This window comes from Stenotrophomonas sp. Ste86 (genome assembly GCF_024519465.1).
Classification (GTDB): domain Bacteria; phylum Pseudomonadota; class Gammaproteobacteria; order Xanthomonadales; family Xanthomonadaceae; genus Stenotrophomonas.
Genome location: NZ_JALJRW010000025.1, coordinates 1 through 54,980, shown reverse-complemented (window position 1 = coordinate 54,980; position 54,980 = coordinate 1). Strand labels below are relative to the sequence as shown.

At 66.6% G+C, this 54,980-nt stretch carries 59 protein-coding genes and 2 tRNA genes (1 of these 61 running past the window's edge); 27 read left to right on the top strand and 34 right to left on the bottom strand.

Features of this window, described 5'->3' with window-relative positions:
- Positions 1 to 279 carry the end of a uracil phosphoribosyltransferase gene (upp, locus tag NR101_RS16945; protein WP_256774052.1) on the top strand. Its footprint begins 357 nt before the window's first position, so 279 of the gene's 636 nt are visible here — the last part of the coding sequence; the start codon falls outside the window, past its left edge; its stop codon occupies positions 277 to 279.
- A gap of 150 nt (positions 280 to 429) precedes the next feature.
- On the top strand, positions 430 to 714 hold the full coding sequence (locus NR101_RS16940; protein WP_256774053.1) for a PsiF family protein: 285 nt from the start codon (positions 430 to 432) through the stop codon (positions 712 to 714).
- A 329-nt stretch (positions 715 to 1,043) separates the two neighbouring features.
- Here the strand turns inward: NR101_RS16940 and NR101_RS16935 are convergent, their stop codons facing one another.
- The 6 genes from NR101_RS16935 to rsmD all read right to left on the bottom strand — a co-directional run bounded on the left by NR101_RS16935 (position 1,044) and on the right by rsmD (position 5,841).
- A complete protein-coding gene (locus NR101_RS16935) occupies positions 1,044 to 1,931 on the bottom strand; it encodes an MBL fold metallo-hydrolase (RefSeq protein WP_256774054.1) in 888 nt (295 codons plus the stop codon).
- A gap of 101 nt (positions 1,932 to 2,032) precedes the next feature.
- A complete protein-coding gene (gene ggt / locus NR101_RS16930; RefSeq protein WP_256774055.1) occupies positions 2,033 to 3,775 on the bottom strand; it encodes a gamma-glutamyltransferase in 1,743 nt (580 codons plus the stop codon).
- Positions 3,772 to 4,053: a YfhL family 4Fe-4S dicluster ferredoxin gene (locus NR101_RS16925; RefSeq protein WP_228887506.1), complete on the bottom strand. Its 282-nt coding sequence runs from the start codon at positions 4,051 to 4,053 to the stop codon at positions 3,772 to 3,774. The genes ggt and NR101_RS16925 overlap by 4 nt, the downstream gene beginning before the upstream one ends.
- A 125-nt stretch (positions 4,054 to 4,178) precedes the next feature.
- Complete coding sequence (locus NR101_RS16920) at positions 4,179 to 4,670, bottom strand: hypothetical protein (RefSeq protein ID WP_256774056.1); 492 nt, start codon at positions 4,668 to 4,670, stop codon at positions 4,179 to 4,181.
- 48 nt (positions 4,671 to 4,718) lie between these two features.
- On the bottom strand, positions 4,719 to 5,228 hold the full coding sequence (coaD, locus tag NR101_RS16915) for a pantetheine-phosphate adenylyltransferase (RefSeq protein ID WP_256774057.1): 510 nt from the start codon (positions 5,226 to 5,228) through the stop codon (positions 4,719 to 4,721).
- A 7-nt stretch (positions 5,229 to 5,235) separates the two neighbouring features.
- Complete coding sequence (gene rsmD, locus NR101_RS16910; RefSeq protein WP_256774058.1) at positions 5,236 to 5,841, bottom strand: 16S rRNA (guanine(966)-N(2))-methyltransferase RsmD; 606 nt, start codon at positions 5,839 to 5,841, stop codon at positions 5,236 to 5,238.
- 339 nt (positions 5,842 to 6,180) lie between these two features.
- On the opposite strand from rsmD, the gene NR101_RS16905 reads away from it, so the two are divergent.
- Positions 6,181 to 6,738, top strand: a complete 558-nt coding sequence (locus NR101_RS16905; RefSeq protein WP_256774059.1) for a hypothetical protein — start codon at positions 6,181 to 6,183, stop codon at positions 6,736 to 6,738.
- Positions 6,739 to 7,099: 361 nt separating this feature from the next.
- Complete coding sequence (gene htpG / locus NR101_RS16900) at positions 7,100 to 8,998, top strand: molecular chaperone HtpG (RefSeq protein ID WP_256774060.1); 1,899 nt, start codon at positions 7,100 to 7,102, stop codon at positions 8,996 to 8,998.
- A 339-nt stretch (positions 8,999 to 9,337) separates the two neighbouring features.
- On the opposite strand, the gene NR101_RS16895 is transcribed toward htpG, so the two are convergent.
- On the bottom strand, positions 9,338 to 9,634 hold the full coding sequence (locus NR101_RS16895; protein WP_256774061.1) for a hypothetical protein: 297 nt from the start codon (positions 9,632 to 9,634) through the stop codon (positions 9,338 to 9,340).
- Between the two features lie 190 nt (positions 9,635 to 9,824).
- Here NR101_RS16895 and ftsY point away from each other — a divergent pair, with 190 nt between their 5' ends.
- The 3 genes from ftsY (at position 9,825) to NR101_RS16880 (ending at position 12,805) form a co-directional block, all read left to right on the top strand.
- Entirely contained in the window at positions 9,825 to 11,222 is a 1,398-nt protein-coding gene (ftsY, locus tag NR101_RS16890) for a signal recognition particle-docking protein FtsY (RefSeq protein WP_256774062.1), read from the top strand.
- A gap of 170 nt (positions 11,223 to 11,392) precedes the next feature.
- The gene (mutY, locus tag NR101_RS16885; RefSeq protein WP_256774063.1) at positions 11,393 to 12,532 is read left to right on the top strand and encodes an A/G-specific adenine glycosylase; all 1,140 of its coding nucleotides are present in this window, start codon (positions 11,393 to 11,395) and stop codon (positions 12,530 to 12,532) included.
- Between the two features lie 3 nt (positions 12,533 to 12,535).
- Complete coding sequence (locus tag NR101_RS16880; RefSeq protein WP_038689032.1) at positions 12,536 to 12,805, top strand: oxidative damage protection protein; 270 nt, start codon at positions 12,536 to 12,538, stop codon at positions 12,803 to 12,805.
- Between the two features lie 153 nt (positions 12,806 to 12,958).
- Here NR101_RS16880 and NR101_RS16875 read toward each other — a convergent pair whose 3' ends face one another.
- From NR101_RS16875 to NR101_RS16830, 10 genes are all read right to left on the bottom strand, one after another.
- Entirely contained in the window at positions 12,959 to 13,423 is a 465-nt protein-coding gene (locus NR101_RS16875; RefSeq protein WP_256774064.1) for a DUF6491 family protein, read from the bottom strand.
- Positions 13,424 to 13,510: 87 nt separating this feature from the next.
- Entirely contained in the window at positions 13,511 to 14,224 is a 714-nt protein-coding gene (gene lolD, locus NR101_RS16870) for a lipoprotein-releasing ABC transporter ATP-binding protein LolD (RefSeq protein ID WP_256774065.1), read from the bottom strand.
- Positions 14,217 to 15,458 (bottom strand): lipoprotein-releasing ABC transporter permease subunit, encoded by a 1,242-nt coding sequence (locus NR101_RS16865; RefSeq protein WP_256774066.1) that lies wholly within the window; start codon positions 15,456 to 15,458, stop codon positions 14,217 to 14,219. The genes lolD and NR101_RS16865 overlap by 8 nt, the downstream gene beginning before the upstream one ends.
- A gap of 23 nt (positions 15,459 to 15,481) precedes the next feature.
- A complete protein-coding gene (locus NR101_RS16860) occupies positions 15,482 to 15,931 on the bottom strand; it encodes a hypothetical protein (RefSeq protein WP_256774067.1) in 450 nt (149 codons plus the stop codon).
- A complete protein-coding gene (locus NR101_RS16855; protein WP_128095617.1) occupies positions 15,882 to 16,130 on the bottom strand; it encodes a succinate dehydrogenase assembly factor 2 in 249 nt (82 codons plus the stop codon). Before NR101_RS16855 ends, NR101_RS16860 begins: the two co-directional genes overlap by 50 nt.
- A gap of 126 nt (positions 16,131 to 16,256) precedes the next feature.
- Positions 16,257 to 17,042: a succinate dehydrogenase iron-sulfur subunit gene (locus NR101_RS16850; protein ID WP_038689041.1), complete on the bottom strand. Its 786-nt coding sequence runs from the start codon at positions 17,040 to 17,042 to the stop codon at positions 16,257 to 16,259.
- Positions 17,043 to 17,205: 163 nt separating this feature from the next.
- Positions 17,206 to 18,996, bottom strand: coding sequence for a succinate dehydrogenase flavoprotein subunit (sdhA, locus tag NR101_RS16845; protein WP_256774069.1), 1,791 nt, complete (start codon positions 18,994 to 18,996; stop codon positions 17,206 to 17,208).
- Between the two features lie 31 nt (positions 18,997 to 19,027).
- Positions 19,028 to 19,414 carry a succinate dehydrogenase, hydrophobic membrane anchor protein gene (sdhD, locus tag NR101_RS16840; RefSeq protein WP_088432212.1) on the bottom strand — a complete coding sequence of 129 codons (387 nt, stop codon included), beginning with the start codon at positions 19,412 to 19,414 and terminating at the stop codon, positions 19,028 to 19,030.
- On the bottom strand, positions 19,411 to 19,803 hold the full coding sequence (sdhC, locus tag NR101_RS16835) for a succinate dehydrogenase, cytochrome b556 subunit (protein WP_256774070.1): 393 nt from the start codon (positions 19,801 to 19,803) through the stop codon (positions 19,411 to 19,413). Before sdhC ends, sdhD begins: the two co-directional genes overlap by 4 nt.
- 56 nt (positions 19,804 to 19,859) lie before the next feature.
- Entirely contained in the window at positions 19,860 to 20,033 is a 174-nt protein-coding gene (locus NR101_RS16830) for a DUF1674 domain-containing protein (protein WP_256774071.1), read from the bottom strand.
- A gap of 39 nt (positions 20,034 to 20,072) precedes the next feature.
- On the opposite strand from NR101_RS16830, the gene NR101_RS16825 reads away from it, so the two are divergent.
- Positions 20,073 to 20,936 (top strand): folate-binding protein, encoded by an 864-nt coding sequence (locus NR101_RS16825; protein WP_256774072.1) that lies wholly within the window; start codon positions 20,073 to 20,075, stop codon positions 20,934 to 20,936.
- 326 nt (positions 20,937 to 21,262) lie between these two features.
- On the opposite strand, the gene ugpC is transcribed toward NR101_RS16825, so the two are convergent.
- Entirely contained in the window at positions 21,263 to 22,354 is a 1,092-nt protein-coding gene (gene ugpC / locus NR101_RS16820) for a sn-glycerol-3-phosphate ABC transporter ATP-binding protein UgpC (RefSeq protein ID WP_256774073.1), read from the bottom strand.
- A gap of 352 nt (positions 22,355 to 22,706) precedes the next feature.
- Between ugpC and zwf the strand changes: the two genes are divergently transcribed.
- The 5 genes from zwf (at position 22,707) to NR101_RS16795 (ending at position 28,758) form a co-directional block, all read left to right on the top strand.
- Positions 22,707 to 24,143 carry a glucose-6-phosphate dehydrogenase gene (gene zwf / locus NR101_RS16815; protein ID WP_256774074.1) on the top strand — a complete coding sequence of 479 codons (1,437 nt, stop codon included), beginning with the start codon at positions 22,707 to 22,709 and terminating at the stop codon, positions 24,141 to 24,143.
- Entirely contained in the window at positions 24,140 to 25,147 is a 1,008-nt protein-coding gene (gene glk / locus NR101_RS16810) for a glucokinase (protein WP_256774075.1), read from the top strand. The genes zwf and glk overlap by 4 nt, the downstream gene beginning before the upstream one ends.
- Complete coding sequence (gene pgl, locus NR101_RS16805; RefSeq protein ID WP_256774076.1) at positions 25,144 to 25,866, top strand: 6-phosphogluconolactonase; 723 nt, start codon at positions 25,144 to 25,146, stop codon at positions 25,864 to 25,866. The genes glk and pgl overlap by 4 nt, the downstream gene beginning before the upstream one ends.
- A 45-nt stretch (positions 25,867 to 25,911) precedes the next feature.
- The gene (gene edd / locus NR101_RS16800) at positions 25,912 to 27,828 is read left to right on the top strand and encodes a phosphogluconate dehydratase (RefSeq protein WP_256774077.1); all 1,917 of its coding nucleotides are present in this window, start codon (positions 25,912 to 25,914) and stop codon (positions 27,826 to 27,828) included.
- 270 nt (positions 27,829 to 28,098) lie between these two features.
- The gene (locus NR101_RS16795; protein WP_256774078.1) at positions 28,099 to 28,758 is read left to right on the top strand and encodes a bifunctional 4-hydroxy-2-oxoglutarate aldolase/2-dehydro-3-deoxy-phosphogluconate aldolase; all 660 of its coding nucleotides are present in this window, start codon (positions 28,099 to 28,101) and stop codon (positions 28,756 to 28,758) included.
- Between the two features lie 567 nt (positions 28,759 to 29,325).
- Here the strand turns inward: NR101_RS16795 and NR101_RS16790 are convergent.
- From NR101_RS16790 to ispG, 3 genes are all read right to left on the bottom strand, one after another.
- Positions 29,326 to 29,973 carry a response regulator gene (locus NR101_RS16790; RefSeq protein WP_256774079.1) on the bottom strand — a complete coding sequence of 216 codons (648 nt, stop codon included), beginning with the start codon at positions 29,971 to 29,973 and terminating at the stop codon, positions 29,326 to 29,328.
- 222 nt (positions 29,974 to 30,195) lie between these two features.
- Complete coding sequence (locus NR101_RS16785) at positions 30,196 to 30,903, bottom strand: phosphatase PAP2 family protein (RefSeq protein WP_256774080.1); 708 nt, start codon at positions 30,901 to 30,903, stop codon at positions 30,196 to 30,198.
- Positions 30,884 to 32,149 (bottom strand): flavodoxin-dependent (E)-4-hydroxy-3-methylbut-2-enyl-diphosphate synthase, encoded by a 1,266-nt coding sequence (gene ispG, locus NR101_RS16780; RefSeq protein WP_256774081.1) that lies wholly within the window; start codon positions 32,147 to 32,149, stop codon positions 30,884 to 30,886. The genes NR101_RS16785 and ispG overlap by 20 nt, the downstream gene beginning before the upstream one ends.
- 159 nt (positions 32,150 to 32,308) lie before the next feature.
- Here ispG and NR101_RS16775 point away from each other — a divergent pair, with 159 nt between their 5' ends.
- Both NR101_RS16775 and NR101_RS16770 read left to right on the top strand, forming a co-directional pair.
- Entirely contained in the window at positions 32,309 to 33,535 is a 1,227-nt protein-coding gene (locus NR101_RS16775; RefSeq protein ID WP_256774082.1) for an ATP-binding protein, read from the top strand.
- Entirely contained in the window at positions 33,532 to 34,101 is a 570-nt protein-coding gene (locus tag NR101_RS16770) for a response regulator transcription factor (protein ID WP_256774083.1), read from the top strand. Before NR101_RS16775 ends, NR101_RS16770 begins: the two co-directional genes overlap by 4 nt.
- A 67-nt stretch (positions 34,102 to 34,168) precedes the next feature.
- Here the strand turns inward: NR101_RS16770 and NR101_RS16765 are convergent, their stop codons facing one another.
- The 5 genes from NR101_RS16765 to NR101_RS16745 all read right to left on the bottom strand — a co-directional run bounded on the left by NR101_RS16765 (position 34,169) and on the right by NR101_RS16745 (position 38,147).
- On the bottom strand, positions 34,169 to 34,612 hold the full coding sequence (locus tag NR101_RS16765) for an XVIPCD domain-containing protein (protein ID WP_256774084.1): 444 nt from the start codon (positions 34,610 to 34,612) through the stop codon (positions 34,169 to 34,171).
- A 58-nt stretch (positions 34,613 to 34,670) separates the two neighbouring features.
- Positions 34,671 to 36,185, bottom strand: a complete 1,515-nt coding sequence (gene pgi, locus NR101_RS16760) for a glucose-6-phosphate isomerase (RefSeq protein ID WP_256774085.1) — start codon at positions 36,183 to 36,185, stop codon at positions 34,671 to 34,673.
- Positions 36,182 to 36,562 carry an aspartate 1-decarboxylase gene (gene panD / locus NR101_RS16755; protein WP_256774086.1) on the bottom strand — a complete coding sequence of 127 codons (381 nt, stop codon included), beginning with the start codon at positions 36,560 to 36,562 and terminating at the stop codon, positions 36,182 to 36,184. The genes pgi and panD overlap by 4 nt, the downstream gene beginning before the upstream one ends.
- 947 nt (positions 36,563 to 37,509) lie before the next feature.
- A complete protein-coding gene (locus NR101_RS16750; protein ID WP_256774087.1) occupies positions 37,510 to 37,905 on the bottom strand; it encodes a hypothetical protein in 396 nt (131 codons plus the stop codon).
- A complete protein-coding gene (locus tag NR101_RS16745) occupies positions 37,905 to 38,147 on the bottom strand; it encodes a hypothetical protein (protein ID WP_345779500.1) in 243 nt (80 codons plus the stop codon). Before NR101_RS16745 ends, NR101_RS16750 begins: the two co-directional genes overlap by 1 nt.
- A gap of 602 nt (positions 38,148 to 38,749) precedes the next feature.
- On the opposite strand from NR101_RS16745, the gene NR101_RS19040 reads away from it, so the two are divergent.
- Entirely contained in the window at positions 38,750 to 38,971 is a 222-nt protein-coding gene (locus NR101_RS19040) for a DUF6037 family protein (RefSeq protein ID WP_345779499.1), read from the top strand.
- 582 nt (positions 38,972 to 39,553) lie between these two features.
- On the opposite strand, the gene NR101_RS16735 is transcribed toward NR101_RS19040, so the two are convergent.
- The 5 genes from NR101_RS16735 to pcnB all read right to left on the bottom strand — a co-directional run bounded on the left by NR101_RS16735 (position 39,554) and on the right by pcnB (position 44,252).
- Positions 39,554 to 40,492: a hypothetical protein gene (locus NR101_RS16735; protein ID WP_256774089.1), complete on the bottom strand. Its 939-nt coding sequence runs from the start codon at positions 40,490 to 40,492 to the stop codon at positions 39,554 to 39,556.
- Between the two features lie 202 nt (positions 40,493 to 40,694).
- Positions 40,695 to 41,537, bottom strand: a complete 843-nt coding sequence (gene panC, locus NR101_RS16730) for a pantoate--beta-alanine ligase (RefSeq protein ID WP_256774090.1) — start codon at positions 41,535 to 41,537, stop codon at positions 40,695 to 40,697.
- Positions 41,534 to 42,349: a 3-methyl-2-oxobutanoate hydroxymethyltransferase gene (gene panB, locus NR101_RS16725; RefSeq protein ID WP_256774091.1), complete on the bottom strand. Its 816-nt coding sequence runs from the start codon at positions 42,347 to 42,349 to the stop codon at positions 41,534 to 41,536. The genes panC and panB overlap by 4 nt, the downstream gene beginning before the upstream one ends.
- Positions 42,350 to 42,380: 31 nt before the next feature.
- Positions 42,381 to 42,869 carry a 2-amino-4-hydroxy-6-hydroxymethyldihydropteridine diphosphokinase gene (folK, locus tag NR101_RS16720; protein WP_256774092.1) on the bottom strand — a complete coding sequence of 163 codons (489 nt, stop codon included), beginning with the start codon at positions 42,867 to 42,869 and terminating at the stop codon, positions 42,381 to 42,383.
- A 3-nt stretch (positions 42,870 to 42,872) separates the two neighbouring features.
- Complete coding sequence (gene pcnB, locus NR101_RS16715) at positions 42,873 to 44,252, bottom strand: polynucleotide adenylyltransferase PcnB (RefSeq protein ID WP_256774093.1); 1,380 nt, start codon at positions 44,250 to 44,252, stop codon at positions 42,873 to 42,875.
- Between the two features lie 44 nt (positions 44,253 to 44,296).
- Between pcnB and NR101_RS16710 the strand changes: the two genes are divergently transcribed.
- A tRNA-Glu gene (locus NR101_RS16710) sits at positions 44,297 to 44,371 on the top strand.
- A gap of 66 nt (positions 44,372 to 44,437) precedes the next feature.
- Here NR101_RS16710 and NR101_RS16705 read toward each other — a convergent pair.
- Positions 44,438 to 45,859: a sugar porter family MFS transporter gene (locus tag NR101_RS16705; RefSeq protein WP_256774094.1), complete on the bottom strand. Its 1,422-nt coding sequence runs from the start codon at positions 45,857 to 45,859 to the stop codon at positions 44,438 to 44,440.
- Between the two features lie 212 nt (positions 45,860 to 46,071).
- Between NR101_RS16705 and NR101_RS16700 the strand changes: the two genes are divergently transcribed.
- Together NR101_RS16700 and fdxA are read left to right on the top strand one after the other, a co-directional pair.
- Positions 46,072 to 46,974 (top strand): SMP-30/gluconolactonase/LRE family protein, encoded by a 903-nt coding sequence (locus tag NR101_RS16700; protein WP_256774095.1) that lies wholly within the window; start codon positions 46,072 to 46,074, stop codon positions 46,972 to 46,974.
- A gap of 108 nt (positions 46,975 to 47,082) precedes the next feature.
- Positions 47,083 to 47,406, top strand: a complete 324-nt coding sequence (gene fdxA, locus NR101_RS16695; protein WP_108764771.1) for a ferredoxin FdxA — start codon at positions 47,083 to 47,085, stop codon at positions 47,404 to 47,406.
- A 204-nt stretch (positions 47,407 to 47,610) separates the two neighbouring features.
- On the opposite strand, the gene NR101_RS16690 is transcribed toward fdxA, so the two are convergent.
- Positions 47,611 to 48,135, bottom strand: a complete 525-nt coding sequence (locus NR101_RS16690) for a hypothetical protein (RefSeq protein WP_256774096.1) — start codon at positions 48,133 to 48,135, stop codon at positions 47,611 to 47,613.
- A 27-nt stretch (positions 48,136 to 48,162) separates the two neighbouring features.
- Positions 48,163 to 49,056: a 4-hydroxy-tetrahydrodipicolinate synthase gene (dapA, locus tag NR101_RS16685; RefSeq protein ID WP_256774097.1), complete on the bottom strand. Its 894-nt coding sequence runs from the start codon at positions 49,054 to 49,056 to the stop codon at positions 48,163 to 48,165.
- Between the two features lie 163 nt (positions 49,057 to 49,219).
- Between dapA and NR101_RS16680 the strand changes: the two genes are divergently transcribed.
- The 8 genes from NR101_RS16680 to NR101_RS16645 all read left to right on the top strand — a co-directional run bounded on the left by NR101_RS16680 (position 49,220) and on the right by NR101_RS16645 (position 54,872).
- On the top strand, positions 49,220 to 49,780 hold the full coding sequence (locus NR101_RS16680; protein WP_256774098.1) for a glycine cleavage system protein R: 561 nt from the start codon (positions 49,220 to 49,222) through the stop codon (positions 49,778 to 49,780).
- A gap of 96 nt (positions 49,781 to 49,876) precedes the next feature.
- Positions 49,877 to 50,356 (top strand): peroxiredoxin, encoded by a 480-nt coding sequence (locus NR101_RS16675; protein ID WP_256774099.1) that lies wholly within the window; start codon positions 49,877 to 49,879, stop codon positions 50,354 to 50,356.
- Positions 50,357 to 50,437: 81 nt separating this feature from the next.
- Positions 50,438 to 51,835 carry a PhoH family protein gene (locus tag NR101_RS16670; protein WP_256774100.1) on the top strand — a complete coding sequence of 466 codons (1,398 nt, stop codon included), beginning with the start codon at positions 50,438 to 50,440 and terminating at the stop codon, positions 51,833 to 51,835.
- Positions 51,836 to 51,858: 23 nt separating this feature from the next.
- Positions 51,859 to 52,338 (top strand): hypothetical protein, encoded by a 480-nt coding sequence (locus tag NR101_RS16665; protein ID WP_256774150.1) that lies wholly within the window; start codon positions 51,859 to 51,861, stop codon positions 52,336 to 52,338.
- Between the two features lie 41 nt (positions 52,339 to 52,379).
- Complete coding sequence (locus tag NR101_RS16660) at positions 52,380 to 53,051, top strand: YoaK family protein (RefSeq protein WP_256774101.1); 672 nt, start codon at positions 52,380 to 52,382, stop codon at positions 53,049 to 53,051.
- A 34-nt stretch (positions 53,052 to 53,085) separates the two neighbouring features.
- A complete protein-coding gene (thiD, locus tag NR101_RS16655; RefSeq protein WP_256774102.1) occupies positions 53,086 to 53,898 on the top strand; it encodes a bifunctional hydroxymethylpyrimidine kinase/phosphomethylpyrimidine kinase in 813 nt (270 codons plus the stop codon).
- On the top strand, positions 53,895 to 54,734 hold the full coding sequence (locus NR101_RS16650; RefSeq protein ID WP_256774103.1) for an alpha/beta fold hydrolase: 840 nt from the start codon (positions 53,895 to 53,897) through the stop codon (positions 54,732 to 54,734). Before thiD ends, NR101_RS16650 begins: the two co-directional genes overlap by 4 nt.
- A 61-nt stretch (positions 54,735 to 54,795) precedes the next feature.
- Positions 54,796 to 54,872 (top strand) — tRNA-Arg (locus NR101_RS16645).
- Positions 54,873 to 54,980 lie beyond the last annotated feature (108 nt).

Sequence of the window (54,980 nt, the reverse complement as noted above, 5' to 3'; positions counted from 1 at the left end):
CGTCTGGAAGAGCGCGACGCGCTGATCCTGGACCCGATGCTGGCCACGGGCGGCACCCTGATCGCCACCATCGACATGCTCAAGCGCGCCGGCGCGCGCCGCATCAAGGGCATCTTCCTGGTTGCCGCCCCCGAAGGCATCGCCGCCGTCCAGGCCGTGCATCCGGACGTGGAGATCTACACGGCCGCCATCGATGCCCGCCTCAACGAAAAGGGCTACATCCTGCCGGGCCTGGGCGATGCCGGCGACCGCATCTTCGGTACCCGCGTCGTCGGCTGATCACCGAGACTGTCCCGGTGGCCGCATGCGGCCGCCGGCGACCTGGGGGCGCGCTGACGCGCCAATCCACCCCCGCCGGTAATTTCACGCCCTCTGCTCATGCCGGGGCAGAAGCTGCGCGCACCATCAACCCGTGCGTGGAGCGTTGCCATGAAAACCGTGTCCCTGCTGGCCTGCCTGCTGTTGATCGCCAGCCCCGTACTGGCCAGCGCCGCCACGCCACAGCAACAGCGCATGGCCGACTGCTCAGCCAAGAACAAGGGCAAGACCGGCGAGGACTACAAGTCCGCGCAAAAGGCCTGCCTGAGCGGCCCGGCACCGGCGGCGACCACGCCGCAGGAGCGCATGAAGCACTGCAACGCCGACGCCGCCACCCAAAAGCTGGCCGGCGATGCGCGCAAGACCTTCATGAGTAGTTGCCTGAAGGCGCATTGATCGCCGGGCGAAGTGCGGCCGATGATCCGATGGTGCCGCCCAACAATCGACACCCCATGACCCGGTAGTGCCGGCCGTTGGCCGGCTCCTCATGATCTTGCCGAAGACTACGTGGAGCCGGCCAGCGGCCGGCACTACCGATGCTGCCGACGACTACGTGGAGCCGGCCAGCGGCCGGCACTACCGATGCTGCCGGCGGCTACGGGGAGCCGGCCGGCGGCCGGCGCTACCGATTTTGCCGACTAGTACGTGGAGCCGGCCAGCGGCCGGCACTACCGATTTTGCCGACTACTACGGGGAGCCGGCCGGCGGCCGGCACTAGCCGGCGCTCACGCCAGCGCGCGCGCCTTCAATTCACCCTGCTCGTGGACGGTGCCGAAGCGGCCCTTCTCATCGCGGGCCACCTGCGCCAGCGCGCACTGCGGGTCGTGGGTAAAGAACAGGTGCACGTTGCGCGCCAGTTTGTCTTCCAGGAAGCTGCGCTTTTCGTCGATCAGCAATTCCGCGTTGCGGTCGTAGCCCATGGTGATCGGCACGTGCACCCACGAACGGCCGGGAATCAGGTCCGCACAGAACACCACGCCGCCACGTGCCTGGCCGTCGGCCTGCTCGGGGCCGACGATCTCGGCCAGCATCAGGCCGGGGGTGTGTCCGTCGCTGAAGCTGAAACGCACGCTGTTGCCGAGCGCCTTCGAATACGGCCCGTCCACGATCTCCAGGCGTCCACTGGCCTGCAGCAGCGCGGGCAGCTCCGGAATGAAGCTGGCCCGGTCGCGCGGGTGTGGTTGCAGGGCGCGTTGCCAGTGTTCGGCACCCACCAGGAACGTCGCGTTGGGGAACAGCAGTTCAGGCTCTCGGCCTTCGCTCCACTGCGCCAGCAGGCCGCCGGCGTGGTCGAAGTGCAGGTGGCTCAGCACCACCACGTCGATGTCCTCATGCTCGAAGCCGGCCTCGCGCAGGGATTCCATCAGCACGTGGCGCGGTTCCTGCACGCCGTAGCGTTCGCGCAGTTTCGGCTCGAAGAATGCGCCGATACCGGTTTCAAACAGCACGGTCTTGCCGGCCAGCGGGCTGGCCAGCAGTGCCCGGCAGGCCAGCTCGATCCGGTTCAGATCGTCCGGCGCCGCCCATTTTTCCCAGACCGTCCGCGGCGCATTGCCGAACATCGCACCGCCGTCCAGCTTCTGGGTGTTGCCGCGTATCGACCATAGTTTCATCGGCAAATTATCCGGCGCGGCGCGTTAAATATTCGCTAGGTGCCCATAACGAAAAACCCCGCCGGGCGGCGGGGTCTCGAACGCATGGACAGCGGCCGGGTTCAGCGGCCAGCGGCCGGGGTCACCGCCGCGCTGCCCACCGGGTTGCGCGGATCGCTGCCGCCGCTGAGCACGTTGCTGCGACGATCCCACTCCACCGTCTGCAGGTTGCCCCACACGTGGCTGGACCCGCGGCCGCCTTCGGCGCTGTCGCCGGGCAGTTCGATCTTGTGGCCCATCGCCTGCAGCTGCTTGATGGTGTCCACCGACAGCGCGCCGGTTTCGGCCGAGATTTCGTCCGGCAGCCACTGGTGGTGGTAGCGCGGCAATGCGGCCACCTGCTGCGCGCTCAGGCCATCGTCGTAGCCGAGGATGCCCAGCAGCACCATGGTGATGATGCGGCTGCCGCCCGGCGTGCCCAGCACCACCACCTTGTCCGGCGACTCCATGAAGGTCGGGGTCATCGAGCTGAGCATGCGCTTGCCCGGCTTCGGCGCGTTGGCCGCATAGCCCATCACCCCGAACGCGTTGGGGGTGCCCGGCTTCAGTGCGAAGTCGTCCATTTCGTTGTTGAGCAGCACGCCGGTGCCCTTGGGAATCAGCCCCGAGCCGTACAGCAGGTTCACCGTCTGGGTTGCGCCGACACGGTTGCCGTCGCGGTCGATGATGGAGAAGTGGGTGGTCTCATCGTCTTCCAGCGGGGTCGGATTGCCCGACAGCAGGTCGCTCGGCGTGGCCTTTTCCGGATGGATGGTCGCCCGCAGGCCCTGCGCGTAATCCTTGCTGGTCAGCACCTTCTGCGGAATCTGCACGAAGTCCGGATCGCCCAGGAAGAAGGTGCGATCGCGGTACGCGCGGCGCATCGCTTCCACCACCAGGTGGGTACGGTGCGCTTCATCCATCGACTTCAGGTCCCAACCTTCCAGGATCTGCAACATCGCCGCCAGCGCGATGCCACCAGAGGACGGCGGCGAGGCGGTGGTGATCTTCCAGTCACGGTAGTTGAACACGATCGGTTCGCGCAGCTTGACCCGGTAACCGGCCAGCTCCTCGGCGGTCCAGCGGCCGCCGGCCTGCTTCACGCCCGCCAACAGGGCCTTGCCGGTCTGGCCGCGATAGAACCCATCGAACCCCTGCGCGGCCAGCCGCTCCATCGTCGCTGCCAGTTCCGGCTGGCGGAACACATCGCCCTCTGCGATCGGCTTGCCATTGCGCAGGTACACCTCGCGGGTCCCGGGGTAGCGCTCCATCACCTCACGGCGCGCGGCGTAGCCCTTGGCCATGCGCGCGTACACCGGGAAGCCTTCACTGGCGATACGGATCGCCGGGCCCAGCGAGGTCCGCAGCGGCAGCTTGCCGTGCTTGCTGGACAGCTCCACCAGCGCTGCCGGCAGGCCCGGGATGCCCGCCGACCATGGACCGTTGACCGAGCGGTCGCGGTCCAGCTCGCCCTTTTTGTCCAGGAACGCCGCTTCGTTTGCCGACTGCGGCGCGGTCTCGCGCGCGTCCAGCATCACATCCTTGCCGGTGGCTGCATCGTGCAGGAGGAAGAAGCCGCCGCCGCCCAGCCCGGAGCTGATCGGCTCGACCACGGCCAGCGTCGAGGACACCGCCACCGCCGCATCGAAGGCGTTGCCGCCCTTGGCCAGGATCTCCATGCCGGCCTCGGTGGCCAGGTGGTGACCGCTGGCGATCGCCGCACCGTCGGGATGACTGGCCAGGGAACCCTGCGCCGGTGCGGCCGACCATGCCACCGGGGACCACAACAGGACGAGCAGCAACCAACGAGGCGACAACGTATTCATTCGGATGGGGGCTCCGCATAAAGTTCGGGATGGTCGCGCTGCAGACCGTACAGCTTCGCCAGCAGGGCGTCCTGGGTTTCCGGGATGTCCGGATCGGGATCGATGCATTCCACCGGGCAGACGACCACGCACTGTGGTTCGTCGAAATGTCCCACGCACTCGGTGCAGCGGGCCGGATCGATCACGTAGATGGTTTCACCCATCGAGATGGCCTGGTTGGGACAGGCGGGCTCACACACGTCACAGTTGACGCAGAGCTCATTGATTTTCAGCGACATGGCGTTACTCCACGCCCACGCCGGCGGATGAGGACCGACCCGCGCCGTGGCGCAGGCCGGTCATCGGCGGCTTCCCGGAAGAAGCCGCCCGGGCCACGCCACAGGCGCGGCCGCCACTGCACGGGTTACTTGGCTTCTACGAAGATGTACTCGGCGCCGGTCGGCTGCACGATGGACTGCACGCGGGCGTTGTCAGCGGCCTTGCCGATGAACACCACGCGCACACCCTTCATCGAGTCGGCCGGCACGTCCTTGAACACGGCCTGGATCATGTCGGCCATCTTCGAGGAAGCCGACGAACCGAAGGCCAGCATGTTGCCCGGCTGGATGCCGCGCGCGACGGCCTGGGTGGCGCTTTCAACCTGGCGCTCGTACTTGGCGGCGAACTCCGGATCGGACTCCGGCGAGAGGTAATACAGGAACGGGCTGTTGGTGATGTTGCCCATGTTCTGCACGGCTACGGCCTGCAGGTACTTCTTCCAGCCGGCGTCGTCATTGGCGTCCGGGGCGACCAGCGCCTGCTGGGCTTCGGCAACCGGAGCGGCCTCTTCCTTCTTGCAGGCGGTGAAGGCCAGCGCGAACGACGCGATCAACATGGCACGCATGGTGTTGTTCATGGAATTCCTCCCTTGGTGATTCTTGGTATGTGTGGGTCTGACGGGTTTTTACGACGGGCCCGACTTCGCTTCGCGGACCTTGCGCAGCGCCTCGAGCACCGAGGCCGGCACGAAGCCGGACACGTCGCCGCCCAGGCGGGCGATCTCGCGGACCAGCGAAGACGAAATGAAGCTGTGCTGCTCGGCCGGGGTCAGGAACAGGGTCTCGACCTCGGGGATCAGATGACGGTTCATGCTCGCCATCTGGAATTCGTACTCGAAATCGGACACCGCGCGCAGACCGCGCAGCAGTACGCCGCCATGCACCGAGCGCACGAAATGCGCCAGCAGCGTATCGAAACCGATCACCTCCACGTTGCGATTGTGCCCCAGGGCCTCGCGCGCCAGCTGCACACGCAGCTCCAGCGGCAGCGTTGGGCCCTTGGACGGGCTCTGCGCCACGCCAACCACGACCTTCTCGAACAGCGGCGCGGCCCGGTTCACCAGGTCGATGTGACCGTTGGTGATCGGATCGAAGGTGCCCGGGTACACGGCAATGCGGCGGTTGGCCACGGTCATACGTCAGCTACACGTTGTGATCTGGTGAAAGTGTAGCAGTGGCGCGGCGGTACAGGGCAAAACGCACCTCCCGGGTCCCGCCCTCGCGGTGCAGCAGCCACGGCGCGGGCACCCGCGGCGCCTGCTCGGCCGGTGCCTCCAGGTACAGCCAGGCATCGGCGGCCAGGTGCGGCCCCAGCCCCGCCAGCACTTGGTCCCACAGCCCCGCCGCGAACGGCGGGTCCACGAACACGATATCGGCCTGCCCGGCCGGCGCCTGCGCCAGCCACTGCAGCGCATCGGCCTGCACCACCTGCACCTGCCCCTGCGCGCCCAGCTTGGCCACCGAGTCGCGCAGCTGCCGGGACAACGCCGCGTCGCGCTCCACCAGCGTCGCCTGCCCGGCCCCACGCGACACCGCTTCCAGCCCCAGCGCACCGCTGCCGGCGAACAGATCCAGCACCCGCGCCCCACCGATGCGCGGCATCAGCCAGTTGAACAGCGTCTCCCGGACCCGATCACTACTGGGCCGCAGGCCCGGCGACAGCGGTACCGGCAACTTCGTGCCGCGCCACTTGCCACCGATGATCCGCACCTGGCCCACGGCCGCCGCCACCGGCTGGCGCGGTTTCATGCGCGGCTCCGGGCGAGGACGGTGGAAGGGGCGTACGGGCGGAAAGGAGTCATGGGCACGAAGGTCGGGCGATTCAGACCTGCATTCTAGGCGCTGAACCCGGGCGCGCGCGTCACGCACCACAGGCGGCACATGGCGACCTCCTCAATGGACGGCGGATCCATTCCGCCGCTCATAGCGCGACACTGCTGCCCGCCATTTTCCACACCGATGGCCTGGCCAGCATCCATGCGAATATTTCATCGACAGACGGTGAGTTTCGAGACGGAATACGCCACATAGTTCCGCCTGGCCAACGAGAATCCAAATGCCGCATCAGCGGTCACCTGGACACTCACAATGAAGAAATTCGCATTCGCCCTGACAGTTGCATTTCCAGTATCTGCGACCCCTCCTTCCGCCCTCCAGGATCGGGTGGAAATGAATACAAGCGGAGAGAGGACCCTGATCAGAGCCTCTGAGTGGCCAGACTTCCAAGGAGGCCTTGTCGCTGTCGAACAGCGTCTGGTGATGAACGAGGACGGGAATCCCACCTATCAGTATTCCCGCCAAAGCAAAGCAACACAGCTTTACCATGAGGCGTTCTGCCTCGAAAAGAATGCCCGCCCGGCTGGTGGCGAGGCAGTGCTGGAAGGCAGTATTGCAGCCTGGATATGCGAGTTACGCGATGGGGATGAAGTGCTCGCCCCACAAGCGGCCAGCCCTCAGCACCCGCAGTCATCGACGGACAGGTCCTCCGATTATGTTCTTGCAAATGCACCCAATGGCTCAGCCAGCGCAGGGGTCAACTTCCACTCCACGGGCACTATTCGCTACAGCAACTCAAGCTCCGGCTCAATGCGAGGCAGTGTCTCGGCCGACAGCGGAAGGTGTGCGACGTATTTCTCTCAACAATAGAATGATTCGTTCAGCGGAAGTCATATTGCAAACGCGATCTGTATCGTTCACGAGCCGAGAAGGATATCGACCAAAATGGAAGGGTGCGTCCCCCGCCTATGCGGGTCCGATAGTGGATCGGTGACCGTCAACTGAAAGAAGCGCACTCGATCTCCAGTCCCGGCAGGTCTGCCCGCGGGTACGCCGCGTCATGAGTAAAGGGGGCGGCCTGGGATCTCGCTGCGGCCTACGCATTCAGACGCCACGCGTCGGCACTGGCTCCGCGCCGCCTCTGCACGCCCTTGAAAACCCACCCCACCACCCCTACCCCTTGACCAGCCGCCGCGCCGGGCGCGGCATCGTCCAAGGAGCACCGCCACCCATGACCGAGCAGACCCAAAAGCAGACCCTGGGCTTCCAGACCGAAGTCAAACAGCTGCTGCAGCTGATGATCCACTCGCTGTATTCCAACAAGGAAATCTTCCTTCGCGAGCTCATCTCCAACGCCGCCGACGCCTCCGACAAGCTCCGCTTTGAAGCGCTGACCCAACCGGCCCTGCTCGAAAACGGTGGCGACCTGCGCATCCGCGTCAGCTTTGACCCCGATACCCATACCCTCACCATCGACGACAACGGCATCGGCATGAGCCGCGAAGACGCCATCGCCCACCTTGGCACCATCGCCAAGTCCGGCACCGGCGACTTCCTGCGCCAGCTCTCCGGCGACCAGAAGAAGGATTCGCAGCTGATCGGCCAGTTCGGCGTCGGCTTCTACAGCGCCTTCATCGTCGCCGACCAGGTCGACGTCTATTCACGCCGCGCCGGCCTGCCTGCCAGCGAGGGCGTGCACTGGTCCTCGCGCGGCGAAGGCGAGTTCGACGTTGAAGCCATCGACAAGCCCGAGCGTGGCACCCGCATCGTCCTGCAGCTCAAGGACGACCAGCAGGACTTCGTCGACGGCTGGCGCCTGCGCAGCATCATCAAGAAGTACTCGGACCATATCGGCCTGCCGATCCAGATGGTCAAGGAACACCACGGCGAGGATGCCCCGGCCGAGGTCGAATGGGAAACCGTCAACCGCGCCAGCGCGCTGTGGACCCGCCCGCGCACCGAGATCACCGACGCCGAGTACCAGGAGTTCTACAAGCACGCCGCGCACGACCACCAGGACGCGCTGGCCTGGAGCCACAACAAGGTCGAAGGCAAGCTCGAGTACACCTCCCTGCTGTACGTCCCCGGCCACGCCCCGTTCGACCTGTACCACCGCGACGCGCCCAAGGGCCTGAAGCTGTACGTCCAGCGCGTGTTCGTGATGGACCAGGCCGAACAGTTCCTGCCGATGTACCTGCGTTTCATCAAGGGCGTGGTCGATTCCAACGACCTGTCCCTGAATGTCTCGCGCGAAATCCTGCAGTCCGGCCCGGTCATCGACTCGATGAAGTCGGCGCTGACCAAGCGCTCGCTGGACATGCTCGACAAGCTCGCCAACGACAAGCCCGAGGTCTATGCCGGCTTCTGGAAGCAGTTCGGCCAGGTGCTCAAGGAAGGCCCCGCTGAGGACTTCAACAACCGCGAGAAGATCGCCGGACTGCTGCGCTTTGCCTCCACCCATGACGCCAGCGGCGAGCAGAGCGTGTCGCTGGCCGATTACGTCGGCCGCATGATCGACGGCCAGGACAAGATCTACTACCTGACCGGCGACAGCCACACCCAGGTCAAGGACAGCCCGCACCTGGAAGTGTTCCGCAAGAAGGGCATCGAAGTGCTGCTGCTCACCGACCGCATCGACGAATGGCTGATGGGCTACCTGACCGAGTTCGACGGCAAGTCGTTCGCCGACGTCGCCCGTGGCGACCTCGACCTGGGCGCGCTGGAAAGCGCGGAAGACAAGCAGGCGCAGGAGGCCGTGGCCAAGGACAAGCAGGCCCTGGTCGAACGCATCAAGACCGCGCTGGGCGACGACGTGGCAGCCGTGCGCGTCTCGCACCGCCTCACCGATTCCCCGGCGATCCTGGCCATCGGCGAACAGGACCTGGGCATGCAGATGCGTCAGATCCTGGAAGCCAGCGGCCAGAAGGTGCCCGACAGCAAGCCGGTGTTCGAGTTCAACCCCGGCCACCCGTTGATCGGCAAGCTGGACCAGGAAGCGGACAGCGCGCGCTTCGACGACCTCAGCCGGGTGCTGTTCGACCAGGCCGCGCTCGCCGCCGGCGACACACTGAAGGATCCGGCCGCTTACGTGCGCCGGCTCAACAAGCTGCTGCTGGAGTTGTCGGCGTAAGGCGAGGTGTGGCCCAGGTGCCGGCCGCTGGCCGGCCTTGGGAACCCGCACGTGCCGACCGCTGACCGCCGGTTGGGAACCCGGTAGTGCCGGCCGCTGGCCGGCTCTTGGGAACCCAGGTAGTGCCGGCCGCTGGCCGGCTTCATGCATGCGCTCCCGAGGCTCATGAGGAGCCGGCCAGCGGCCGGCACTACATTAACTTCGGAAACATGTGCATGGAGCCGGCCAGCGGCCGGCACTACCGGTGACTGAAGGGAGCCGGCCAGCGGCCGGCACTACCGGTGACTGCAGGGAGCCGGCCAGCGGCCGGCGCCACCGGTCAGCTGCGTGGATACGGTCTCAGGCGCGCTCGTCCAGCAACGCGCCGAGCATCTGGTCGCTGCCGCGGATCAACGCGGCGTTGGCACTGAAGGTCAGCACCGCGTCCTTTGCGGCAAGCAGGTCTGAAACCGGTGCGCCGGGATCGGGCGCACCCTCGACCAGACTGGCCTGCACCCCGCCTCCGACCACCGAGCTCTGTGCCACCCCGATCCGGGGGGAATCCTCCACCGGCAAACGCGCCACGTTGGCCGCAGCGGCCTGTACCCCAAGGCTCGCGGCACGCATGCCCGAGCTGGCAATGGACATCACGTTCACGCTGCTGCACTCCACGATGCATGGCCGGCGTCCGATGACGCAGGCATCCAAAGCCGTTAACGGCCGCACCACCACAGACTGTAGAGCCGACCGTTGGTCGGCTGCCCGCCGACACTGCCCCCCCCCACGTTCGCACTGCCGTCCAAGGGCGCAGTGGTAGCATATCCCCCTGATTTCAGCGCCGAATCCAATGCTCAGTTTCTTCCGTCGCAAAAAGCCCCAGGACGCTCCGCAGGACGCGCCCAAGACCCAGCACTACTCGGCCGAAGAGCTGGCAGCGGCGTTCCCGCAGGCCAGTGAAGACGGCCCGTCGGCGCCCGCGCCCGTCCAGCCGCCGGCTGCCACGGTCCCCAGCGTCGCCGTGCCGGTGGCCGCGCCTGCACCAGCGGTCGCGCCGGTTGCGCCCGCGGAAGCGGCGCCGCCGGTCGTCCCGGCACCGGCCGCACCGGTCGTGGAAGCACCTGCGGCACCGACTGCGCCGGTCGTAGCGGCACCTGCGGCACCTGCGGCACCGGTCGCACCCGTCGTCCAGACCGCCCCGGTCGCCATCGCCGAACCGATCGCCGCCCCGCTGCCGCCGCCGGTGCTGGTCGCCAGCGAGATCGTGCAGGAAGCCGCGCAGCCGCTGGCCACCGTGCCCGATGACAACAGCGCCCCCGCCGCCGCGCCGGGCAAGCCCGGTTGGCGCGACCGGCTGCGCAACAGCGTCATCGCGCGCAGCTTCGGCGGCCTGTTCTCGCGCAACCCCAAGCTCGACGACGACCTGCTGGATGAACTGGAAACGGCGCTGATCACCGCCGACGTTGGTGTCGGCGCGACCACCGCATTGGTCGAAGGCCTGCGCAAGCGCATGAAGGCGCGCGAATTCGCCGATGCCAACGCGCTGCTGGCCGCGCTGCGTGGCGAACTCATCGCGATCCTGCAGCCGGTGTCCAAGCCCCTGGTCATCGACCGCAACGCCAAGCCCTTCGTGGTGCTCACCGTCGGCGTCAACGGCGTCGGCAAGACCACCACCATCGGCAAGCTGGCCAAGCGCTTCAAGGACGACGGCCACAGCCTGATGCTGGCCGCCGGCGACACCTTCCGCGCCGCCGCCGTGGCCCAGCTGCAGGCCTGGGGTGAGCGCAACGGCGTGGCCGTGATCGCGCAGGGCCAGAACGCCGACGCCGCGTCGGTGGCGTTCGACGCCCTGCAGGCCGGCAAGGCGCGCGGCACCGAGGTGCTGATCGCCGACACCGCCGGCCGCCTGCACACCCAGGGCGGGCTGATGAACGAACTGGGCAAGATCCGCCGCGTGCTCGGCAAGATCGACCCGGCCGCCCCGCACGAAGTGCTCATGGTCATCGACGGCACCACCGGCCAGAACGCGCTTTCGCAGCTGCGTCAGTTCCATGCCGCGGTCAACGTGACCGGGCTGGTGGTGACCAAGCTGGACGGCACCGCCAAGGGCGGCGTGGTGTTCGCGCTGGCGCGCGAGTTCAACATTCCCATCCGCTTCGCCGGCATCGGCGAGCGTCCGGAAGACCTGCGCGTGTTCGACCCGGAAGCCTTCGTCGACGCGCTGCTGCCCGACGCACTGGGCGGCTGACCGGACGGCGCGCGGGACATACGCGCGCCTCCGGTAGAGCCACCCCATGGGTGGCTGCTCGACCAGGCTGGCCCGCGCGTATGCGGCGGCCGGCGCAGCTACCTCCAGCGCAGCCAGATTCAGCGCAGCCACCCATGGGGTGGCTCTACCCCGCCTCACCGGGAATCCCCTTGCCACGCCAGCCAACCGCCAGCGCCCCCACGCCCACCGACGATGCCTTCGTCGCGCGCCTGCTGCCGTGGTTCGACGGCCACGGGCGGCATGACCTGCCGTGGCAGCATCCACGCTCGCCGTACCGGGTGTGGCTGTCGGAGATCATGCTGCAGCAGACCCAGGTCAGCACGGTCATCCCCTACTTCCTGAAATTCCTGCAGGTGTTCCCCACCCTGCCCGCCCTGGCGGCCGCCAGCAACGATGCGGTGATGGCGCAGTGGGCCGGGCTGGGCTACTACGCCCGCGCGCGCAACCTGCATGCGGCGGCCAAGCGCTGCGTCGAGCTGCACGGCGGCGAGCTGCCGCGCGATGTCGATGCGCTGCATGCGCTGCCGGGCATCGGCCGCAGCACGGCAGGCGCGATCCTCAGCCAGGCCTGGAACGACCGCTTTGCGATCCTCGACGGCAATGTCAAACGCGTGCTGACCCGCTACCACGGCATCGAGGGTTTCCCCGGCCTGCCGGCGGTGGAAAAAGTGCTGTGGGCATTGGCCGAAGCACACGTACAGCATGTGCCCGACGCGCACCTGGCCGATTACACCCAGGCGCAGATGGACATGGGCGCGACGATCTGCACCCGCAGCCGGCCCGCGTGCGCGATCTGCCCGCTGCAGGACGACTGCGTGGCACGCCGCGAAGGCCGCACGGACCAGCTCCCCACGCCCAAACCGAGCAAGACCCTGCCCGAACGCGAGGCGGTGGCGTTGCTGCTGCGCGACGGCAGCGGCCGCGTACTGCTGCAGAAGCGGCCGGACACCGGCATCTGGGCACAGCTATGGACGCTGCCGCAGGCCGACACCGGCATGCAGCTGCAGGACTGGTTCGACGCGCACATCGACGGTTCGCTGGAAGATGCCGAGCCGCTGCCGGTGCTCCAGCACACCTTCAGTCATTACCGGCTGCACCTGCAGGTACTGGTGCGCCGGGTGCAGGGCCTGCGCGCGCAAGATCCCGGCCTGCGCTGGGTCGATGCCCAAGCACTGGCCACGCTTGGCCTGCCCGCCCCGATCCGCAAGCTGCTGGAGACCGGCGCGCCGCCCGCATCGCCCAAGCGCCGTACAATGCGACGCGCACCATCCTCACCCGATTCCGAGTAAGCCATGCCCCGCACCGTTTTCTGCCAGTACGAACAACGCGACACCGAAGGCCTGGACTTCGTGCCCTACCCCGGCGAACTGGGCCAGCGCATCTTCAACGGCATCGGCAAGAGCGCCTGGAGTGCCTGGCTGGCGCACCAGACCATGCTGATCAACGAAAACCGGCTGTCGCCGCGCGATCCCAAGCACCGCGCGTTCCTGGAAACCGAACTGGTCAAATACCTGTTCGAGAAGGATGCCGAGAAGCCGGCCGGATTCGTCCCGGAGGCGTGATTCCAGCGCGCTGCCGACCTGCAGCCGGCAGCGATCGGCTCCTCCGGCGGCATCCCGCTGCCATGCATTCTCCGCCCGCGCGCGCGGCAGTGGCCGGGACGCAACGACCGATCATGAGACGCCCTACACGACGGCAGAACGGCCGGCACGCAGTTACTTCGCCGGCGCGGCCTGGACTTCCTCGCGCTCCTGCACCTGCGCCTGGCGCAGCTGCTTCTCCGAGGAACGCAGGGCCTGCACATCCAGCTTGCGGATGCTGTCAATGAAGCACGGCATGTTCATCGGGCCCGGGGTCGGGTCGCGCACCAGCACCTTGTCGAAGCGTGCCGAGACCCGCCCGACCCTGCTGGTCAGCGCGATCGCCGGCGCGTAATCCAGGCCTTGGCAGGGCCCGCGCAGTTCCAGTAGATAGCCTTCGCTCGGACGCGTCCACACTGCCAACGCGCTGTCGCCCAGTTCGGTCCAACCCGACAACGATCCGTACAGCGGCATGTCCTGCTGCGGCGGGCCGGCATGGGCACGGTAGAGGGCCAGCCGCTCATCGCCGCTCAAGCGGCCGGTGGTCGCGCAGCCGACCAGGGTCAGGCACAGCGCGGCGGTTGCGATCAGGGTCTTCATGGCGCCTCCATCGGGGATGAATGCGCCGATGATGCACCCCTCGCGTGAGGCCGGCGCCACGGTCGCGCCGGCCATTCAGCGGCCAGCTCAGACCTGGCTGTGGGCCAGTGCGTGCAGGCGCCCTTCGCGCAGTTCCAGCACGCGGTCGAGCTTGCGCGCCAGGCTGCGGTCGTGGGTCACCAGCACCAGGCTGGTGTGGTACGCACGGTTCAACTCCAGCATCAGCTCGAACACGGTGCCGGCGGTCTTGTCGTCCAGGTTGCCGGTCGGCTCATCGCCCAGCACGCACGCCGGCCGGTTGACCAGCGCGCGCGCCACGGCGGCACGCTGTCGCTCGCCGCCGGACAGCTCGCCGGGCTTGTGCTCCAGCCGATGCCCCAGCCCGACCGATTCCAGCAGGGCCTGCGCGCGGCTCTTGGCCGTCGCCACCGCTTCGCCGCCCAGCAGCCCCGGCATCATCACGTTTTCCAGCGCGGTGAATTCCGGCAGCAGGTGGTGGAACTGGTACACAAAGCCAAGCGCGCGGTTGCGCAGCTGGCCACGCTGGCCGTCAGACAGCCCGGACATGCGCTGGCCGGCCACGAACACCTCACCGGCGGTCGGCGTATCCAGCCCGCCCAGCAGGTGCAGCAGGGTGCTCTTGCCGGCGCCGGAGGCACCGATGATGGCCACCGTCTCACCGGCGGTTACGCTCAGATCCAGGCCGTTGAACACCGGGGTCTGCATGCGACCTTCGGCATAGGTCTTGGCGAGCCCTTCGGCGCGGATCACTTCATCGCCGCGGTTGATCGGCTCATTCATAGCGCAGGGCCTCCGCCGGCTGGGTGCGGGCGGCGCGCCACGCGGGGTACAGCGTGGCCAGGAAGCTCATGGCCAGCGCGATCACGGTGATGACGATGATGTCCGGGGTCTGCATGTCGGTCGGCAGGCCGGTGATGTAGTAGACGTCCTCCGGCAGCAGCTTGACGTTGAACAGGGTTTCGATCGCACCGAGGATGCGCTCCAGGTTCAAGGTCAGGGTGATGCCGCCGATCACGCCGGCAACGGTGCCGATGATGCCGATCAGCGAGCCCTGCACCATGAACACCTGCATCACCCCGCCCGGGGTGAGCCCCAGCGTGCGCAGGATGGCGATGTCTGCCTGCTTGTCGGTGACCAGCATCACCTGCGAGGACACCAGATTGAACGCGCCCATGGCGATGATCAGCGAGAGCAGGATGCCCATCACCACCTTTTCCATGCGCAGCGAGTGGTACAGGTTGGCGTTCTGCTGGGTCCAGTCGCTGACCCGGTAACCGCCGCCCAGGGTGTGGGCCAGGTCCACGCCCACGTCCAGCGCCTTGTCCATGTCATGCAGTTTCAGCCGCACGCCGGTGACCCCGTCCATGCGCAGCACGCGCTCCAGGTCGGCCATGTTGGCGAACGCCACGCCCTTGTCAATTTCGTTGTAGCCGGCCTCGAAGATGCCGCTGACGGTGAAGCGCTTCAGCCGCGGCATCGCCCCGACCGGAGTGCCCTGCACTTCGGCCAGCGTCACCAGCACGGTATCGCCGACGTCCACGCCCAGCCAGATCGCCAGCTCCTTGCCGACCAGCAGGTTGTAGCTGCCGGTCGTGAGGCTGTCGAAGCTGCCCTTGACCAGTTTCTGGTTGATCACCGAGACACCCGGCTCCAGCGCAGGATCGATGCCCTGCACGATCGCACCCTGCACGCGCGGACCGCTGAGCATGGCCTGGATCTCGATATACGGCGCGGCACCCGCCACGCGCGGATCCTTCTTGGCCGTATCCACCGCACGCTGCCAGTCCGACATCGGCGCGCCGTCGGTGGTGATGGTGGTATGGGCGGTCATCTGCAGCAGGCGGTCGCGGATTTCCTTCTGGAAACCACTCATCACCGCCAGCGTGGTGATCAGCACGGTAACGCCAAGGGCGATACCGAGGATGGAGGCCATTGAAATGAAGGAGATGAAACCGTTGCGGCGTTTAGCGCGCAGATAGCGCAGACCGATTGAAACAGGGATGGGTTTGAACATGCAGGTGCGCCGGACAATTCAGGCTATGGTGCCACTGCCGGACGTGAACGGGAAATGCAGTGTGCGCGGACGGCCAGACGCAGTTCACGTCGCGACGCCGGCGCCAGCGTATCGGGCCAGAACAGCCGCCAGCGCCGCCGCCCCTGCTGGCGCCAGGCCAGTTGCAGCAGGACCCCGCGATCGGACAATTGCAGGTCCTCGACGGCCTTGCCGTCCACCTGTGCCAAGGCTTCACCAGGCAGAATCACGATGCGCTGCGCCGGCGTCCGCCAATACCGCCATGCCTCGGCCCCGCCCAACAACAGGGCCAGCAGCGATGCGGGCCAGCGCAGCCCGGCGGGCAGGTCGCTGCTGCACAGCGCCCAAGGCGCCAGCGCGGTGATCAGCAGCTGCGCCCCGCACTGCCAGCGCGAAGGGCGCCACTCAAGCCGGCAGGGCGCGGATCCGGGCGATGAGCGCGGCGGGCTGGGCATGCGGGCACTCCTCGTAACCCATGAACCAGCGCCACAACTTATCGTCCTCGCTCTCCAGCAGGAACAGGAAAACCTCGCGCTCTTCTGTAGGGGCCTGCAACCAGCAACGGTCCAGGTAACGGCCGAACAGCTGGTCCAGCTCGCGCATGCCGCGGCGGCAACGCCAGCGCAGCTTCTTCAGTTCAGTGGCTTCGTCCATCGACGTGGATGCATCCATAAAGGCGGCGACCGCTGGGTCGCCCGAAACGACAGCGGCACCAGACCTTCCGGTCGGTGCCGCCGATGTCGCCCGCGCCTGCGCGCGGGCGGTGCTGAAACCACTCAATCAGGCGCGGCGCGCCATCATCAGCTTCTTGATCTCGGCAATGGCCAGCGCCGGGTTCAAGCCCTTCGGGCAGGTCCGCGAGCAGTTCATGATGGTGTGGCAGCGGTACAGCTTGAACGGGTCTTCCAGCTCGTCCAGGCGCGCACCGGTGTCTTCATCGCGCGAGTCGACGATCCAGCGGTAGGCCTGCAGCAGGATCGCCGGGCCCAGGTAACGCTCGCCGTTCCACCAGTAGCTCGGGCAGCTGGTCGAGCAGCACGCGCACAGGATGCACTCGTACAGGCCGTCGAGCTTCTTGCGGTCTTCCGGCGACTGCAGGCGCTCGCGATCCGGCGGCGGCGGGGTCTGGGTACGGATCCACGGCTTGATCGAGGCGTACTGCGCGTAGAAATGGGTCAGGTCCGGGACCAGATCCTTGACCACGCTCATGTGCGGCAGCGGGTAGATCGGCACTTCGGCCTTGCCGCAGTCGGCGATGGCGCGGGTGCAGGCCAGCGTGTTGGTGCCGTCGATGTTCATCGCGCACGAACCGCAGATGCCCTCGCGGCACGAACGACGGAAGGTCAGGGTCGGATCGACCTCGTTCTTGATCTTGATCAGCGCGTCCAGAACCATCGGGCCGCAGCTGTCCAGGTCGATCTCGTACGTGTCGGTACGCGGGTTGCTGTCGTCGTCGGGACTCCAGCGGTAGATCTTGAAAGTGCGCGTGTTCTTCGCACCGCTCTTGGCGGGGAAGTGCTTGCCCTTTCCGATCTTGGAATTCTTGGGGAGGGAAAACTCGGCCATGGCTGTTCTCGTTGGCTCAGGCGGCTCGCGCTGCGAAGCAGGCGCGGGTTGCACGGAAGATGAGGAAGTCGACACCGCCGGCCAGCGGCGCACGTGCCACCCCACCCGGGTGGGTGGCGGTGGTCGCGAGCGCTGCGTGGACGGAGGTCATGCCGCAGGTCTCTTAGTAAACGCGCGGCTTGGGCGGCACCACGTCCACGTCCTTGCTCAACGTGTACATGTGCACCGGACGGTAGTCGAAGCTGCACTTGCCGTTGTCGTCGACGTTGACCAGCGTGTGCTTCTGCCAGTTGACGTCGTCGCGGTCCGGGAAGTCCTCATGCGCATGCGCGCCACGGCTTTCCTTGCGCTGTTCGGCCGAGTTGATCGTTGCCACCGCATTGAGCAGCAGGTTGTTCAGCTCGTAGGTTTCGATCAGGTCCGAGTTCCACACCAGCGAGCGGTCGGTCACCTTGACGTCCTGGAAGGAGTCGAAGATTTCGGACATCTTGGCGCAGCCCTCTTCCAGCGTTTTGCTGGTACGGAACACCGCTGCATCGTTCTGCATGGTGCGCTGCATGTTGTCGCGGATGACCGAGGTCGGGGTGTCGCCGTTGGCGTAACGCAGCTTGTCCAGCAGGCCCAGCGCCTTGTCGCACGCATCCGACGGCAGGGTCTTGTGCGGCGCACCGGACTTGATGGTCTCGGCGCAACGGTTGGCCACCGCACGACCGAACACGACCAGATCCAGCAGCGAGTTCGAACCCAGGCGGTTGGCACCGTGCACGGAGACGCACGCCGCTTCGCCGATCGCATACAGGCCCGGCACCACCGCATCGGGGTTGTCGCCGACCTTGCGCACGACTTCGCCGTGGTAGTTGGTCGGGATGCCACCCATGTTGTAGTGCACGGTCGGGATGACCGGGATCGGCTGGGAGTGCACGTCCACGCCGGCGAAGATGCGCGCGCTTTCGGCGATACCCGGCAGCTTGTCGTCGATCACGCCCGGGCCGAGGTGGGTCAGGTCGAGCAGGATGTGGTCCTTGTGCTCGCCGACGCCGCGGCCTTCGCGGATCTCGATGGTCATCGAACGCGACACCACGTCGCGCGAGGCCAGATCCTTGTAGTGCGGTGCGTAGCGCTCCATGAAGCGCTCGCCGTTGCTGTTGCGCAGGATGCCGCCTTCGCCGCGCACGCCTTCGGTGATCAGGCAGCCGGCGCCGTAGATGCCGGTCGGGTGGAACTGCACGAACTCCATGTCCTGCATCGGCAGGCCGGCGCGCATGACCAGACCGCCGCCGTCGCCGGTGCAGGTGTGGGCCGAGGTGGCGCTGAAGTAGGCGCGGCCGTAGCCGCCGGTGGCCAGCACCACGCCGTGGGCGCGGAACAGGTGCAGCGAGCCGTCGGCCATGTCCAGCGCGAGCACGCCGCGGCAGACGCCTTCGTCATCGAAGATCAGGTCGAGCGCGAAGTACTCGATCATGAAGCGCGCGTTGTGCGCCAGCGACTGCTGGTACAGCGTGTGCAGCATGGCGTGGCCGGTACGGTCGGCGGCGGCGCAGGTGCGCTGCGCGGACGGGCCTTCGCCGTACTTGGTGGTCATGCCACCGAACGGGCGCTGGTAGATCTTGCCTTCTTCGGTACGGCTGAACGGCACACCGTAGTGCTCCAGTTCGATGATGGCCGGAATCGCTTCGCGGCACATGTACTCGATCGCGTCCTGGTCACCCAGCCAATCCGAGCCCTTGATGGTGTCGAAGAAGTGGTAGCGCCAGTCGTCCTCACCCATGTTGCCCAGCGCGGCGGAGATGCCACCCTGCGCGGCCACGGTGTGCGAACGGGTCGGGAAGACCTTGGTCAGGCAGACGGTCTGCAGGCCCTTGGCGGCAAGACCGAACGTAGCGCGCAGGCCAGCACCGCCGGCGCCGACCACGACCATGTCGTACTTGTGTTCCGTAATCTTGTAAGCGGACATCTAATCTGGATTCCTGTCTTGGTGCCTGGACTCAGGCAACGCCGAGCGCAATGCGGGCGACCGCAAACACACTGACGATCGCGCCGAGCACGGCGATGAACTTCACCGTGGTCTGCAGCGCCAGGGCCAGCAGCGAGTTGTGGATGTAGTCTTCCAGCACGACCTGCAGGCCGAGCTGGGCGTGCCAGAACATCGCGACCAGGAAGCCGACCAGCAGCACCGCATTCCACGGCTTGGACACCGCGTCGGTGGCGGTCACGTAATCGGCGCCGATCAGGCTCAGCACGAACACCAGGAACCAGATGGTCAGGCCGACCAGCGCGGTGGCGGTCAGGCGCTGCATCACGAAGTGCTCGGTGCCGGTCTTGGCGGCGCCCAGGCCACGCACGTTCTTCAGCGGGGTACGGTACTTGTTCATGCGGCCGCTCCCAGGAAGACGTAGGCCCACACCAGCGCGGTGATCACCAGGCTGGCGAACACCGAGATCCAGCTGCTGCGCACGAAGGCGGGGATGGAGAAGCCGATCGCGAAGTCCTGCACGATATGGCGCAGGCCATTGCACAGGTGGTAGGCGAAGGACCAGGTCCATGCGAACAGGAACAGCTTGCCGTACCAGCTGCCGGCATGGCCGGTGAAGCAGTTCCAGGATTCAGGACCCATCATCAGGGCGAGCAGGCCGCCGGCAATGATCAGGGCTCCAACAGACAGAAAGATGCCGGTGGCTCGATGCAGGATCGAGGTGGCCATCTGGATCTGCCAGCGATACACCTGAAGGTGCGGGGAAAGGGGACGTTCTCTGGCGGCCATTCGCTGGGCTCGTTGTCTCGGCTGGGCGGCGCAATGCCGCGTTGGCTCAATGCTGATCAGAAATCGATGCAGCGTCCGTTTTTCTCCCAATCTCCATACCGCACCGGATCGAGTCCGCCGCGGCCACCAATCTCCACAGGCACCGCGGGCGTCTCGGGAAGCGGCTGCTTCTCGTCGACCTGCGGGGCATCGGAGTCGGATTCTGGAGTGGGGGTTGTTTGGCCTATCATGGGTGGTCTCGCAACGCACAAATTTTAGACCCCGTTCACGTGCCTGACAACCTGCCCATGGAATTCAACGGCTTTCCGCGCCTCCCCGGTCACCAGCTGCTCAGTCTGGAGGGCACCGATGCAGCGGCATTTGCCCACGCCCAGTTTTCCAGCGATGTCACCGCCCTGCCCGTGCGGCATTGGCAATGGAGCGCCTGGCTGAGCGCCAAAGGCCGCACCATTGCTGTGTTCCAGCTGATTCGCGTGGACCCGGACACGGTGCTGCTGGTGCTCGCCGACGGTGATGCCGATGCGATTGCGTCGCAGTTGCAGCGTTTTGTATTCCGTCGCAAGGTCAGGATCGCGGTCCGCAATGACCTGATCGTGGCCGGCAGCTTTACCGCACCGGACGCCGCCTCTGGCGCGGCAATCGCTGTACATGGTGAGACGCTGGAGCTGGATGTGGGCAGCGACGCGCTGCCGCGGACGCTGCGCATTGCCCCGGCGCACGCCGATGAAGCCGCCGATTCTGCCGGCTTCGATCTGGCCTGGCGTCAATCCGATCTGCGCTACGGCGTGCCGCGGCTGGACGTGCCGCAACGCGAACAATGGACCCCGCAACAGCTCGGCCTGGACCGCTTGAACGGTTACAGCGTCAAGAAGGGCTGCTATCCCGGCCAGGAAATCGTGGCCCGCACCCATTTCCTGGGCAAGGCCAAGCGCGCATTGCAGTTGCTGCGCGTGGTTGACGGCGCAGTCAGCGGCGCGCCTGTCCAGCAGAACGGCACCGCCATCGGCACCCTGGCCAGCGTGGCCGGCGACCTGGCGCTGGCGGTACTGCCGCTGGAGATGCCCGGCGATCCGTTGTCGGTGGATGGCATCGACGCCGTGCCGCTGCCGTTGCTGGAGGGTCTGGCGCGGTAGGCATCAACCGTTGGTCGATGCGCCACACCGCGCGCGTTGATGCATATGCGTGGAGCCGGCCAACGGCCGGCACTACCGAGCCCCCGTAGTGCCGGCCGCTGGCCGGCAACCTCATGAACCCGCCAGCCACGCGTGCCCTGCCGGCCGCTGGCCGGCAACCTCATGAACCCGGCAGCCACGCGTGCCCTGCCGGCCGCTGGCCAGCAACCTCATGAACCCGGCAGCCACGCGTGCCCTGCCGGCCGCTGGCCGGCAACCTCATGACCCGGCAGCCACGCGTGCCCTGCCGGCCGCTGGCCGGCACCCCCGCCAACCCGCCCGCACCCTCAGTCGGCGTTCAAGCGTTCGCCGGTGTCCGCATCGAAGAAATGCAGCCCCTTCGGGTGGATCGCCACGCGGATGCTCTCGCCGACCTGCGGCAACGCCTGCGGCGCCACGCGCATCACCAGCGCCTGGCCGCCACTGGTCATGTTGACGAAGATCTCGTTGCCGACCGGCTCGATGCCGTCGATGGTCGCCTCGAAGCCCGTCGCATCCTCGGCCGCGGCCGGCTGCAGGTGCTCCGGTCGCACGCCCACCGCAAGCGTCCTGCCGATCCAGGCCGGATCCACCGTTGCCTGCCCCAGCGGCGCGGTCAGCTGCGCTTCCTGCACCACGATGCCGCTGTCGGTGCGCTGCAGCGTCCCGCGCAGCACGTTCATCGCCGGGCTGCCGAGGAAGCCGGCCACGAACAGGTTGGCCGGACGGTCGTACAGCGCCATCGGCGTATCGATCTGCTGGATGACGCCGTCCTTGAGCACCACGATGCGCTGGCCGAGCGTCATCGCCTCAACCTGGTCGTGGGTCACGTAGATCATCGTGGTGCCCAGCTTGCGATGCAGCTGCGCGATTTCCGTGCGCACGCTGTGGCGCAGCTTGGCGTCAAGGTTGGACAGCGGCTCGTCCAGCAGGAACACCGCCGGCTCGCGCACCAGCGCGCGACCCAGCGCCACGCGCTGACGCTGGCCGCCGGACATCGCCTTGGGCAGCTTGTCGAGCATGTCGGTCAAGCCCAGCGTTTCGGCCGCCTCGTTGACGCGCTTGCTGATCGTGGCCTTGTCGTGGCCGCGCAGCTTCAGGCCGAAGGCCAGGTTTTCGGCCACGGTCATGTGCGGGTACAGCGCATAGCTCTGGAACACCATGGCGATGTCGCGGTCCTTGGGCGCCACGTCGTTGACCACGCGGTCGCCGATCGTCAGCGTGCCGCCGCTGATCTCCTCCAGCCCGGCGACCATGCGCAGCAAGGTCGACTTGCCACAGCCGGACGGCCCGACCAGCACCATCAATTCACCATCGGCCACTTCGAAGGTCGCGCCCTGAACGGCCACCTGGCCGTTGTCGTAGACCTTGCGCACGCCCTGCAACTGCACTTTTGCCATATCACCCATTCCAGTCCGCCCGCTGCCGGGCTGTTGTGCGGAACTGCCTTCGGCCCTCCCGATGGCAGGTCGATGGCGTGGTGCCGCATGACGGCGACCACTGCAATCGAATACAGTCTGCTCATTCTGCCATGTAAACGTTTTCACGTGGCAGTATCCGTTGGTCGGTCATGACCGCGACGCATCGGCGAGCCCACAGTCGCCCGATACGCCCGCAACATGCCCCATGATGCGCAGGTGCGTGCCTGTTCATGTTGCGTCTGCAACATCGGACATCACGCCCGGCGAGACCCCCGAGAACATAGACGAGAAGCGATTGACAACGATGTCACCCGGATCTGAAACTCGAGCGATGCACGACACCCTCTTCCTGTTCGGCGCCACCGGCGACCTGGCCCAGCGTTACCTGTTCCCCTCCCTGTTGCGCCTGCTGGGCGACGGCCTGCTGGCGGAAGATTTCAAGATCCGTGCGCTGGCCCTGTCCCCGCACGATACCGACGGATTCCGCGAAATCCTGCGGCCGCGCCTGCAGCAGGCCATGCCGATGGCGAGCCAGGCGGACATCCATTCGCTGCTGATGCGCATCGACTACCGCTCGGTGGACCTGCGCAATCCCGACTCGGTCGCCGAGTCGGTCAGCGACCTGGTGGATCGCCACTGCGTGAGCTACCTGGCCATTCCCCCGGGCCTGTACATCTCCACCTGCGAAGGCCTGGCCAAGGGCGGCGCACTGGCCGCGCCGCACCGGTTGATGCTGGAAAAGCCGATCGGCAGCGACAGCGCCAGCGCCGAGGAGATCATCTCCACCATCGGCCAGTGGATCGACGAAGACCGCGTGTTCCGCCTGGACCACTACCTGGGCAAGGCCGCGGTGCAGAACCTGATCGCGCTGCGCTTCGGCAACACGCTGCTGGAAGCGGTATGGAACCGCAACTACATCGAATCGGTGCACATCCTGGTTGCCGAGAGCGAAGGCGTGGATGGCCGCGATGCCTACTACGCCCGCTCTGGCGCGCTGCGCGACATGGTCCAGAGCCACATCCTGCAGCTGCTGTGCCTGGTGGCGATGGAGCCGCCAGCCTCGCTGGAAGCCGACCGCATCCGCGATGAGAAGGTCAAGGTGCTGCGCGCCCTGCGCCCGCTCGATGCCAAGCACGCCGCCCGCGACAGCGTCCGCGGCCGCTACACCGCCGGCACCATCAACGGCCAGCCGGCCCAGGCCTACCAGCCGCCGGAAGGCAGCGACGTGGAAACCTTCGCCGGGGTCACCGCGCACATCGACAACTGGCGCTGGTCCGGCGTGCCGTTCCACCTGGTCACCGGCAAGCGCCTGGCCGAGCGCACCACCCGCGTGGTGGTCACGCTCAAGCCGGTCACCCACTGGCTGTTCGAGCGTCCGCACCGTCGCAACGCCACCCCCAACCGCATCGTCTTCCAGCTGCAGCCGCAGGAGAACATCGAGCTGGGCCTGATGAGCTCGCTGGCCGGCCCGGAATGGGGCGCGCTGGAACTGCATCCGCTGGAACTGGAACTGTCCGTCCCCACCGGCCTGCATCGCCGCATCGCCTACGAACGCCTGTTCCTGGACGCCTTCAACGGCAACCATGCGCTGTTCGTGCGCGATGACGAAGTGCGTGCCGCGTGGGCGTGGATCGACAGCGTCAGCGATGCCTGGAAGGCCGCCAACCTGCCGCTGCAGCCCTACCCGGCCGGCGAATGGGGCCCGTCCGAGGCCGCCGGTTTCCTGCCTGTCGAAGTGGATGCCGACCGCAAGGACGGCGACGCATGACGCTGCAGAACCAACCGGTCCTGGTTGCCGACATCGGTGGCACCAACGCCCGCTTCGCCCTCGCCGACACCAGCCTGGACGCACCGCTGCAGCAGGACAGCATCCGCGAATTCGCGGTCGCTGATTTTCCCTCGCTGGGCGAGGCGGCGCAGCACTATCTGGAACAGGTCGGCGCGCAGGCCAAACGCGGCGTGTTCGCCGTGGCCGGCCGCGTGGACGGCGACGAGGCGCGCATCACCAACCACCCCTGGGTGATCTCGCGCAGCCGCACCGCGCTGATGCTCGGCTTCGACGAACTGCACCTGATCAACGATTTTGCCGCGCAGGCGATGGCGATCTCGCTGCTGCAGCCGCAGGACGTGGTCCAGGTCGGCGGTGCGGCGTGGGTGCCGGGCAAGCCGGGCCAGCCGCGCAACTACGCGGTGATCGGCCCGGGTACCGGGTTGGGCGTGGGCGGGCTGATCCTGCGCCACGGCCGCTGCTATCCGCTGGAAACCGAGGGCGGCCATGTCAGCTTCCCGCCCGGCACGCCAGAAGAAATCCGCATCCTGGAAATCCTCTCCGAGCAGTTCGGCCGCGTCTCCAACGAACGCCTGATCTGCGGCCCGGGCCTGGTCAACATCCATCGCGCGGTCTGCGAGATGGCCGACATCGATCCGGGCCAGCTGCAGCCAGTGGACGTCACTGCCCGTGCGCTGCACGGCGACCCGCAGGCGATGCGCACGGTGGATGTGTTCTGCGCGGTGTTCGGCGCCATCGCCGGCGACCTGGTGCTGATGCAGGGCGCCTGGGATGGCGTGTTCCTCACCGGCGGCCTGACCCCGAAGATGCTCGATTCCCTGCAGCATTCCGGCTTCCGCCAGCGCTTCGAACACAAGGGACGCTTCTCTTCGATCATGGCCCGCGTTCCGTCGCTGGCGGTGATGCACCCGCATGCCGGCCTGCTCGGTTCGGCCGCCTACGCCGCCGATGTCGAGCGCGACCTGCCAGGAATCAACGCATGAATACGCTGGACACCTCCGACCGCTTCACGCTGATCCGCCACGGCGATGCCGATGGCTGGATCGAAGCCATCGCCGCGGAAATGGCACAGGCGCTCAACCAGGACATCACCACCTTCGGCCGCGCGCGCATGCTGCTGTCCGGCGGCACCACGCCGGCCCCGGTCTACCAGGCGCTGGCCGAACTGGACGTGCACTGGGACCGGGTCGAAGTGAGCCTGGTCGATGAGCGCTGGCTGTCGCCGCAGGATCGCGACAGCAATGCCTGGCTGGTCCGCGAGAGCTTCCTGGCGCGTGCCGAAGGCGCGCATTTCGATCCGCTGGTGCGGGTCGGCAAGCCGCTGCCCGAGTGCGTGTATACCGCCAACCTGCAGGCCCAGCACAGCCAGGCACCGTGCCTGAGCGTGCTCGGCATGGGCAACGACGGCCATACCGCCTCGCTGTTTCCCGGCTCCAAGGACCTGAACCGCGCACTGGAAAGCACCCTGCCCTACGCCGCGCTGGACGCCACCGGTTGCCCCGGTGCCAATCAGTGGCCGTTGCGCATCACGCTCACCCCGCACGGCTTGAAGCAGAGCCGCCAGCGCCTGCTGCTGCTACGCGGCAAGCAGAAGCTGGAAGTGCTCAAGCAGGCGCTGGAAAGCAACAATCCGCAGCTGTATCCCATCCTCAACGCGATCGATCTCGACGGCGCGAAACTGCGCGTCCACTGGTGTGACTGATCTCTCCCGGTGTTGTTCCGTTCGCCCTCTCATAGCCGGTAGCCAATGAGCCTGCATCCCCAACTCCATGCCATCACCCAGCGCATCGTCCAGCGCAGCGTCGCCTCTCGCGCCGCGTACCTTGCCGGGATCGATGCCGCACTGCGCGACGGCCCGTTCCGCTCGCGCCTGAGCTGCGGCAACCTCGCCCACGGCTTCGCCGCCTGCGGCCCGACCGACAAGTCGCGCCTGCGCGGCGGGGTCACCCCGAACCTGGGCATCATCACTGCCTACAACGACATGTTGTCGGCCCACCAGCCGTTCGAGCACTACCCGGAAATCCTGCGCCAGACCGCGCGCGACATGGGCGCCACCGCGCAGGTGGCCGGCGGCGTGCCGGCGATGTGCGACGGTGTCACCCAAGGCCGCGGCGGCATGGAGCTGTCGCTGTTCTCGCGCGATGTGATCGCCCAGTCCACCGCGATCGGCCTGAGCCACGACATGTTCGATGCCAGCGTCTACCTCGGCGTGTGCGACAAGATCGTGCCGGGCCTGCTGATCGGCGCGCTAGCGTTCGGCCACCTGCCGGCGATCTTCCTGCCGGCCGGCCCGATGACCCCGGGCATCCCGAACAAGCAGAAGGCCGAAGTGCGCGAGCGCTACGCGGCCGGCCTGGCCAGCCGCGAAGAACTGCTGGAAGCCGAAGCCGGCTCGTATCACGGCGCGGGCACCTGCACCTTCTACGGCACCGCCAACTCCAACCAGACCCTGCTCGAGGCGATGGGCGTGCAGTTGCCGGGCGCGTCGTTCGTCAATCCGGATACACCGCTGCGCGATGCGCTGACCCGTCGCGCCGGTGAGCGCGCACTGGAAATCAGTGCGCTTGGCGATGACTTCCGGCCGCTCGGCCGGCTGATCGACGAACGTGCGATCGTCAATGCCGTGGTCACACTGATGGCCACCGGCGGTTCGACCAACCACACCATCCACTGGATCGCGGTGGCACGCGCGGCCGGCATCGTGCTGACCTGGGACGACATGGACCAGCTGTCGCAGCTGGTGCCGCTGCTGGCACGTGTGTATCCCAACGGCGAGGCCGACGTGAACCGTTTCGCCGCCGCCGGCGGCACCGCGTTCGTGTTCCGCGAACTGATGGACGCCGGGCTGATGCACGCCGACCTGCAGACCGTGGCCGAAGGCGGGATGCGCCAGTACGGCCAGGAGCCGGCGCTGCGCGATGGCACGCTGACCTACGTCGACGGTGTGCGCGAAAGCGCCGACCCCGGCGTGGTGCGTGGCGTGGCCGAGCCGTTTGAAGCCCAGGGCGGTCTGCGCCTGCTGCGCGGCAACCTGGGCCGTTCGCTGATCAAGCTGTCGGCGGTAAAGCCGGAGTTCCGCACGATCGAGGCACCGGCCGTGGTGGTCGATGCGCCGCAGGTACTCAACAAGCTGCATGCGGCCGGCGTGCTGCCGCACGATTTCGTGGCGGTGGTGCGTTACCAGGGGCCGCGTGCCAATGGCATGCCCGAGCTGCATTCGCTGGCGCCGCTGCTGGGGCTGCTGCAGAACCAGGGACGGCGGGTGGCGCTGGTGACCGATGGTCGTCTGTCGGGCGCGTCGGGCAAGTTCCCGGCGGCCATCCACATGACCCCGGAAGCCTCGCGCGGTGGTCCGCTGGCGCGGGTGCGCGAGGGCGACATCATCCGCCTGGATGGTGAAGCCGGCACGCTGGAGTTGCTGGTGGATGCGGCGGAATTCGCTGCGCGCGCGCCGGCACCCAACACCGCACCGGCGGCGAACGATCTGGGCCGCAATCTGTTCGCGCTGAACCGGCGCGTGGTGGGTCCGGCCGACCAGGGCGCGATTTCGATTTCGTGCGGGCCGGCGACGGCCGAGGGCGATATCTGGAATTACGACGCCGAGTACGATCTGGGGCGTGATGCGGCGGCGGCGGATGCGCCGCATGAGGCGAAGGACGCCTGAAGCAAACGCAGCGGTTGGTTGTCCTGGCCGAGGCAGCGGTTGGCCCTGATCAGGACACGCCGTAAACCCATCCATGGGGGCTCGCAAGCGGCTTGCGCGTGTACGCGATCCTGCGTACACAGCAAGGCCAGGGTTGGGCGTCCTGCCCAACCCGCCCGACGCATGCGTCGGGCCCATGCCGCTTGACGGTCCTGATCAGGGCCAACCGCTGCCTCCCGACATATTTCGGCGCTTTTTGCGCTTCAGTCATTGAGAAGAGAGAAAGAACACATGAGCATCGCCGAACACCAGAAACGCGCCGAATCCCTGCTGCTTGCCGCCGGCATCCTCCCGGTGGTGACCGTGCATACGCTCGACCAGGCGCGCGCGGTCAGTGCCGCGCTGCTGGAAGGCGGGCTGCCGGCGATCGAGTTGACGCTGCGTACGCCGGTGGCGATGGAGGCGTTGGCGATGCTCAAGCGCGAGCTGCCGGATGTAGTGGTGGGTGCGGGCACGGTGCTGACGGTGGCGCAGATGCAGCAGTCGATCGATGCGGGCGCGGATTTCCTGGTGACGCCGGGGACGCCGGCGCACATGGCCGATGCGTTGGCGCAGGCGGCGCTGCCGGTGGTACCCGGTGCGGCCTCGCCGACGGAGATGCTGGTGCTGTATGCGCGTGGGTTCCGGGTGTGCAAGTTGTTCCCGGCCTCGGCCGTGGGCGGACTGGCGATGATCAAGGGCCTGGCCGGTCCGATTCCGGACCTGAAGCTGTGCCCGACCGGTGGCATTACCGAGGACACGGCGGCCGAGTACCTGGAGCAGAAGAACGTGGTCTGCATCGGCGGGTCGTGGATGGTGCCGGGCAGCTGGATCGAGCACGGTCAGTGGGACAAGGTGCGTGACAGCGCGGCGCAGGCGGCCAAGATCGTAGCGCGGGTGCGGGCGCACTGAGGTCCGTATCGGTGAGCCGCCACGCGTGGTGGCTCTACCGGTAACGTGCCACAACGAAACGCCCGGCTTGCCCGGGCGTTTTTTTATGGTTCTTCTCCCATCTGAGCGGCGCGTCTCGTTGCGAGGGCCTTCGCCGCGTGAGTGAGAGGCTACTCGTGTGGACGGGCAGTGCTGGCGACGCGTGGATCTGGCGTCTCCGATCGGGTATGTCGCGGGCGTGAGAGCCCCGTAGCGGGCGGTAGGCCCCTGGCGCAAATGTCCCCCGGCCGCGTGGCGGCCTCTTCCTTTATTTTGCCCAGGAGCCTACCGCCCGCTACGGGGCTCGGCTCTCGGTACGCAGGCGGAAGACCGGCTTTTCTGGCGCTGGCGGGTGGGTCGGGCGCTGGGGCCCGATGCCCTTGGAGGCGAAATAAAGGAGGAGGTGGCGGCCGCAGGCCGACGCCGGAGGACTTTCGCCGGAAAGGGAATGTGGGCCCAGCGCTCGACCCACCGACCAGCGCCAGAAAGAGGCAAATGACGCTTCTGCTTGCCCCGGTGTGGGCAAAGAACCGCACATGCCTTCGGCGGTTACATCGGTCGCGCCGGATCCACCAGGCCGTACTGGCTGGCCATGCGCGCCAAGGCGATGTTGTCGTGGATGCCCATCTTCTCGAACAGGCGCGCCTTGTGCGTGTTCACCGTCTTGGCACTCAGGCTCAGGCGCTTGGCGATGTCTTCCTGGCGCAGGCCCTGGGTGAGCAGCAGGGCCACTTCCAGTTCGCGCGGGGACAGGGTGTCGAACGGCGACTGGCTGCCTTCCACATTGGAAAGCGCCAGGTTCTGCGCGATGCTGCTGCCGAGGTAACGCCGGCCCATGGCCGCGTCGCGCACGGCGCGCAGCAGTTCCTGCGCATCGCAGCCCTTGCCGATGTAACCGGACGCGCCGGCCTCGAGCAGGCGCTTGGGCATCGGGCCATCCTCGAGCACCGACACGATCACCACGCGCGTGCCGTGGTCGCCACGCACCACCCGTTCGGTCACTTCCATACCACTGACACCCGGCAGGTGCAGGTCGCACAGCACCACGTCCGGACGCAGGTGGCGGATTTCAGGCAACGCATCTTCCCCGGAGTCCGCTTCACCGACTACCTCGATATCGGTCTCGTTGGACAGGATCATCTTCATGCCGGTACGCACCAGCGCATGATCGTCCACCAGATACACTCGAATCGTCATCCACGCACCTCTTAAAACGCTGCGAACGGGGGCAAGCCTAGCGGCGGGGTACGGCGATAACAAGGAAAAGCAGCCCCTGTCAGCGCGTTCTGGTGCCCGCATCACACCCATGCCGTCTTGCCCTTCCCCTTAGCCTTTCACCCCAGGCTATATCGGTCTACTACGCCTATCAGTGTACGCCTGCGCCCCGGCGCAATCGGCATCCCACGCATCCGGACCGGTTCAGTGCCGGTGCCGCCACGGCGCGCGGCGCCTGAACATGACCAGGAAGCACCCTACCACCCAAACCAGAGCCGCACACCAACCGGCCAGGATGTCGGACGGGTAATGCACGCCCAGGTAGACCCGCGACACGCTGACCAGCACGCTGAACAAGGGCGCGGCCACCAGCACCGGCCAGCGCCAGCGGGTGTTCCAGGCCAACAGCACCACCGTCACCGCCAGGGTCATCGAGCCCATCGCATGCCCACTGGGGAAGCTGAACGTGCTTTCCGGGGCGATCGACTCCCACAGGCTGGGGCGGTCGCGCTGGAAAAACTGCTTGCTGCCCATGTTCAACAACGCCGAACCGACGAAGCAGATCGCCACGAAACTGGCTTCACGCCAGCGCCGTCGCCACAGCAGCATGCCGACGATCAGCACGTCGGCCGGGATCAGGAACCACTCGTAGCCCAGCTTGGAGAGAAGCACGAAGAACTGGTCCAGCCCCGGCGAATGCAGGCCGTGCAGCTTCCATAGCAAGGGCGCGTCGAAATAGAACGACTCCAGCTCATGCACTTCGTCGGCGAGCGCGACGAAGCCGGCCAGCGGCAGCAGCACCCCGGCGAACAGCAGCACGAAACGCCAGGCGTTGTGGGCCATCCAATGGCGGAAACCGGCGGCCGCCTCCGGGGCGGCCAGCACCGTTGGCTTATCCGACGCTTCGGACATACTTGCGTTCGACATAATCGTCGATCAGCGCCACGAATTCCTGGGCGATGTTGTCACCGCGCAGCGTCACCGTCTTCTCGCCATCCACGAACACCGGCGCAGCCGGCGTTTCGCCGGTACCGGGCAGCGAGATGCCGATGTTGGCATGCCGCGATTCGCCCGGCCCGTTGACGATGCAGCCCATCACCGCCAGCGTCATGTTTTCCGCGCCCGGGTGGCTCACCTTCCATTCCGGCATCTTCCCGCGCACGTGGTTCTGTACCACCTTGGCCAGTTCCTGGAAGAACTCGGAGGTGGTCCGCCCACAGCCCGGGCAGGCCGTGACCAGCGGGGTGAAAGCACGCTGGCCGGTGGTCTGCAGCAGTTCCTGCGCAACGATCACCTCGGCGGTACGCGACTGGCCCGGTTCGGGCGTCAGCGAAATGCGGATGGTGTCGCCGATGCCTTCCTGCAGCAGCACCGCCAGCGCCGCCGACGAGGCGACGATGCCCTTGCTGCCGATCCCGGCCTCGGTCAGGCCCAGGTGCAGGGCAAAGTCCGAGCGCTGGGCCAAATCGCGGTACACCGCGATCAGTTCCTGCACGCCACTGACCTTGGCCGACAGCACGATGCGATCGCGCGGCAGGCCCAGCTCGACGGCGGTATGGGCCGAATCCAGCGCCGAACGGATCAGCGCTTCGCGCAGCACCCGGCCGGCATCCCACGGTTGCGCGCGCTGGCTGTTCTCGTCCATCAGGCGGGCGGCCAGCGACTGGTCCAGCGAGCCCCAGTTGGCCCCGATGCGCACCGGCTTGTCGTAGCGGATCGCAAATTCGATCAGCTGCGCGAACTGGGTGTCCTTCTTCTTGCCAAACCCCACGTTGCCCGGATTGATCCGGTACTTAGCCAGGGCTTCGGCGCAGGCCGGCTCCTGGGTCAGCAGCTGGTGGCCGTTGTAATGGAAATCGCCGATCAGGGGCACCTCGATGCCCATCATCCGCAGTTTCTCCACGATGCGCGGGATCGCTGCGGCCGACTCGGGATTGTTGACGGTCAGGCGCACCATCTCCGAGCCGGCCCGCCACAGTTCGGCGACCTGCTTCACGCTGGCGGCCACATCGGCGGTGTCGGTGTTGGTCATCGACTGCACCACCACGGGCTGGCCTCCGCCTACGACCACACCGCCGATACGGACGGCCTGGGTCTGGCGGCGGGCCCACACGGTCGTGTCGGACGGTTGGGTCGGTTGGGTGACGGCGTCATGCATCAGGCTATTTTAGCGCGCCAAACGTGACCGTAGGTGCCAACCGTTGGTTGGCACTCATCTTGTGGTTGGCGCGCATGTTGGCCGACTAGGGGACCGCCAGCGCCGATGCGGCCGATTGTCGCAGGCAGGCGGCGCGGCGAGCGCATAGGATGTGCGGTGATGACCGGTACCGACGCCCCCTTCCTCCGCACCTTGTGCAGCCTGCGCTGGCTGGCCGTGGCCGGCCAGGCCGCGACCATCCTGGTGGCCACCTGGGTGCTCGGGCTGGAACTGCCGCAGCGCCCGTTGTGGGCGGGCGTGGCCGCGCTGGCGCTGTTCAACCTGTACGCGCAGCTGCGGGTGGAGAGCGCCGATACCGCGCCAGTGACCGCCTTCTGCCACATCCTGGTCGATGTGACCGTGCTGACCTGGATGGTCGGCTGGAGCGGCGGCATCGCCAATCCGTTCGGTTCGCTGTTCCTGATCCTGATCGCCCTGGCCGCGCTGGCGCTGCCGCTGCGCTGGACCCTGGCCGTGGCCGCCAGCTGCCTGCTCGGCTACGCGGTCAGCGGCATCTTCGGCCTGCCCTTGCCCGCCGGCTGGTTCACTGCAATGCAGATGCACCAGTGGGGCGTGGTCTGCAATTTCCTGCTCTCGGCCACGGTGGTGCTGGTGTTCGCCACCCGGCTGGCGATGGCGCTGCGCCAGCGCGAACACGAACTGGCGATGTTGCGCGAGCGCTTCGTGCGCAATGAAGGCATCGTCGCCCTGGCCACCCACGCCGCCTCGGTGGCGCACGAACTGAACACCCCGCTGGCGACCATGACCCTGCTGGCCGACGACATCGCCGACCAGACCAACAGCAGCGAAGTGCGCGACGACGTGGACACGCTGCGCGAGCTGCTGGTGCAGTGCCGCGAACGGGTGCTGGCGCTGGCCCGGCCCGCCGCCGGCGACGCGCCCGGCCGCGACCACGTAACCCTGCCGCAGGTGCTGGAGCAATGGCGGCTGGTACGCCCGACCATCACCCTCAAGCGCAACGACGACGCCCCGCTGAAACTGCCGCTGGACCCGGGCATCGGCCACCTGTTGATGGTGCTGCTCAACAACGCGGCCGACGCCGGCGAGAAGGCCGAGCGCCCACAGGTGGACCTGACAGTGCGTATCGAGGGCGATGACCTCATCGGCGAAGTGCGCGACTACGGCCACGGCTTCGACGCCCGCCAGGCGGTGTTGCCCGGCACCCTGTTCAACAGCGGCAAGGCCCAGGGCATGGGCGTGGGCCTGGCCCTGTCCCACGCCACCATCGAACGCCTGGACGGCGAACTGTGGATGCGGCCGGCCAACGGTGCCGGCACCCGCGTCGGCTTCCGCCTGCCTTTGACGCCTCCGGAGACTTCCGCATGACCTTCCCCGCCCTGCCCGCCGCCAGCCATGGCCTGCTGGTCGACGACGACGAACTCTACCTGCGCACCCTGCAGCGCAGCCTGGCCCGCAAGGGCCTGGAAACGGTCACCGCCAGCGATACCGCCTCGGCGTTGATGCTCGCCCGACAGAACCCGCCGGCGTATGCGCTGATCGACCTGAAGCTCGGCGCCGAGTCGGGCTTGTCGCTGATCCAGCCGCTGCGCGCGTTGCGCGAGGACATGCGGATCCTGCTGGTCACCGGCTACGCCAGCATCGCCACCGCAGTGGAGGCGATCAAGCTCGGCGCGGACGATTACCTGCCCAAGCCGGCTACGGTCCCGATGATCCTGCGTGCGCTGGGCGAAGAAGACGATGGCCCGGCCGACGACGGCGACATGGAGCCACCGGATGCGATGACCCCGATCAGCCGCCTGCAGTGGGAACACATCCAGCAGGCGATGCATGAGACCGGCGGCAATGTATCGGCCGCCGCGCGCCTGCTCGGCATGCATCGGCGGTCGCTGCAGCGCAAGCTGGCCAAGCGACCGAGTCCGGAGCGGCCGTAAAGCCCCCTATCGCGCGAGCCTCGCGGAACAAGGCAGCCACGCCTGGCGTGGCGCTACCGCGTGGGAATCAGCCCTGCGTGTGCGGGGCGTGCTGCGGGTTCTGCTGGCGTAGCTGTTCGTCATTGCTGCGTTCGCGCGCAACCGACTGCGCATCGGCGGCCTGCACCCGCTGGAACGAGGCGTCCACCGGCGTCTGCACCGCGTCGGCGGTCGCCGTGTGCGCCCGCAGGTGGGCCGGATTGTCCAACGCGCCCTGCACCACGAACACGTACTCGCCCGGCTTGGCTTCAGTGCCCTGCTGGCTGAGCACCACGTGATCGACCCGGCTCAGGCCGTTTTCCTTGGCCAGCGGCAACAGGCTGGCGGTGAGGCGCTCGCTGGTGTCATCGAAACTGCGCCCATGTTGGGCGTCGATGGCGGCCACGCCGTCGCGGATCTGCTGGTACATCGCGTGGTCGGGGTGCCCGGCCTGGTCGGGCGTGGGGCGAGGTGCGGGGGTGTCCTGGTGCATTGCGACTCCTGTCTGATGGTGGGCCGGTACCGACCCGTGGCCGACACCGGCGAGAGACTCAGGCCTTCAGCCGACCCAGCACTTCCAGCGTCACCGGATCGGTGATCGCATGCGCCTGGCCCTGCAGCGCCGGCAACAGCTGGCTGGCCAGCTGCTTGCCCAGCTCCACCCCAAACTGGTCGAAGGCGTTGATGTTCCAGATCAGCGACTGCACGAACACGGCATGCTCGTACATGGCGATGAGCGCGCCCAGCGACTGCGGGGTGAGCGCGTCGAGCAGGATCAGCGTGCTCGGCCGGCCACCGGGATACTCGCGGTGCGGATCGTCGCTGCCCTGGCCGTTGGCCAGCGCTTCGGTCTGCGCCAGCAGGTTGGCCAGCAGTGCCTGGTGGTTGACCACATAGGGGTCATCGTTGTGCACGCAGCCGATGAAATCGGCCGGGATCACGCTGGTGCCCTGGTGCAGCGCCTGGAAGAAGCTGTGCTGCACGTCGGTGCCCGCCCCGCCCCACCACACCGGCACGGTGTCGCTGGCGACCGGGCTGCCATCGAGCTGCACGCGCTTGCCCAGGCTCTCCATCACCAGCTGTTGGAGGTAGGCCGGCAGCAGCGCCAGGCGCTGGTCGTAGGTCATCACCGCATGGGTGGCATGGCCGAGCAGGTTGCGGTTCCAGATGTCGGTCAGCGCATGCAGCACCGGCAGGTTCTGCGCCAGCGGCGCGCTCAGCGCGTGGTCGTCCATCTGCGCGGCACCGGCCAGCAGCTGTTCGAAGCGCTCGAAGCCGATCGCCAGCGCGATCGGGAACCCGACCGCCGACCACAGCGAATAACGCCCGCCCACCCAGTCCCACATCGGCAGCACGCGGCCGGCGGAAATCGAGAAAGCCTTCGCGGCACGCTCCGGGTTGGCGCTCACCGCGTACAGGCGCTCGCTGCCCCCCAGCCAATCGTGCAGGATCTGCCCGTTGAGCAGGGTTTCCTGGGTGCCGAAGGTCTTGGAGATCAGGATGCCGGCGGTGGTCGCCGGATCCAGCGTGGCCAACGTGCGCTGCATGGCCGCGCCGTCGACGTTGGACACGAAGTGCACGCGGAAGCGCGCGCCGGTGACCGGGCGCAGCGCATCGGCGACCAGGCGCGGACCCAGGTCCGAACCGCCGATGCCGACGCTGACGACGTCGGTGACGTTGGTGTTTTCCAGCGCGGCGATCAGCTCGCCCATCTGCGCGCGTACCTGGGCGGCCGTGGCGAACGCATCGCCGGCGACCGGCGCACCGCTGAGGTCGCCGCGCAGCGCGGTATGCAGCGCCGCACGGCCTTCGGTCACATTGACCGTTTCACCGCGGAACAGCCGCTGGAAGCCGCCTGCGACATCGCGCTCGGCGGCCAGCTGCAGCAGTGCGTCCAGCGCCGCGCGGTCGTACTTCTGCCGCGCGAAATTGACGTACAACGGACCGACCCGCAATCCCAACGTTCGTGCCCGCTCCGGTTCGGCGGCAAGCAGCGAAGGGATGCTCGCGCCACGCAGGCGCTGGGCATGGGAGTGAAGCGGGTCGAATCCGTTGTGCTGTGTCATGCGGCCTGTGTCGGGATGCTGTCGTTGGTGTGGGAGATCTGGTTCTTGCCGTCCACATATACCAACTTCGGGCGGAAGCTGTCAGCTTCTTCTTCGCTCATGCTGGCGAACGCGGCGATGATGATGATGTCGCCCACCTGCACGTGGCGCGCGGCGCCGCCGTTGAGCGAGACCACGCCGCTGCCGGCTTCGGCACGGATGGCATACGTGGAGAAACGCGCACCGTTGGTGACGTCCCAGATATGCACCTGTTCGAACTCACGGATGCCGGTGGCCTGCAGCAGGTTGTCATCGATGGCGATGGAACCTTCGTAGTTCAACTCGGAGTGGGTGACGGTGGCGCGGTGGATCTTGGTCTTGAGCAGGGAGAGGTGCATGGCGCGCGACAACGGTAAAGGAAAGGGAAATTCTAGCACCCGGGGGGCAGGCGTCAGCGCGCCAGGCTTGAGGCTTGCGGTGCAAGGGGCTCGGACCCACCGAGTGTGACCCAAGGCATCATGGGTTGAGGCCCAATCTCAACCAGCGATGAGATGTGCCTATAAAGCGTCGCGACCATCTATCAGCACTCTTACTCCATACGTCGCAGCACCCCAACCACCTAACTGGGAATTACCCACAGATAAGCACAAGCGTCCTCGATGAAACTTGGAAATCCAGAAAGCCCGAACTTCATTCCAACATCGGAATAAAAAACTCTAGCGAGGGGAGAGAACTCCATCCCGCCCCACCATTTTTCCGCTCCCGATCCATCCTACATAGTTGCTGCGAATTAAACTATATCTCTGCAGCAATGTGATTGAATTCAACCGGACCAACAAAACGAGCTGAGAATATCACTCAACTCTTGTCACTCTTTTAGATCCAAGACGGTGATAAAGGCGCAATCCGCTTCAACCAAACGCCGTGGTCACTTGCAGCCCTGTGGTCCGCACCTCCGCCACGTATCGGCTGCACCCGCTGCTCCGGAATTTCCAGCCAAATCCGCAGCAATGCGAAGTCCATCGCCCCCTCCAAAAGGCAGCGCTTGATCATATGAACCCGAAGAAAGCTCGAGCAGCCACTTCCTCGATGATCACACCTTTCAGGGACTCAAGCGCAACCACTTCTCCATCCAACACCGAGTTGAACTGTAATTCTTAAATTTCACCGTGCCAGCAAGCTATGGTCCCGACGCAGTTTTGCCCGTCGCGATCAGACTCACTCGCCCGCCCTCATGATCGTTGAACTGAACACGACATCCCTTCGAGCGAAGGAGATTCTCGTTCAGATCAAGCCATTCTCTAGATGCGGAACGCTCATGATTACTCGCAGGATAGCCGCTTGCTTAGACCACCTCGTAGACCTTTGGGTGATTTGATTCGCGAAGCATACCGTCACGAACTAGCCCTTCAACTGATTCCTGCACGGTCGCGACTTCGAATTCTCTTTTGTGAATGCTCTCAAGAAAAGAGCGCAAGCGCCATGCATCAATCGGACTGGCGAGGTCCGGATAGAATCTATGTGCATCGATCGTCAAATCGTCCGAAGCCCTGACGAACACGACACCAAGCCCATGCTTCCTGAACTTCCACTCACCGCTATCCGTCAAAACGACCCCGCACCCCGGCAAATAGAGTAGAAAACCCTCACGAAAATGGGGGTGACGCCGTTCCAACTCAGCAACCAGAGCGATTTGCAATCCTGAGAATTTCAGCAGGCAATGGACATCTAATAATTCCATCAGTAATCCCTCACTCTTACCTCTTCCGCTTCTCGAGGAAGTTGCCGCCCCTGCGAGGGTCTCACCTCAATTTCACGCACCGGAACCTCCTTCAAGCCTGTCTTAATCGCTGCCGCAGCGCGACGGTGGGCATTGATGATAATTTTCTTGCCCTCAAAGGCTGCAGCCTCGATTCGCTCGCTCGGATTGTAACCATTCATTCTCATATCATTGGCCATCCTCTTTATTTGACTTCCTGACACCTCGTTCGGGCCTTGGCGATCCAGAAGACTCCTTGGGATTCAGATTTGAGACCGCCTCCGTAGAATCTGCAGCAAATCTGGACTCGGTTCGCACAATCAGCGCGGCGCGACCAGTGGCCGCAACACCTTGCGCCCGCCTCGAAGTCATGATGGACATCGTGCCTCCCGCTACAGCCACCACCCCCTGCGCGGCTGCCATCCCATACTCTCCGCGCTCTGCAGACGTTACGGGTGTATCCCATGCAATCTGACCGGGGATGAAAGACCGCATCCACGCTGGACTTTTTGCATGCCCATCTGAGTCGATAAAGCGGTATGGGCTATCCCCTCCATAACAGTACCTGCAGAAGTTGCGCGCATTTTTAAGATCTACCATAACTGGATCTGTAGATACGACAAGCGCAGGGTCGCAATACCGCTGATCTTCACGTCAGTACCGCCTACGAGGTCAGCGCCTACCCGGGCAGTACGGGGCGCTGGCCAGGGCGCTGGGCACCGGAGCCGGCAGCGGCAACCCGCTGCGCTCCAGCGACTTCCCGCGCGAGGTCGACGCTGCCCTGCCGCGAACCGCCGGCCCCGGCGACCGACCCACCACCGCCGACGTGGTGCAGGTTTATCGCGACGTGGAAGAAGCCGACAAGGTGCACCTGTGTGGCTGGCGCGACAACACCGTGAGCACGGAGCGCGTCAGCGAGGCCAACCTGGCCCCCCCCCCCCGGCTGCTTGACCAGACCACCCGCGACTTCTGCAAGCGCCACAACCTCAGCACCTGCTGGACCGACGATCCCCATCGCGCCATCGCCGCTACCTTGCCGGTGCTGTAGTCGCTGATGCCATTAACAACAACCCCGCCGGATGGCGAGCTTGTTCAATCTCATACCTCTTTCCCTCGAAGCAACCGAATAAACGTCGGTATGTAGCCAACCGTAAAGGCCGCTAAAAGGATGAGCACCCAATCAAAGAAAGATATCTTCGTTCGCCCATATATGAGCAGTAGCAACCCATAGCTGATGACCGTGAATACCATAGCCTTTGCGTAGTAGATAGCAACGCTCTGTAAAACCACTTCTCGCTTCATCTCTTATTTCTTCTTCTCATCCAATAGCGGCTTCAAGTCCCCGGACGAACTGACAGCAGAGCCTGGGTGGATTGCTGCCCACCGTTGTCACGTCGCTGCAGGTCCACCGTGAATGTAGCAACCTTGCCGGTGAGGCTTTCGATCTGGTTGCCGACGTTGCCGACGGCGCAAGGATCTGCTTCGAGCAAGTACGGAAGATGTCAGTCGGCAGGACCACCAGCCGATCGGAAATCCTTCACCGTTGAGGGGTGGCGCTTCATACCGGGGCACCGGGTGTTCGATGCGCGCCATCGCAAAATCCAGGAACTGAATATTCCACGCACTTGAGTCAGGCAATTGGACCCGGGTCAGGATTCTGTAGATTCCGTCGATGGTGTACTGCCAGGTGCGTACGCCGTCGTTGAGGGAACTGACGAAACTGCCGGTGTAGGTTGATGTTCAGTCCGCGGCCATCGCTGGATGCAATGCGGGTCAGCCTTGCCGGTTGGTTCCATGCGTTTGCATAGGTGTACTCGACAGCGTTGCCGAAGCGGTCTTCTACCCTTGTGGCGTAGAGCGCATTGTGTCGACGGTTCAGATACGTCGAATAGGGTGACCCGGTATTCGGGCTGTAGCCGACTACCTGCCGCACCCGACGATCGGAGTTCTGCGCCATCCAATCGAAACGATATTTGGTCCCGTCCGGCGCCAGTGCAATAAACCCCTCCCCGTCGCCATTGGGGATCGCCGCCAGGCATGCCACTTGGATCTGCCCGGAGCTGTTCCATGGATAAGACGCTCCATTGGCAGGCGAGGGAGCGTTGACAGCCCGCCGCAGCATCTCTCCACCGCCCGGGACGTTGAGCGTCAGCCCCTGCCAGAAGTCGGAACGCTGATGACGAATCGGCAGGCGCGGCAGGGTGGCCGCCGAGCACCGGCGGCCAGGCTGCTCACCGGTATTGATCCAGTCCGGGGCGAACACGCCGCTGATGTTGGGGGCATCGATCTGCCAGTCGGCCAGCGTGCCGTCGTTGATGGTGTCCTTGCGATCCTTGACGCAGTACCGGCGCCTCAACTCTACCGGCAGCGCATTGTTGCCAGGGATGCTCACATCCACTACCGAGAAAGCCAGCCCGCCGTCGGACAAGCTGACCTCATCGCCCATCAGCGTCGGCCCGAGAGCCTCGACCCTGCTACTGGACGGCAGTCTTCGGTCTAGTTCATCCCAGGAGAAGTTGGCCTCGCTTTGCGCCTTCGCCCCCAGCGGCGCAAAGGCAAGGATCGCCACCAACCCTGCCGCCCCGCACTTCCACACTGCACATCCTAGGTGAGCCATCCCTGTCCTTGGATTCACGCATGTGAACGAAACGTGAACTTACGCTATCAGCGCGTTCCGGTGCAAGTGAGGCACGTCTCCATTCGAGTAATCCCCAGCAATGACGAAGGGCGCCCTCCGGCGCCCTTCGTATGTCGACACTGCCGCTTTGGCCTCAGAACTCCAGGTTGTCGATCAACCGGGTGTTGCCGATGCGCGCGGCGATCAGGGCCACGCGGGTGCCGTCGTTGGCGTCGGCCGGCTCGGACAGGTCCGGCAGGCGCACCACGGCATAGTCGACCTGGAAGCCGGCCGCCTGCAACGCGGCGGTGGCCTCGGCTTCGATCAGGCTGCGGGTCTTGCCGGCGATGAAGCCTTCGCGCATGCGCAGCAGCACCTGGTGGATGGTGGTCGACACCGGGCGCTGTTCGGCGTTGAGGTACTGGTTGCGCGAGCTCATCGCCAGGCCGTCGCCTTCGCGGACGATGTCCCCGCCGACGATCTGGATCGGGAAGGCCAGGTCTTCCACCATCTGCCGGATCACCGCCAGCTGCTGGTAGTCCTTCTTGCCGAAGGCGGCCACGTCCGGCTGCACCTGGTTGAACAGGCGCGAGACTACCGTGCACACGCCATCGAAATGGCCGGGGCGATGCGCGCCTTCCAGCAGGCCGCTGATGCCCGGCACGTTGACGCTGGCCGCCAGCGCCACGCCGAACGGATACATCGATTCGACCGTCGGCAGCCACAGCACGTCACAGCCGGCCTGCTCCAGGCCAGTGGTGTCTGCCTCGGGGGTGCGCGGGTAGCGGGTGAAGTCCTCGTTCGGGCCGAACTGGGTCGGATTGACGAAGACACTGGAGACCACGCGGTCGGCGTACTGCCGCGCCAGCGTGACCAGCGAATAGTGGCCCGCATGCAGGTTGCCCATGGTGGGGACCAGCGCGACGCGCAGGCCCTCGCGCTTCCAGCCGTTGACGACGGCACGCAGGCGGGACAGTTCGGTGACGGTTTCGATCATGAGGCGTAGGCGTGTTCTGCGTCGGGGAAGGAGCCGTCGCGCACGGCGTCGGCGTAGGCACGGACGGCACCGGCGACCGAACCGCCTTCGGCAAGGAAATCCTTGACGAACTTGGGTCGGCGATGGCCGCTGTCCAGGCCAAGGAAGTCATGCAGCACCAGCACCTGGCCATCGCAGCCGGGGCCGGCACCGATGCCGATGGTGGGCACGGCCACGTCGGCGGTGACCTGGGTGGCAATCGGGGTGGGCACGCACTCGAGCACGATGAGCGTGGCGCCGGCGTCGACCGCGGCCTTGGCGTCGTCACGCAACTGCTGGGCGGCGTCGCCGCGGCCCTGCACGCGATAACCGCCCAGACGCAGCACCGACTGCGGGGTCAGGCCCAGGTGCGAGCACACCGGAATCTCGCGCTCGACCAGGTAACGAATCACGTCCAGTTTGAACCCGGCGCCTTCGATCTTGACCATCTCCGCGCCGGCCTGGAGCAGGCGCAACGAGGCATCCAGCGCGCGCTCAGGGGTGGCATCGGCGCCGAACGGCAGGTCGGCCACCAGCAGCGCCCGCTGCAGCACGCGGGCCACGGCGCGGGTGTGGTAGACCATGTCGTCGGTGGTCACCGGCAGGGTCGAATCATGCCCCTGCACCACCATGCCCAGCGAGTCGCCGATCAGGATCAGGTCCACGCCATTGGCATCGAACGCACGCGCGAAACCGGCGTCGTAGGCGGTCAACATCACCAGCTTCTGCCCGTTGCGCTTGGCCTCGGCCAACGCGGGCACGGTCCAGGGCTTGCTGTCTGCGTGGGTACTCATGAGCTGATAACCGGTGGCGATAAGCGGGGCATTATCCCCCTATTGGCGCGATCCCGCAGGCCGGGACCCGCACCACAGCATCCCGCACGCGGCCGTGCCCGGGAATCACCGCATCCGGGGCGATTTCGGCCAGCGGCAGCAGCGCGAAGGCGCGCTCGTGCAGGTAGGGATGCGGCACCTGCAGCTGCGGCAGGTCGATGACCGCCTCGCCGTACAGCAGCAGGTCCAGGTCCAGCGTGCGCGGGCCCCAGTGCACGCCGGGCGTGCGGACCCGGCCGAAGCCGCGCTCGATCGCCAGCAGCGCGTCCAGCAGTTCCGGCCCGCTCAGCGCGGTATCCAGTAGCGCGGCGGCATTGACGAAGGGCGGCTGGTCTTCATTGCCCCAGGCCGGCGTGCTGTACAGCTGCGAGCGCGCCTGCAGCGTGGTGCGCGGCAATGCGGCCAGCGCCTGGAACGCATCGCGCAGGGTCTGCGCGGCGTCCCCCAGGTTGGCGCCCAACCCGATGCAGGCGACGGTCACCGCTTACTCGCCTGCAGCAGTCCCGCCCGGACGGCGGCGGCGACGGCGGCGCTTGCGCGGTGCGCCGTCCTCATCACCCTCGCCCTCGACGTGCGCGGCATCCAGCGCCGAATCCAGCTCGGTGCCGGACTGCAACTGGGCCTCGCGCCAGAACTCCACATCGGCGCTGTGCTCGCTGGAAGCCACCTGGCGCAGTACCAGGAAATCATAGGCGGCGCGGAAGCGCGGATGGGTCAGTGTGCGGATCACGCGCTTGCGCTGGCGCGAGCTGAAACGGCCCTGCAACAGCCAGATCTCCTGCATGGGCAGGGAGAAGCGGCGCGGCAGCGCGATCGTGGTCAGCTGGTGCAGGGTCACCCGGTCTGCGGCGCGGCGTTGCGCCTCTTCCAGCGCGATGCCCTGCTTCTGCAGGCTGGCCAGCGCGCGGCAGAACGCCGGCCACAGCAACAGCGCGAACAGGAACGAAGGCGACACCGGCTCGTCGTTGGCCACGCGCAGGTCGGTGTTGTGCAGGCCTTCGATGACCATCCGGCGCAACGCGCCGCTGCGGTTGCTGCGCAGTGCGGCGGCACTCTCGGGGAACATCACATCCAGCAGGCCGTAACGCTCCAGGCCCTCGAAGCTGGCCACGCCGTGCCCGGACAGGAACAACTTGAGCACTTCCTCGAACAGGCGCGCCGGCGCGGCTTCAGCCAGAAGGCCGGCCAGGCGCGGCAGCGGTTCGCCACTGGCGTCGTCGATCTGGAAACCGAGCTTGGCCGCCAGGCGCACCGCGCGCAGCATCCGCACCGGGTCTTCCTGGTAGCGCTTCTCGGGGTCGCCGATGAGTTTCATCAGGCGCGCCTGCACGTCTTCGAACCCGCCGGTGTAGTCGCGCACCGAGAAGTCCTCGATGGCGTAGTACAGGGCATTGCAGGTGAAGTCGCGGCGGATCGCATCGTCCTCGATGCTGCCGTACACGTTGTCGCGGACCAGCATGCCGTTTTCCATCTCGCGGTCGCCGCTGCCGTCATCGATGTTGGCGCGGAAGGTGGCCACCTCGATGATCTCGCGACCGAACACGACATGGGCCAGCCGGAAGCGGCGGCCGATCAGGCGGCAGTTGCGGAACAGCGCCTTGACCTGCTCGGGCGTGGCATCGGTGGCCACGTCGAAGTCCTTGGGGTTGCCACCGACCAGCAGGTCGCGCACGGCGCCACCTACGAGGTAGCCGGCGAACCCGGAATCCCGCAGCCGGTACAACACGCGCAACGCGTTCGGGCTGATGTCCTTGCGGGAGATGGTGTGCTGGTCGCGCGGAATCACGCGCAGGCTGAACGGTGATGTAGCAGAAGAATTGATGTTGGCGCTTCCGGTTGAGTTTTCGGGATTGCCCAATGGCATCTAGGTCCATATACTAGCGCGCTGCGCAGTTCGCGACAAAGCCTGCTCCCTTCGTCTAGAGGTTAGGACGTGGCCCTCTCAAGGCTAAAACAGGGGTTCGAGTCCCCTAGGGAGCACCAGTCGCGGTGCAGAACGACCAGAAACCCCGCTCCGGCGGGGTTTTTGCGTTGCAGGGCCGGCCAAGCTCAGCCCTCCATCTGCTCCAGCTCCTTGCCTTTGGTCTCGCGCACATAGCGCAGCACGAAGAAGATCGACAGCACCGCAGCCACCGTGTAGATGCCGTAGGCACCGGCCAGGCCGATCCCGGTCAGCAGCACCGGGAAGCTGACGGTAATGGCGAAATTGGCGCTCCACTGCGCCGCACCGGCCACGGCCAGCCCCGAGCCGCGGATCTGGTTGGGGAACATCTCGCCCAGCATCACCCACATCACCGGCCCCCAGGACATGTTGAAGAACACTACATAGACGTTGGCCGCGATCAGCGCCAGCCGCCCCATGCCGTCGGACAGTTGCAGCCGGCCGCCGTCGAGGGTGCCACTGGCAAACGCCACGGTGACCAGCGCCAGCGACACCGCCATGCCCAGCGAGCCGACCCACAGCAGCGGTCGCCGCCCGATCCGGTCGATCAGCACGATGGTCAGCAGGCAGGCACCGATGCTGAGCGCACCGGAGAGCACGTTGATCAGCAGCGCGTCGTTCTCGGAGAAGCCCACCGCCTGCCACAGCACCGCGCCGTAATAGAAGACCACGTTGATGCCGACCAGCTGCTGGAACACGGCCAGGCCGATGCCGATCCAGACGATGCGGCGCAGCCCACCGGCGCGCTTGTCGATCAGGTCCGACAGCTGCGGCCGGTGCTGGTCGCCGGCCAGCGAACCCTCGATCTCGGCGACCTTGACCCGCGCCTCCTCCGCGCCGTACAGGCGGGTCAGCACGGCCAGTGCCTGCGCATGCCGCCCCTTGACCACCAGGTAGCGCGGGCTCTCAGGGATGCGCAGCAACAGCACCAGGAACAGCGCCGACGGCAATGCCTGCATCCAGAACATCCAGCGCCAGGCCTCCTGCCCCAGCCACAGCGGTTCGGTCGAGGCCCCGGCTGCACGCGCCAGCAGGTAGTTGCTGAGGAATGCACAAAACAGCCCGGTGATGATCGCCATCTGCTGCATCGTGGCCAGCCGGCCGCGATAGCGCGCCGAGGCCACCTCGGCGATGTAGGCCGGCGACATCACGCTGGCCGCACCCACCGCGACGCCACCGATCACCCGCGCCAGCACGAACAGCGCCGAGCTGTGCGCCGCACCGGCACCCAGCGCCGACAGCAGGAACATCGCCGCGGCGATGATCAGCACCCCGCGCCGGCCGAGCCGATCTCCCAGGCGACCGGCGAAGAACGCACCGAACGCGCAGCCCAGCAGCATCGAGGCCACCTCGAAGCCGATGCCGGCCTGGCTGGACTGGAAGGTCTGTTTGAGCCCGTCGACAGTGCCGTTGATCACCCCGCTGTCGAAGCCGAACAGGAAACCACCGAGGGTGGCCACGCAGCTGATCAGGACGATGAACGCGGTGTTCTCACCGCTGCTGGCGGATCGGGGAAGCGGTGTGGACATGGACGCACCTGGCCGAAGAAAAGGACGGCCGCCCAACCGCGCGACCACGGGATGGCCGCAGCGTCGCACAGGTGTGGGCAGCGACACCATGCCCGCGGTCGGGATCGGCCCGGAGACGACACGTCCTGTCGCGCATACCGCCGATGCCCACGACCCGTTGCCCCCGGCGGTGGCAGAATGCCCGGCCCTGCCGCGATCCCGCTGCCCTGATGATGCCTGCCGATACCGCCGCCCCCGCCCTGCTGGTCGACAGCCGCTGCACCCACGGCGAAGGCGCGCTGTGGTCACCGCGTCGGCAGTGCCTGTTCTGGGTGGATATCAGCGCGCGGCGGCTGTGGCAGTACGAGGCGTCCATCGGCACGCCCCGCCACTGGCCCCTGCCCGACCGCCCCGGCTGCCTGGCCGAAGGCGAGGATGGCCAACTGCTGCTCGCCCTGGCCGGCTCCCTGCAGCGAGTGGATATCGATGCGCCCGATGGCGTGCTGCGCCTGCAGTGGCTGGCCGACGTGCAACCGGAACAGCCCACCACCCGCAGCAACGACGGGCGCACCGATCGCGCCGGCAACCTGGTGTTCGGCACCATGAACGAGGACCCTGCGCGCGAGCCCCTCGGCCGCTTCTACCAGTACAGCACGCGCCACGGCCTGCGCCTGCTGGACCTGCCTGGCGTGGTGATCCCCAACGCGATCTGCTTCAGCGCCGACGGCCGCACGCTCTACTACTGCGATTCGGTGCGGCCGGAGCTGTGGTGCTGTGACTACGACGCCGAGCGCGCGCAGTGCAGCCATCCCCGCCGGTTCGCCCGGCTGGAGGACCCGGCGTGGGAGCCGGACGGGGCGATCATCGATGCCGACGGCAGCCTGTGGAATGCGCAGTGGCGCGCCTCGCGGGTGGTCCGTTACCTGCCCGACGGACAGATCGACCGGATCGTGCCGATGCCGGTCCGCAACCCCACCTGCGTCGCGCTGGGCGGACCGGGGCTGAGCCAGCTGATGGTCACCAGCTCGCGCCTGGACCACAGCCCTGAAGCGCTTGGCGCTGCCCCGCATGCGGGCAGCGTGTTCGTCGTGGAAACCGGCATCGCCGGACTGCCAGAAACCCCGTTCCGCTGGTGATGGGCGCCTGCGGCCGGCCCGGTTGCGCCAACAAGTGACATCCAATCCCGCGCCAGCGGCCAACCTGTTCTAGAATTGTCCGGCTTACTGTCGGATCCAGATCCAGCCATGCCTTTTGTCGTCACCGAAAACTGCATCAAGTGCAAACACACCGATTGCGTGGAAGTGTGCCCCGTGGATTGCTTCCATGAAGGCCCGAACTTCCTGGTGATCGACCCGGACGAGTGCATCGACTGCACCTTGTGCGAACCCGAGTGCCCGGTCAACGCGATCTTCCCCGAAGACGACGTGCCCGCCGGGCAGGAAGTGTTCGTCGGCCTCAACGCCGAGCTGGCCAAGGCCTGGCCGGTGTTGACCGTGCGCAAGGACCCCCCTGCCGACGCCGGCGAATGGGATGGCAAACCGGACAAGCTGCCGCTGCTGGAGCGCTGAGCCACGCCAGCGTGCCGCACTGAAAAAGGGCGCCAAGGGCGCCCTTTTCATGTCCGGTAGAGCCGAGCCATGCTCGGCTGGCCCATCCGGTAGAGCCGAGCCATGCTCGGCTAGCCCATCCGGAAGCAGCCGAGCATGGCTCGGCTCTACCAGGTTTCCGGCCCGCGGCACGGACCCGGACAACGGCCGGGTCCGCACACGCCCTTACGGCGCCAGCTTCGCCTTCAGCTCAGCCAGCAGCTTGGTCGGGGCAGCGCCGGTAGCCGGCAGGCCACGCGGGTCAACGGCGGAGATGTACGCGCCGGCTTCCACGCCCACCACGCGCACCAGGAAGTCGCTGCCTTCATAGGCCACATCGTAAGAACCCAGCAGCTGGGCCTTGCTGGCGATCTTCACCCCTGCAATGGCGTCCAGCGCGGTGCCGACCTTGCCGAACGCCTCATCCTTGGTGCCCTGCACGGTGAAACCGGCAGCGTTGGCGGCCGGTGCCTGCGTGCCGGCAGCGGCCGGCGCGGGCTTGGCCGACTGCGAGGCCAGTGCCGGCACCTGGGCCGTGGCGCTGCCGCCCGGGACGTTCAGGTCCGGCGGCACTTCCAGCGGACGCATTTCCGGCGCGAGCGCGTAGTCGCCCTTCGCACCACGCTTGAAGCAGCCGGTGGTGCCCACGAGGGTGGCGGTGGCCAGGATCGCGAAGGACAGCACGCGGATGGCGGAAACGGATTGACGCATGTGAATCTCCTGGGTGACCACTGTCGATCAGTGGTTGGATAGTGCTTCCAGCGCACCGATGTCGGTGGCCAGGTGTTCGGCAGCGGCGTGATGGGCCGCAGACAGGGACAGCAGCGGCAGGCGAAGCCCGTGGCCGATGCCGATCCGGCGCAGCAGATCCTTCACCGGGATCGGATTGGACTCCACGCCGCAGAATGCATGGAACGGTTCCAGGCGTGCATCCCACGCCTCGGCCGCGTCGCGCTCGCCGGCCGCAGCCAGGTCGCACATGCGCCGGTAGGCGCCCGGCAAGGCATTGGAGCCCACCGAGATCAGGCCATCGATGCCGGACAGGATCGAGCGTGCGGCCGTACCGTCGTCGCCACTGAGGATGGCGAACGCCGGCGTACGCAGCGCCAGCAACGCCTGCACGCGGCCGACATCGCCCACCGCCTCCTTGATCCCGACGATGTTGGGATGGGCAGCCAGTTCGGCCACGGTCTCCGGCAACATGTCGCAGCCGGTACGCCCGGGCACGTTGTACAGGATGACCGGCAGACCGCCCTGGTCGGCCACCGCGCGGTAGTGCGCGATCAGTCCGGCCTGGGTCGGGCGCACGTACGGCGGGGTCACCACCAGCGCATGGGTGGCGCCATTGGCGGCCGCGCGGCGGGTCTGCTCGATGGTTTTGGCCGTCCCCGACAGACCGGTACCGGCCAGCACGGCGACGCGTCCGGCCACGGTTTTCACCGCGCTGCGCAGCAGCTGGTCGTACTCGTCGTCGGACAGGGCCGCGGCCTCGCCGGTCGAACCGGCCACCACCACCCCGTGAACACCACCCTCCAGTTGCAGGTGCAGCAAGCGCTGCCAACCGTCGGGATCCAATGCGCCGCTCGCCTGGAAAGGCGTGGCCAGCGCGGTGATGAGACCGGAAAGGGACAAGGAAACGTTGCTCGGAAGAAAGGGGGCACCCCACCTGCGTAAACGCCGGCCGGATGTACTTTGCATGTTACTTGCGGGTCGAAAGCGCGGGCAAGTATGCTGGACTCCGGCGAACGTGCCGTCGTCGGCCGTTCAGACTCACCTTGTATCACCCGGAACCATCTTGACCGACACCACGCCGCGGCCTGCGCCGACCGAAAACCATCTCCTGATCAACGCCTATACGACGCATCCGGAGTCCCCGCTGCTGCCCGTCACCCGGCGTATCGCCGACAGCGGCTGCAACCTGGTCGATGCCCGCCTGTCCACGGTGGGTCGCGATGTCTCGGTGACCGCCCTGGCCACCGGCTCGTGGGACTCGGTGGCAAAGCTGGAAGCCATGCTCACCCGCCTGGAGCGCGAGGAAGGCCTGAAGCTGGTCTGGTACCGCACCGGTGCCAAGCAGGCGCAGTCCAACCTGCTGCCCTACATCGTGGAAGTGATCGCCGCCGACAAGCCGGGCATCCTGTTCCAGCTGGCCGATTTCTTCGACCGCCAGGGCATCACCATCGAGAACCTGCAGAGCACCCGCTACCGCGCCATGCAGACCGGGGCGGAAATGTTCTCCGCGCAGGTCACCATCGGCGTGCCGGCGAACATGCACATCGCCGCGCTGCGCGACGATTTCCTCGAGTTCTGCGACCACCTGAACCTCGACGCGATCATGGATCCGATGAAGTTCTGATCTTTCGCGCGTTCGTCACGGGCGCGCGATGTTTCATGCAGGTGTGATGACGCACGTCTGTAACAGCTTTGCACCAGGCTCCGGAAAAAGGACCTCATGAACATCGGCGACACCCTGGACAGATCCTCCCTCGATCTCCCGCTGGCACTGTCCGGCGGTGAAACCACCACCCTCGGCGCGCTCGCCGGCCAATGGCTTGTTCTGTACTTCTATCCCAAGGACAGCACGCCAGGCTGCACCACCGAAGGCATCGACTTCAACGCGCTGCTCCCGCAGTTCACCCAGGCCGGCGCCCGCGTGTTCGGCGTCTCCCGCGATTCGGTCAAATCCCACGACAACTTCTGCGCCAAGCAGGGCTTCGCCTTCCCGCTGATCAGCGATGGCGACGAAGCGTTGTGCACCGCCTTCGATGTGATCAAGCTGAAGAACATGTACGGCAAGCAGGTGCGTGGCATCGAACGCAGCACCTTCCTGATTTCGCCCGACAGTCGTATCGTGCAGGCGTGGCGCAAGGTCAAAGTGGCCGGCCACGCAGACACCGTCCTTGAAGCCCTGAAGGCCGCGAAAACCCAGTGATCAATCCGGCACCCCCCATGGCCATCACCCTGCCCCGCAGGTCGTGATGGCTTGTCCCTGTTCTGCCACCAGGAATTGACGATGACCCGAGGCAAGCGCATCTACGTACTGGATACCAACGTGCTGATGCACGATCCGACCGCGCTGTTCAAGTTCGAGGAGCATGATGTCTACCTGCCGATGCAGGTGATCGAAGAGCTGGACAACGGCAAGAAGGGCACCACCGAGGCAAGCCGCAACGCGCGCCAGGTCAGCCGTTTCCTCAATGAGCTGGTGCAGGCCTCGGGCCTGGACAACCTGGCCGATGGCATCCCGCTGCAGCGCCCGAACGGGTTGCAGCTGCGCGGCAAGCAGAGCGTGGGCCTGCTGCGGTTCCAGACCAGTCATTTCGATGCGGGCAAGAGCTTCGGCGCGGTCATCCCGGACAACGCCATCCTCGGTGCGATCCTGGCGCTGAAGGAACAGGTGCCCGAGATCCCGGTGGTGTTCGTCTCCAAGGACATCAACCTGCGGATCAAGGCGGCCATCGCCGGGATCGTGTCCGAAGACTACGAGAACGACCGCGCGCTCGACGATTTCAGCCTGCTCTACACCGGCGCCACCGAGCTGCCGGAAGATTTCTGGAAGAAGCACACCGACAACCTGCGCAGCTGGAGCGACAAGGGTCGCACCAGTTACGAAATCATCGCCAGCGAAGACGAGAACTGGCATCCCAACCAGTACGCCTACCTGCCCGGCGAGGATGAAGTCGAACTGCGCGTGGCCAAGGTCGACAACGACAAGATCACCCTGTCGCTGGTCAACGACTTCCGCCACGGCAGCCACGCGGTGTGGGGCATCAGCGCGCGCAACCGCGAACAGAACTTCGCGCTCAATGCGTTGATGGACCCGGAGATCGACTTCGTCACCCTGCTCGGCACTGCCGGCACCGGCAAGACCCTGCTCGCGCTGGCCGCCGGCCTGGCCCAGACGATGGACCAGCAGCGCTATCGCGAGATCATCATGACCCGTGCCACGGTCAGCGTCGGCGAAGACATCGGCTTCCTGCCCGGTACCGAGGAAGAAAAGATGACCCCGTGGATGGGCGCGCTGACCGACAACCTGGAAGTGCTCACCCATACACAGGAAGGCGGTGCGTGGGGCCGTGCGGCGACCAACGACCTGATCGCCAGCCGGATCAAGATCCGCTCGCTGAACTTCATGCGCGGCCGCACCTTCCTGTCGCGTTACCTGATCCTGGACGAAGCACAGAACCTCACCCCAAAGCAGATGAAGACCCTGATCACCCGTGCCGGTCCCGGCACCAAGATCGTCTGCCTGGGCAATGTCGAACAGATCGACACCCCGTACCTGACCGAGACCACCTCGGGCCTGACCTACGCGGTGGACCGCTTCAAGAACTGGCCGCACAGCGCGCACGTCACGCTGCGCCGTGGCGAGCGTTCGCGCCTGGCCGATTACGCCTCGGAGGTGTTGTGAACCGTTCCCTGTCCCGTGCCGTCCTGCCGTTGGCGCTCGCCGCGCTGGCGGCCGCCTGCACGCCTGCCAATACACGACCGGGCGCCAGCGTCCCGACCACGGTCAAGACCGGCCAGTCCTGGGTGGTGACGCGACCGATCGTCGCCGCCCAGGTCCTGGACACCTGCTCGCGCGACAGTCCCGGCCGCGAGGCCGGGCGGGTCACCGGTTACTGGGCGCCCAGCCGCAAGGAGGTCGAACAGCTCGAAGCCCAGCTTCCGTCGCTCGACGCGCAGGTGCCCAAGGCCGCCGATTTCGACCGCCAGTACGTCGGCATCGAAATGGACGGGCGCAAGCTCATCTATCTCAACGCGTTCCACCTGCCCGACGCTGCCGACATCGATCCGGCCCGCGAGGCCATCCGGGTCTGCGACGGCGGCGCGCAGTTCTGGGGTGCGGTGTTCGACCCGGCCAGCGGCAGCTTCTCCGAGGTGCAGTTCAACGGCCCGCCCGCGGGCCGTTGAGCATGCGTTGATCGTGTCGTGAACCTTCCCGCGAACGCCGGATGAGCATCCGGCTGCCCACCTGGGTGTGGATTGGCGCGATCGCGTTGTCGTGCGTGGCCGGCATGGTCAACGTGGTCGGCTTCCTGGGCTTCGAACACCAGGCCGTCAGCCACATGACCGGCACCACCAGCCAGCTTGGCATGGCCCTGGCGCAGGGTGACTGGCGCGTGGTCGGGCACCTGTGGGCCCTGCTGATCGCGTTCTGCCTGGGCGCCATGCTCAGCGGCATGATCGTGCAGGACAGCGCGCTGCAGCTGGGCCGTCGCTACGGCGTGGTGCTCACGCTGGAATCGCTGTTGCTGCTGGCGTCCATCCCGCTGTTCAAGCAGCAGCAGATCTGGGGCGCGCTGGCCGCCGCGATGGCCTGCGGCCTGCAGAACGCCATGGCCACCACCTTCAGCGGCGCGGTGGTGCGCACCACCCACCTCAGCGGCATGTTCACCGACCTGGGCATCGGCCTGGGCCACCTGCTGCGTGGCCTGCCGCTGCCGATCCGGCGCCTGACCCTGAGCGGATTGATCGTCAGCGGTTTCCTTGCTGGCGGTGTGATCGGGGCGTGGCTGTTCCTGCGCGTCGGCTACGACGCCCTGCTCGCCCCGGCACTGCTGACCGGCTGCACCGGCCTGGGCTACGTGCTGTACCGGCCATGGGCGTGGCTGCGCCGCCCGTGAAGCGCGCCGGTGGCAAACACTGCACAATCGCCGCATGAGCCCCGCTTCCAGCCCCGTCTCCGCCCTGACCATCGCCGGCTCCGATTCCGGCGGCGGCGCAGGCATCCAGGCCGATCTCAAGGCCTTCGCCGCGCACCGCGTGCATGGCCTGTCGGCGATCGCCGCCCTGACCGCACAGAACACCCGCGGCGTCACCGCCGTGCATGTGCCGCCCCTGGACTTCCTGCAGGCGCAGATCGATGCCTGCTTCGCCGACTTCGACATCCACGCGGTGAAGCTGGGAATGCTGGCCAATGCCGCGGTCATCGGCCTGGTCGCCGACGCGCTCGAAAGACATCGGCCCACCCACATCGTGCTGGATCCGGTCATGGTGGCCACCAGCGGCGCCAAGCTGCTGGAGGACAGCGCGCTGCATGCAATGCTCACGCGGCTGCTGCCCCTGGCCACGCTGTTGACGCCCAACATCCCCGAAGCCGAACTGCTGCTCGGTCGCCCGATCACCAGCGCCGACGAAGCCGAAGATGCCGCCGCCGCGCTGCTCGACCTGGGTGCCGGCGCGGTGCTGCTCAAGGGCGGACACCTGCACGAAGGCAGCCGCGTGATCGACCGTTACTTCGATGGTGTCACCCGCGAGGAGTTCATCCACGCGCGCCTGCCGGTGGATGCGCACGGCACCGGCTGCACGCTGGCCTCGGCGATCGCCGCGCAGCTGTGCCAAGGCCTGTCGCTGCCCAACGCCTGCGAAGCGGCGATCGACTACGTCGCGCGTGGCCTGCAGGGCGGGTACTACCCCGGCCGCAGCGAGGTGCTGGTGATCGACCACTTCGGCGCAGCACGCCCGGCATGATCGACGCACAGGCACTTCCGGTGGTCGCCGCCGACGGCCATCGCTTCGCGCTGCTGGCGCGGGTGCCGGCACAGCCGCGCGCGCGACTGCTCTGGTTACCGGCACTGGGGGTGGCCGCGCGCCACTACCTGCCACTGGCCGACGCGCTGGCCGCACACGGCGTGGCGGTGTACCTGCACGAATGGCGGGGCAACGGCAGCAGCAGCCTGCGCCCGTCGCACACACACGATTGGGGCTATCGCGAGATCCTGGCGCTGGACCTGCCCGCCAGCCTGGCGCAGCTGGATGCCGGTGCGTCTGTCGAACGCATCATCGGTGGCCACAGCCTCGGCGGACAGCTGGCCTGCTGTTTCGCCGCCCTGCACCCCGCTGTCTTCCAGCGCCTGTGGCTGGTCGCCAGCGGCACGCCGTACTGGCGTACCTTCCCGGCGCCGCGCGGCTGGACCCTGCCACTGATCTACCGGTTCCTGCCGTGGCTGGCACAGCGCCAGGGCGTGCTGCACGGTCGCCGGCTCGGCTTCGGCGGCACCGAAGCGCGTGGCCTGATCGCCGACTGGGCCAAGGTGGGACTGAACAACCGCTATGCCGGGGTGGGCATCGGCGACGATCTTGAAGCCGGTCTGCGCGGCGTGCGCGCGCACGCCACCGCCGTGGTGATGGAACACGACTGGCTGGCCCCGCCCTCCTCCATGCAGGTCCTGCTGGCCAAGATGCCGCAGGTGGACGCCACGCTCAGCGTGGTGTCACCCGCAGCCCTTGGCGCGCGTGCCGATCACTTCGCCTGGATGAAATCCCCGACGGCCGTGGCAGCGCTGCTTTTTCATTCATTTGAATGAAGACCTTCACAAAAGCGTTGACGAATGCGACGTGCATCCGCATAATTCCGCTCCTGTTGACGCGCCCGTAGCTCAGTTGGATAGAGTACCTGGCTACGAACCAGGCGGTCGGGAGTTCGAATCTCTCCGGGCGCACCATCAACAGGTTGTCAGCTCCGCCGCTGGCAGCAGTAGTACAACGCGATGTAAATGCGCCCGTAGCTCAGTTGGATAGAGTACCTGGCTACGAACCAGGCGGTCGGGAGT

Excerpts from the sequence above, each read along its gene's own strand:
- NR101_RS16940 (WP_256774053.1), top strand. The coding sequence starts at position 430 with ATGAAAACCGTGTCCCTGCTGGCCTGCCTGCTGTTGATCGCCAGCCCC.
- NR101_RS16935 (WP_256774054.1), bottom strand. The coding sequence starts at position 1,931 with ATGAAACTATGGTCGATACGCGGCAACACCCAGAAGCTGGACGGCGGT.
- ggt (WP_256774055.1), bottom strand. The coding sequence starts at position 3,775 with ATGAATACGTTGTCGCCTCGTTGGTTGCTGCTCGTCCTGTTGTGGTCC.
- NR101_RS16925 (WP_228887506.1), bottom strand. The coding sequence starts at position 4,053 with ATGTCGCTGAAAATCAATGAGCTCTGCGTCAACTGTGACGTGTGTGAG.
- NR101_RS16920 (WP_256774056.1), bottom strand. The coding sequence starts at position 4,670 with ATGAACAACACCATGCGTGCCATGTTGATCGCGTCGTTCGCGCTGGCC.
- coaD (WP_256774057.1), bottom strand. The coding sequence starts at position 5,228 with ATGACCGTGGCCAACCGCCGCATTGCCGTGTACCCGGGCACCTTCGAT.
- rsmD (WP_256774058.1), bottom strand. The coding sequence starts at position 5,841 with ATGAAACCGCGCCAGCCGGTGGCGGCGGCCGTGGGCCAGGTGCGGATC.
- NR101_RS16905 (WP_256774059.1), top strand. The coding sequence starts at position 6,181 with ATGAAGAAATTCGCATTCGCCCTGACAGTTGCATTTCCAGTATCTGCG.
- htpG (WP_256774060.1), top strand. The coding sequence starts at position 7,100 with ATGACCGAGCAGACCCAAAAGCAGACCCTGGGCTTCCAGACCGAAGTC.
- ftsY (WP_256774062.1), top strand. The coding sequence starts at position 9,825 with ATGCTCAGTTTCTTCCGTCGCAAAAAGCCCCAGGACGCTCCGCAGGAC.
- NR101_RS16880 (WP_038689032.1), top strand. The coding sequence starts at position 12,536 with ATGCCCCGCACCGTTTTCTGCCAGTACGAACAACGCGACACCGAAGGC.
- NR101_RS16875 (WP_256774064.1), bottom strand. The coding sequence starts at position 13,423 with ATGAAGACCCTGATCGCAACCGCCGCGCTGTGCCTGACCCTGGTCGGC.
- lolD (WP_256774065.1), bottom strand. The coding sequence starts at position 14,224 with ATGAATGAGCCGATCAACCGCGGCGATGAAGTGATCCGCGCCGAAGGG.
- NR101_RS16865 (WP_256774066.1), bottom strand. The coding sequence starts at position 15,458 with ATGTTCAAACCCATCCCTGTTTCAATCGGTCTGCGCTATCTGCGCGCT.
- NR101_RS16860 (WP_256774067.1), bottom strand. The coding sequence starts at position 15,931 with ATGCCCAGCCCGCCGCGCTCATCGCCCGGATCCGCGCCCTGCCGGCTT.
- NR101_RS16855 (WP_128095617.1), bottom strand. The coding sequence starts at position 16,130 with ATGGACGAAGCCACTGAACTGAAGAAGCTGCGCTGGCGTTGCCGCCGC.
- NR101_RS16850 (WP_038689041.1), bottom strand. The coding sequence starts at position 17,042 with ATGGCCGAGTTTTCCCTCCCCAAGAATTCCAAGATCGGAAAGGGCAAG.
- sdhA (WP_256774069.1), bottom strand. The coding sequence starts at position 18,996 with ATGTCCGCTTACAAGATTACGGAACACAAGTACGACATGGTCGTGGTC.
- sdhD (WP_088432212.1), bottom strand. The coding sequence starts at position 19,414 with ATGAACAAGTACCGTACCCCGCTGAAGAACGTGCGTGGCCTGGGCGCC.
- sdhC (WP_256774070.1), bottom strand. The coding sequence starts at position 19,803 with ATGGCCGCCAGAGAACGTCCCCTTTCCCCGCACCTTCAGGTGTATCGC.
- NR101_RS16830 (WP_256774071.1), bottom strand. The coding sequence starts at position 20,033 with ATGATAGGCCAAACAACCCCCACTCCAGAATCCGACTCCGATGCCCCG.
- ugpC (WP_256774073.1), bottom strand. The coding sequence starts at position 22,354 with ATGGCAAAAGTGCAGTTGCAGGGCGTGCGCAAGGTCTACGACAACGGC.
- zwf (WP_256774074.1), top strand. The coding sequence starts at position 22,707 with ATGCACGACACCCTCTTCCTGTTCGGCGCCACCGGCGACCTGGCCCAG.
- glk (WP_256774075.1), top strand. The coding sequence starts at position 24,140 with ATGACGCTGCAGAACCAACCGGTCCTGGTTGCCGACATCGGTGGCACC.
- pgl (WP_256774076.1), top strand. The coding sequence starts at position 25,144 with ATGAATACGCTGGACACCTCCGACCGCTTCACGCTGATCCGCCACGGC.
- edd (WP_256774077.1), top strand. The coding sequence starts at position 25,912 with ATGAGCCTGCATCCCCAACTCCATGCCATCACCCAGCGCATCGTCCAG.
- NR101_RS16795 (WP_256774078.1), top strand. The coding sequence starts at position 28,099 with ATGAGCATCGCCGAACACCAGAAACGCGCCGAATCCCTGCTGCTTGCC.
- NR101_RS16790 (WP_256774079.1), bottom strand. The coding sequence starts at position 29,973 with ATGACGATTCGAGTGTATCTGGTGGACGATCATGCGCTGGTGCGTACC.
- NR101_RS16785 (WP_256774080.1), bottom strand. The coding sequence starts at position 30,903 with ATGTCCGAAGCGTCGGATAAGCCAACGGTGCTGGCCGCCCCGGAGGCG.
- ispG (WP_256774081.1), bottom strand. The coding sequence starts at position 32,149 with ATGCATGACGCCGTCACCCAACCGACCCAACCGTCCGACACGACCGTG.
- NR101_RS16775 (WP_256774082.1), top strand. The coding sequence starts at position 32,309 with ATGACCGGTACCGACGCCCCCTTCCTCCGCACCTTGTGCAGCCTGCGC.
- NR101_RS16770 (WP_256774083.1), top strand. The coding sequence starts at position 33,532 with ATGACCTTCCCCGCCCTGCCCGCCGCCAGCCATGGCCTGCTGGTCGAC.
- NR101_RS16765 (WP_256774084.1), bottom strand. The coding sequence starts at position 34,612 with ATGCACCAGGACACCCCCGCACCTCGCCCCACGCCCGACCAGGCCGGG.
- pgi (WP_256774085.1), bottom strand. The coding sequence starts at position 36,185 with ATGACACAGCACAACGGATTCGACCCGCTTCACTCCCATGCCCAGCGC.
- panD (WP_256774086.1), bottom strand. The coding sequence starts at position 36,562 with ATGCACCTCTCCCTGCTCAAGACCAAGATCCACCGCGCCACCGTCACC.
- NR101_RS16750 (WP_256774087.1), bottom strand. The coding sequence starts at position 37,905 with ATGGAATTATTAGATGTCCATTGCCTGCTGAAATTCTCAGGATTGCAA.
- panC (WP_256774090.1), bottom strand. The coding sequence starts at position 41,537 with ATGATCGAAACCGTCACCGAACTGTCCCGCCTGCGTGCCGTCGTCAAC.
- panB (WP_256774091.1), bottom strand. The coding sequence starts at position 42,349 with ATGAGTACCCACGCAGACAGCAAGCCCTGGACCGTGCCCGCGTTGGCC.
- pcnB (WP_256774093.1), bottom strand. The coding sequence starts at position 44,252 with ATGCCATTGGGCAATCCCGAAAACTCAACCGGAAGCGCCAACATCAAT.
- NR101_RS16705 (WP_256774094.1), bottom strand. The coding sequence starts at position 45,859 with ATGTCCACACCGCTTCCCCGATCCGCCAGCAGCGGTGAGAACACCGCG.
- NR101_RS16700 (WP_256774095.1), top strand. The coding sequence starts at position 46,072 with ATGCCTGCCGATACCGCCGCCCCCGCCCTGCTGGTCGACAGCCGCTGC.
- fdxA (WP_108764771.1), top strand. The coding sequence starts at position 47,083 with ATGCCTTTTGTCGTCACCGAAAACTGCATCAAGTGCAAACACACCGAT.
- NR101_RS16690 (WP_256774096.1), bottom strand. The coding sequence starts at position 48,135 with ATGCGTCAATCCGTTTCCGCCATCCGCGTGCTGTCCTTCGCGATCCTG.
- NR101_RS16675 (WP_256774099.1), top strand. The coding sequence starts at position 49,877 with ATGAACATCGGCGACACCCTGGACAGATCCTCCCTCGATCTCCCGCTG.
- NR101_RS16670 (WP_256774100.1), top strand. The coding sequence starts at position 50,438 with ATGACCCGAGGCAAGCGCATCTACGTACTGGATACCAACGTGCTGATG.
- NR101_RS16660 (WP_256774101.1), top strand. The coding sequence starts at position 52,380 with ATGAGCATCCGGCTGCCCACCTGGGTGTGGATTGGCGCGATCGCGTTG.
- thiD (WP_256774102.1), top strand. The coding sequence starts at position 53,086 with ATGAGCCCCGCTTCCAGCCCCGTCTCCGCCCTGACCATCGCCGGCTCC.
- NR101_RS16650 (WP_256774103.1), top strand. The coding sequence starts at position 53,895 with ATGATCGACGCACAGGCACTTCCGGTGGTCGCCGCCGACGGCCATCGC.